At 57.1% G+C, this 46,812-nt stretch carries 36 protein-coding genes and 12 pseudogenes; 25 read left to right on the forward strand and 23 right to left on the reverse strand.

The genetic code is table 11. From position 1 onward, the window contains the following. Nucleotides 1-798: 798 nt before the first annotated feature. Nucleotides 799-957, forward strand: coding sequence for a hypothetical protein (locus DVH23_RS23820; RefSeq protein ID WP_157972511.1), 159 nt, complete (start codon nt 799-801; stop codon nt 955-957). 338 nt (nt 958-1,295) lie between these two features. Here the strand turns inward: DVH23_RS23820 and DVH23_RS19450 are convergent, their stop codons facing one another. Continuing rightward, nucleotides 1,296-2,642, reverse strand: a complete 1,347-nt coding sequence (locus DVH23_RS19450) for a glutamate-1-semialdehyde 2,1-aminomutase (protein ID WP_114579062.1) — start codon at nt 2,640-2,642, stop codon at nt 1,296-1,298. Between the two features lie 122 nt (nt 2,643-2,764). Next, nucleotides 2,765-3,352, reverse strand: a complete 588-nt coding sequence (locus tag DVH23_RS19455; RefSeq protein WP_114579063.1) for a protoglobin domain-containing protein — start codon at nt 3,350-3,352, stop codon at nt 2,765-2,767. A gap of 95 nt (nt 3,353-3,447) precedes the next feature. Between DVH23_RS19455 and DVH23_RS19460 the strand changes: the two genes are divergently transcribed. Next, nucleotides 3,448-3,780: a helix-turn-helix domain-containing protein gene (locus tag DVH23_RS19460; protein WP_114579064.1), complete on the forward strand. Its 333-nt coding sequence runs from the start codon at nt 3,448-3,450 to the stop codon at nt 3,778-3,780. 221 nt (nt 3,781-4,001) lie between these two features. Here the strand turns inward: DVH23_RS19460 and DVH23_RS19465 are convergent, their stop codons facing one another. From DVH23_RS19465 to DVH23_RS25315, 3 genes and pseudogenes are all read right to left on the reverse strand, one after another. Continuing rightward, entirely contained in the window at nt 4,002-4,232 is a 231-nt protein-coding gene (locus DVH23_RS19465) for a universal stress protein (RefSeq protein WP_114579065.1), read from the reverse strand. Further along, nucleotides 4,233-5,611: pseudogene (locus DVH23_RS19475) on the reverse strand (putative manganese transporter). It lies immediately after the preceding gene. Nucleotides 5,612-6,203: 592 nt separating this feature from the next. Further along, a pseudogene (locus DVH23_RS25315) lies at nt 6,204-8,467 on the reverse strand (heavy metal translocating P-type ATPase). 397 nt (nt 8,468-8,864) lie between these two features. Between DVH23_RS25315 and ddh the strand changes: the two are divergent. Then, nucleotides 8,865-9,794, forward strand: coding sequence for a D-2-hydroxyacid dehydrogenase (ddh, locus tag DVH23_RS19485; RefSeq protein ID WP_232833835.1), 930 nt, complete (start codon nt 8,865-8,867; stop codon nt 9,792-9,794). 61 nt (nt 9,795-9,855) lie between these two features. Here ddh and DVH23_RS19490 read toward each other — a convergent pair whose 3' ends face one another. Then, on the reverse strand, nt 9,856-10,290 hold the full coding sequence (locus DVH23_RS19490) for a DUF488 domain-containing protein (protein ID WP_114579094.1): 435 nt from the start codon (nt 10,288-10,290) through the stop codon (nt 9,856-9,858). Between the two features lie 525 nt (nt 10,291-10,815). Between DVH23_RS19490 and DVH23_RS19495 the strand changes: the two genes are divergently transcribed. Next, a complete protein-coding gene (locus tag DVH23_RS19495) occupies nt 10,816-11,139 on the forward strand; it encodes a multidrug efflux SMR transporter (protein ID WP_114579067.1) in 324 nt (107 codons plus the stop codon). Between the two features lie 181 nt (nt 11,140-11,320). Here DVH23_RS19495 and DVH23_RS19500 read toward each other — a convergent pair whose 3' ends face one another. The 3 genes from DVH23_RS19500 to DVH23_RS19510 form a co-directional block, all read right to left on the reverse strand. After that, nucleotides 11,321-12,283, reverse strand: a complete 963-nt coding sequence (locus DVH23_RS19500; RefSeq protein ID WP_114579068.1) for a PLP-dependent cysteine synthase family protein — start codon at nt 12,281-12,283, stop codon at nt 11,321-11,323. Nucleotides 12,284-12,456: 173 nt separating this feature from the next. Beyond that, entirely contained in the window at nt 12,457-12,921 is a 465-nt protein-coding gene (locus DVH23_RS19505; RefSeq protein ID WP_255565287.1) for a nucleoside deaminase, read from the reverse strand. A gap of 155 nt (nt 12,922-13,076) precedes the next feature. Then, nucleotides 13,077-13,463, reverse strand: a complete 387-nt coding sequence (locus tag DVH23_RS19510; RefSeq protein WP_232833837.1) for a DoxX family protein — start codon at nt 13,461-13,463, stop codon at nt 13,077-13,079. 363 nt (nt 13,464-13,826) lie between these two features. On the opposite strand from DVH23_RS19510, the gene DVH23_RS25065 reads away from it, so the two are divergent. From DVH23_RS25065 to DVH23_RS19540, 6 genes are all read left to right on the forward strand, one after another. Further along, nucleotides 13,827-13,958, forward strand: a complete 132-nt coding sequence (locus DVH23_RS25065) for a hypothetical protein (protein WP_255565288.1) — start codon at nt 13,827-13,829, stop codon at nt 13,956-13,958. Between the two features lie 4 nt (nt 13,959-13,962). Further along, nucleotides 13,963-14,985 carry a YeiH family protein gene (locus tag DVH23_RS19520; protein ID WP_114579071.1) on the forward strand — a complete coding sequence of 341 codons (1,023 nt, stop codon included), beginning with the start codon at nt 13,963-13,965 and terminating at the stop codon, nt 14,983-14,985. 43 nt (nt 14,986-15,028) lie between these two features. Continuing rightward, nucleotides 15,029-15,766 (forward strand): helix-turn-helix domain-containing protein, encoded by a 738-nt coding sequence (locus tag DVH23_RS19525; protein WP_114579072.1) that lies wholly within the window; start codon nt 15,029-15,031, stop codon nt 15,764-15,766. Between the two features lie 55 nt (nt 15,767-15,821). Continuing rightward, nucleotides 15,822-16,697: a sulfurtransferase gene (locus DVH23_RS19530; protein WP_114579073.1), complete on the forward strand. Its 876-nt coding sequence runs from the start codon at nt 15,822-15,824 to the stop codon at nt 16,695-16,697. Nucleotides 16,698-16,862: 165 nt separating this feature from the next. Next, the gene (locus DVH23_RS19535) at nt 16,863-17,756 is read left to right on the forward strand and encodes an NADP-dependent oxidoreductase (protein WP_232833838.1); all 894 of its coding nucleotides are present in this window, start codon (nt 16,863-16,865) and stop codon (nt 17,754-17,756) included. Nucleotides 17,757-17,926: 170 nt separating this feature from the next. Next, the gene (locus DVH23_RS19540; RefSeq protein WP_114579075.1) at nt 17,927-19,093 is read left to right on the forward strand and encodes an MFS transporter; all 1,167 of its coding nucleotides are present in this window, start codon (nt 17,927-17,929) and stop codon (nt 19,091-19,093) included. Between the two features lie 138 nt (nt 19,094-19,231). Here the strand turns inward: DVH23_RS19540 and DVH23_RS19545 are convergent, their stop codons facing one another. Both DVH23_RS19545 and DVH23_RS19550 read right to left on the reverse strand, forming a co-directional pair. Further along, nucleotides 19,232-20,389, reverse strand: coding sequence for an MFS transporter (locus tag DVH23_RS19545; RefSeq protein WP_114579076.1), 1,158 nt, complete (start codon nt 20,387-20,389; stop codon nt 19,232-19,234). Nucleotides 20,390-20,460: 71 nt separating this feature from the next. After that, nucleotides 20,461-21,204, reverse strand: a complete 744-nt coding sequence (locus tag DVH23_RS19550) for a uroporphyrinogen-III synthase (protein ID WP_114579077.1) — start codon at nt 21,202-21,204, stop codon at nt 20,461-20,463. Nucleotides 21,205-21,296: 92 nt separating this feature from the next. On the opposite strand from DVH23_RS19550, the gene DVH23_RS19555 reads away from it, so the two are divergent. Both DVH23_RS19555 and DVH23_RS19560 read left to right on the forward strand, forming a co-directional pair. Continuing rightward, on the forward strand, nt 21,297-22,268 hold the full coding sequence (locus DVH23_RS19555; protein WP_114579078.1) for a deoxyhypusine synthase: 972 nt from the start codon (nt 21,297-21,299) through the stop codon (nt 22,266-22,268). A gap of 86 nt (nt 22,269-22,354) precedes the next feature. Continuing rightward, nucleotides 22,355-22,678, forward strand: a pseudogene (locus DVH23_RS19560) (TFIIB-type zinc ribbon-containing protein); the annotation flags it as partial. Nucleotides 22,679-22,708: 30 nt separating this feature from the next. Here DVH23_RS19560 and DVH23_RS19565 read toward each other — a convergent pair. Next, nucleotides 22,709-22,987 (reverse strand): annotated as a pseudogene (locus tag DVH23_RS19565) (transposase); the annotation flags it as partial. A 77-nt stretch (nt 22,988-23,064) separates the two neighbouring features. On the opposite strand from DVH23_RS19565, the pseudogene DVH23_RS19570 reads away from it, so the two are divergent. The 3 genes and pseudogenes from DVH23_RS19570 to gdhB all read left to right on the forward strand — a co-directional run. Beyond that, nucleotides 23,065-23,541, forward strand: a pseudogene (locus DVH23_RS19570) (IS5/IS1182 family transposase); the annotation flags it as partial. Between the two features lie 375 nt (nt 23,542-23,916). Continuing rightward, nucleotides 23,917-24,060 (forward strand): rubrerythrin-like domain-containing protein, encoded by a 144-nt coding sequence (locus DVH23_RS19575; RefSeq protein WP_114579080.1) that lies wholly within the window; start codon nt 23,917-23,919, stop codon nt 24,058-24,060. 2 nt (nt 24,061-24,062) lie between these two features. Next, nucleotides 24,063-25,349 (forward strand): glutamate dehydrogenase GdhB, encoded by a 1,287-nt coding sequence (gene gdhB, locus DVH23_RS19580; RefSeq protein WP_114579081.1) that lies wholly within the window; start codon nt 24,063-24,065, stop codon nt 25,347-25,349. A gap of 112 nt (nt 25,350-25,461) precedes the next feature. Here the strand turns inward: gdhB and DVH23_RS19585 are convergent, their stop codons facing one another. Together DVH23_RS19585 and DVH23_RS19590 are read right to left on the reverse strand one after the other, a co-directional pair. Next, the gene (locus tag DVH23_RS19585; RefSeq protein ID WP_114579082.1) at nt 25,462-25,920 is read right to left on the reverse strand and encodes a universal stress protein; all 459 of its coding nucleotides are present in this window, start codon (nt 25,918-25,920) and stop codon (nt 25,462-25,464) included. A 56-nt stretch (nt 25,921-25,976) separates the two neighbouring features. Next, nucleotides 25,977-27,422 (reverse strand): MATE family efflux transporter, encoded by a 1,446-nt coding sequence (locus DVH23_RS19590; RefSeq protein WP_114579083.1) that lies wholly within the window; start codon nt 27,420-27,422, stop codon nt 25,977-25,979. Between the two features lie 872 nt (nt 27,423-28,294). On the opposite strand from DVH23_RS19590, the gene DVH23_RS19595 reads away from it, so the two are divergent. Beyond that, nucleotides 28,295-29,830 (forward strand): lipopolysaccharide biosynthesis protein, encoded by a 1,536-nt coding sequence (locus tag DVH23_RS19595; RefSeq protein ID WP_232833841.1) that lies wholly within the window; start codon nt 28,295-28,297, stop codon nt 29,828-29,830. 311 nt (nt 29,831-30,141) lie between these two features. Here the strand turns inward: DVH23_RS19595 and DVH23_RS19605 are convergent, their stop codons facing one another. After that, nucleotides 30,142-30,327, reverse strand: a complete 186-nt coding sequence (locus DVH23_RS19605; RefSeq protein WP_114579084.1) for a hypothetical protein — start codon at nt 30,325-30,327, stop codon at nt 30,142-30,144. 81 nt (nt 30,328-30,408) lie between these two features. On the opposite strand from DVH23_RS19605, the pseudogene DVH23_RS19610 reads away from it, so the two are divergent. From DVH23_RS19610 to DVH23_RS24730, 5 genes and pseudogenes are all read left to right on the forward strand, one after another. Further along, nucleotides 30,409-30,858: pseudogene (locus tag DVH23_RS19610) on the forward strand (IS1595 family transposase); the annotation flags it as partial. Between the two features lie 88 nt (nt 30,859-30,946). Beyond that, entirely contained in the window at nt 30,947-32,746 is a 1,800-nt protein-coding gene (locus tag DVH23_RS19615; protein WP_232833842.1) for a polysaccharide deacetylase family protein, read from the forward strand. Between the two features lie 100 nt (nt 32,747-32,846). After that, the gene (locus DVH23_RS25070; protein ID WP_255565289.1) at nt 32,847-32,975 is read left to right on the forward strand and encodes a hypothetical protein; all 129 of its coding nucleotides are present in this window, start codon (nt 32,847-32,849) and stop codon (nt 32,973-32,975) included. Between the two features lie 19 nt (nt 32,976-32,994). Next, nucleotides 32,995-33,800: pseudogene (locus tag DVH23_RS19620) on the forward strand (sulfite exporter TauE/SafE family protein). Between the two features lie 94 nt (nt 33,801-33,894). Continuing rightward, nucleotides 33,895-34,294 (forward strand): annotated as a pseudogene (locus DVH23_RS24730) (cation transporter); the annotation flags it as partial. A 6-nt stretch (nt 34,295-34,300) separates the two neighbouring features. Here the strand turns inward: DVH23_RS24730 and DVH23_RS19630 are convergent. Then, nucleotides 34,301-34,939, reverse strand: coding sequence for a plastocyanin/azurin family copper-binding protein (locus DVH23_RS19630; protein WP_114579085.1), 639 nt, complete (start codon nt 34,937-34,939; stop codon nt 34,301-34,303). A 93-nt stretch (nt 34,940-35,032) separates the two neighbouring features. On the opposite strand from DVH23_RS19630, the gene DVH23_RS19635 reads away from it, so the two are divergent. Continuing rightward, nucleotides 35,033-35,782, forward strand: coding sequence for an SCO family protein (locus DVH23_RS19635; RefSeq protein ID WP_114579086.1), 750 nt, complete (start codon nt 35,033-35,035; stop codon nt 35,780-35,782). 214 nt (nt 35,783-35,996) lie between these two features. Here the strand turns inward: DVH23_RS19635 and DVH23_RS25160 are convergent. The 5 genes and pseudogenes from DVH23_RS25160 to DVH23_RS19660 form a co-directional block, all read right to left on the reverse strand. After that, nucleotides 35,997-36,164 (reverse strand): annotated as a pseudogene (locus tag DVH23_RS25160) (gamma-glutamyl-phosphate reductase); the annotation flags it as partial. 13 nt (nt 36,165-36,177) lie between these two features. After that, a pseudogene (locus DVH23_RS19645) lies at nt 36,178-37,155 on the reverse strand (ISH3 family transposase); the annotation flags it as partial. Between the two features lie 74 nt (nt 37,156-37,229). Next, nucleotides 37,230-37,628, reverse strand: a pseudogene (locus DVH23_RS19650) (glutamate 5-kinase); the annotation flags it as partial. 235 nt (nt 37,629-37,863) lie between these two features. Beyond that, nucleotides 37,864-38,883, reverse strand: coding sequence for a cytochrome d ubiquinol oxidase subunit II (locus DVH23_RS19655; RefSeq protein WP_114579088.1), 1,020 nt, complete (start codon nt 38,881-38,883; stop codon nt 37,864-37,866). Beyond that, entirely contained in the window at nt 38,876-40,348 is a 1,473-nt protein-coding gene (locus DVH23_RS19660) for a cytochrome ubiquinol oxidase subunit I (RefSeq protein ID WP_198668020.1), read from the reverse strand. Before DVH23_RS19660 ends, DVH23_RS19655 begins: the two co-directional genes overlap by 8 nt. A 696-nt stretch (nt 40,349-41,044) precedes the next feature. On the opposite strand from DVH23_RS19660, the pseudogene DVH23_RS25320 reads away from it, so the two are divergent. Further along, nucleotides 41,045-41,167: pseudogene (locus DVH23_RS25320) on the forward strand (transposase); the annotation flags it as partial. Between the two features lie 84 nt (nt 41,168-41,251). Next, complete coding sequence (locus DVH23_RS19665; RefSeq protein WP_232833845.1) at nt 41,252-42,235, forward strand: transposase; 984 nt, start codon at nt 41,252-41,254, stop codon at nt 42,233-42,235. A gap of 99 nt (nt 42,236-42,334) precedes the next feature. On the opposite strand, the gene DVH23_RS19670 is transcribed toward DVH23_RS19665, so the two are convergent. Both DVH23_RS19670 and DVH23_RS19675 read right to left on the reverse strand, forming a co-directional pair. Then, on the reverse strand, nt 42,335-42,685 hold the full coding sequence (locus DVH23_RS19670) for a pyridoxamine 5'-phosphate oxidase family protein (protein ID WP_114579090.1): 351 nt from the start codon (nt 42,683-42,685) through the stop codon (nt 42,335-42,337). Between the two features lie 104 nt (nt 42,686-42,789). Further along, nucleotides 42,790-43,257: a hypothetical protein gene (locus DVH23_RS19675; protein WP_157972514.1), complete on the reverse strand. Its 468-nt coding sequence runs from the start codon at nt 43,255-43,257 to the stop codon at nt 42,790-42,792. 207 nt (nt 43,258-43,464) lie between these two features. Here DVH23_RS19675 and DVH23_RS19680 point away from each other — a divergent pair, with 207 nt between their 5' ends. Continuing rightward, nucleotides 43,465-44,301, forward strand: a complete 837-nt coding sequence (locus tag DVH23_RS19680) for a hypothetical protein (protein ID WP_114579092.1) — start codon at nt 43,465-43,467, stop codon at nt 44,299-44,301. Nucleotides 44,302-46,812 lie beyond the last annotated feature (2,511 nt).

Raw genomic sequence — 46,812 nt, forward strand, 5'->3', positions numbered from 1 at the left:
TCTCGCTTACTCACCGCCGCCGCTGCTACAGCGACTGATCGAAGACGCGCAGAAGATCCACCAGCAACGACCGATCCTCCAGGAACAGCTCGCTACCGCCATCCAACCGACTGTTGAGGCTTAGCTAAAGACCAATGCCTTTGAGCGTTCCTGATCTGTAAACTCCGTCTCGTCCTCCCGTCGGTCCCGGTCTCCGTGAAGGGATGGTCAAACGTTGCGCAGACCACTCAATCTTACTTCCGCGGTTGAGTAAATCGTCGTTTTGAGGTCGTTTTCGCGTGTTATAGAGGGATTCCCTCCGAAGCGTCTGTGCCGTTTCAGCAGTGGTGGGTCACCACGTCGGCAGCCCGATGAAGCATGTCCAATCGGTGATGTCTTCCCGGTTCGTCAATCAAAACCGGCAGGCTGCACCGCTCCCAGAGAAATCATGCTACTCGTTCAGGTTAAACCGCGGAAGTAGGATTAATGGAAGACGAATGATTTCAACTCTCATTGAACCCTCTACCCGATTCTGAGCAATCCTCACCGAGTGAATGAACTAATCGTGTCTGGTCTATCTACCGAATAATCGCTCCTCGGCATATGAATTCAAATACTGAAGTCGGGAGTAATTCGTGAGGCGCATACCCTGATTTCGGTGAAGGAATCTTGGAAATAGTGTGCACCGCGACCATATTATTGAAATTAAGATAAGAAAATTCAAATTCTAATATTTTAATTATAAATTATTTATAGTAACCAAAGCATGAGGAGTAGTCACACGCAAGCTTATTTAATCTACTCAATTGTTGTTCGAATATGGGGGTCAGAGACATGATTGATAAGGCTGGTACCATTTTAGACGGCGACAAAATGACCGGTCGGCAAGCGGCGATTTTCATCGGCTTCTGGATGCTCATCACTGCTCTAATTGGAATAATTGCCTATATAATAGTATTCATTATAATTGGCTTCTAACTAAGCTTATAGGATCTCGCTACTCTTATTGAGATTTTCATTGGGAATGAGACCAGCATCATCCATTCTAGGCTCAGTCGATCACGTCGGGTTAGAGTACGCGTCTGCTTGGAGAGTGCGCAACACGCCCAAGCAGACAGTGAGGTCGCGTCGCAAAGCGGTTTAGAGTTTCGCGTTCTCGAGGCTGATGTCTACCACCGATTTTCCTTCAAATCCCACATACGACGTTCACGACGACTCTAACGAAAGAACAGGTGCTCGGATAAAATGCCTTTCTGAGACTGAGAGCAAAGTCTAGAGGACTTTGCGACACGACCGATCGGTTGATTATCCCTGTGTCATGATGAGAGAATATCTTGGTAGGCGTCGAGTGTCCCCTCGACATCGGCCTCAGTGTGCGCGTAGCTGAGGAATTGACTCTCGAACTGATTCGGAGTAAGCAGCACGCCATGCTCGGCCATTGCGGGCCAGAACACCCGTTTCCACCTGTCAGTCTCGCCGGCCGCAACAGCAGCACCGGTTTTCGGACACGTCCTAAATCGTGGACAGTCACTCCGTTGTTCGCAGCCGCTCTGGCAGTGGCCTGTCGTCTCTGGCGGACCATTCCGCGTGAACAACAGTTTGAACATCGAGTCCGTCCCGGCGACAGTGTAGGCAGGAGCGTGGTCTTCGACAATATCCTGGAGACCAGACCGAAGGTGCTCACCGAGCTCGTTCACGTGCCCGTACACGTCGTTCTCCTCAGCGTACCGGAGCGTTTCGAGGCCGGCGGCCATCGTCACTGGGTGGCCGTTGAATGTCCCGGACTCGAACACTTCTCCAGCCGGCCTGAACCCCTGCATAATCTCGGCCTGGCCGCCGATTGCTCCAACTGGGAATCCGCCCCCGACGATCTTTGCAAACGTCGTCAGATCCGGCATAATCCCGTACTTGCCCTGCGCGCACTGGAGCCCGCCGACGCGGAAGCCCGTGATCACCTCGTCGAGGATCAGAAGCGCGCCGGATTCGTCGCACAGATCCCGGAGCGTCTCGTGGTAACCTTCGACCGGGGTGACGATTCCGTGATTGCCCAGTAGTGGCTCGGTGAGGACGGCCGCGATGTCATCGCCATGGCGCTCGAAGACACTCCTCACTGCCTGCTCGTCGTTGAACGGGACGGGCAGCGTCTGTTCTGCGAATGCTTGTGGAACGCCAGCACTGCTTGGGCGCGATCGTTCTGGCGTGCCTTTGACGAGGAACGACTCGTGGCCCCCGTGGTATCCGCCCTGCATCACGACGATTTTTTCGCGCCCGGTATGACCACGGGCTAGACGGACAGCGGCCGACGTTGCCTCTGTCCCGGAGTTAACGAAGCGGAGCGTCTCGACCGATTTGACGTGTGATGCGATGAATTCGGCCAGCTCGATTTCGAGTTCGGTCGGCGCGCCGTACATTGGTCCTGCGGCAACCGCTTCGTCGATGGCCTCACGAACGAGCTCGGGCAGATCGTGACCGAGTAGTAATGGACCATACCCCATGATGTAGTCGAGATATTTGCTTCCGTCTGCGTCAACGATGTGACCGCCCTCACCGTGGTCGACGAACGCTGGCGTCGGTTGCGGGTCAGCCCGAACTGGCGAGTTAACGCCGCCCACCAGCGAGGAAATCGCTCGGTCGTACAACTTCTTTGAATTCGGCCCCGTCATTGATTTATTTCACTTTGATAATTTCGACGGACGTGTACTATGTTGGCCGGCAGGCGTGTCAGAAACTCTTGAAGCGACGCGGAGTGGTCCTCATGTTCAGGGAAATTAGCAGGGCAGATCATCTACCAGTCCTCCTCGGCGTAGGGGTAGCTCCAGAGCGCAACCTGGAGCGTGACTGATTTAAACCACGCATGATACATCGCGTCGACCTCTTCGGCACTGTGATCACCGTCGTCGAGGAAATCTCGAATCGTGGCGGTAATCGGGTAAATGAAAGCGATGACGTATCGGAGGTCGATGTTCGGGACGGCGTCGACGTCGTCGGCCTGGTTCTTCTTTGTTCGATGATGCCGGCGAGCGATCTCGAACTGGTAGTCAAGCCACGCTTCGTCGTACGGGGTGTCACAAGTATCCCGAACCCATTGCACGAATCGGTCACGTACTCGGTCGAGATACCCGTCGATCGGCTCTCCGTCAGGTTGGCTGAAATAATAGACGAGGAAGTCGTGATCACCGACGAAGCCGTACCAGACATCAAGGATTTCGCCACCCTGTGGTCCGAGAATGTCACCTGCTTCCTGAAGATGCTCCTCGTCCTCTTCGGTGAACATCACGGTCTGCTTAAGCTGGTCGAACTCGTCCATACCGATCGGGGCCTCTTGGACTGAGTCTTCGCCCATCGTGTAGCCGGGGATCTGGTCGTTGCTCATCTGGAATTACCTACATAGTGCTACCACGCTTGGGGCCATAAATGAAGTAGTTATTTTGAAGGTAGTAGCTACAATAGAGTGAACTAGGTAGTCTCATGGGAACAGACTCAGAGACCGGACTTCCGGAACCGACCGAGTGGAGTGGCATCTGGGAAGTGCTTGGATGTAAGTGGACATTCCACATCCTTCGATTGCTCGCCCGCGGAGATGAGCAGTTCAATCAGATTAAACACAGTATCGACGGGATACCGGCAAGTACCCTCTCGACCCGGCTCAAGAGTCTGCAGAAAGAGGACGTCGTCGTCCGAGCGGTCGATGAGTCAGCGACGCCTCCGACTGTCTCCTACTCGTTGACTGAGAAGGGTGACGAACTCGCAGGGATCATCACGCAGATCGAGGAACTCGAACAGCGGTACGCACACGACTGACAACATTGTTCCGTGCTTTGGTCGTGGAGAACCGTTCGATGCCGCCAGTTCTGTGACAGAACACGAACTGTTTGCTACTCGCCGGCTACGCCACCTCGTCAGCGATGGTTCCAGTTTGAGTTCGGTACGATCCGGCTCGATTTCTGCTTAGAGCCCGTCTCACCCCTCCATTGAACGAGAACGGACGAGGCCTGCAGCGTCTGGAAGCCGGTCGTTCTCTATCAGTCTGTCGCCGGATCGGGTATCTCTGAACTGCCGTCCCTCGCGATGGCGAACCGCTGGATATTGAAGGCACAGTACAGTGCGATACTGCCAATGAGTGCGGAGACGACGAATGCGACTGACAGCCCGTGGACGGTCGCGCGGGACGTTTCGGCGAGTCCGAGCGCCTGTCGGATGGCGGCGATCGCGTGTTCGCTTCCGTCAACGGGGACGAGGATGTCGTCGTACATCTACCCGATCACTCCGAAGCCGAACTGAGCGAACGGCCAGAAGTAGTAGACGAGCACACCGGTGATGATCCCCGGCACCGTCGTGTAGATAGTTGCGACGATAGCAGCCTTCAGGTCAATGGCCATCAGCGGGAACAGGGCGTCACCATCCTGGCTGATCGCGTTGGCCGTCAACGCCGAGAACGGGATGGCCTCCTCGACGGCGTACAACTGTGCGAACACGATATGGGCCGCACAGCCGGGAATCAGCCCGATGAGCGCACCTCCGATAGGGGCGAGCACGCCCGCCGCCGCGGCAAGTCCCTGAATATCGAGCCCGGTAATCAGCAGCCCGTACTCATAGAGAAGGTAGCCGGCAATGACCCAGACAGTGACCATCGCAGTCTCCATGGCGGCGTGTTGAAACGTCTTGTAGAGCCTGTCTAAAAAACAATTTTGAGCCGAATTTCACGGAATTAGAACCGATTACAGCGTTTATTACGCCGATTTACCGGCAAGACAATCATTTTTGGACAGGCTCTGTACAGGCTCTCGAAGGACTCCCTGGCACGACCGGTTTCACCCTCACCGATGTAATGCTTCCCGACGAAGTACAGGTAGAACGAGAGAGTGGTGCCCACGAGGCCGGCGACCGTGAACAGTCCGTCGTACGTGAGCGCGAGCTCCCAGATCGGCTCTTGGGCACCTTGCGCGAGGTACATGATGCCAGCGACTAAGGCTCCCGAGAGGACGACCCACCAGAGGCCGTGGATTGCGTGGCTAATCCGTTCCATAAGGCTGGATTGCGGGAGGTAGCTCGGCAGGCTACTACCGTGGCCGTGATGGTCTGGACTCTCGTAGTCAGGTATACTTGGACCGCCCTCGGCAACACTCGTTGTGGCGAAGCCGCCGTCGGTCATCGGTTGACCGATGCGGTCAACCGCGCGGTCAACGCGGCCCACACCGAGTCCCCAGAGGTCGATAGCGTAGCCAAACAAGATTGCGGAGATAAACGCGAGTCCGTACGCGTACAGCGCCGCCTCGGGTGCGAGTGCGAGGATAATAAAGGCGGAGTCGCCCGCTGTCGCCGCAAGTGCTGCGACGACAGTTCCGAAGCTGACCGTCCCACGAATATACAGCGGCATCGCAATGATGGCACCACCACACCCCGGCGTCAGCCCCAGCAAGGCACCGGCGAGCGGCTGGGCCCGCTCATTCTCCTCAAGCAGTTTGGTGAGTTTCTCGTCGAACCGGTACTGGACGAGGCTAAACAGGAGGATGGTCGCACCGACAAAACACGAAACCTGGACAAATCCCTCGCGCCAGGAGCCGATGAAGATGTTGAGAATCTCCTGTACGGTGGGGCTAAACGCTCCCAATGGTAGCTGCAGCGGTATCATCTGTTGATTTCCTCTGCCGCGGTTCGCCTGTTGACCTGCCTACCTCCGTAGACGCTTGATCGATGGCCTCTGTTTTGAGTCTCTTCGTCTGCCGGACGTGTCGTCTGATGTCCTCATGAGTTTGTGAACAAGCCTCGGTGCCGCCCCTAAAAACAAAAAACTACTGGCCTAATTAATAGTTTAGATATATCTATTCTCTGCAGAGTCCTCTGATGAGGCACTCGAGACAATTCTCACTTTCTAGAGTACGCGACTCGTCCAACGTGGTGCAGTCGTTCGCTGGTGAGTATGATAACAACCGTACCGAGACAATAGACCGTGCAACCTCCTCAGCGCGATGGTTTGTAACTTACAGTCGTTCTGTTACAGTTGGTAGGTGGATCTCCCCCCTTATTCGCATTCGCGGTAGTTGGGGTGATATTAACCACCAGTTCACTGGGAAACGTGCTGTGGAGGACTGAAATTAAACGAGGAAAAGTGATTGAACCGTCGTGGGGGTTACTCTCTGTAATATGCCATATGAGCAACCCCCCGACCTGAGAAACGTCTGCATTGAGAGAACAAGTCTCAACTAATTCTGGCGGTGAGGCCGTTATTCGTCGAGAAGCGCCCGAAATGAATTCGCCGCGAGGAGACCGCCACTCGTCACGACCGCCCCCATCGCAATCACCGGGTTCAGCAAGCCCACAGCCGCGAGTGGAATCGTGATCGCGTTATAGAGAAGCGCCACCGCGTTGTTCTGCCTGACGCGGCGCCGGGCCGCAGCTGCGAGATCGAACGTCGTCTCGACTGCCGAGAGGTCGTCGTCAACGATGGAAACATCCGCGGCATCAGACGCGAGCGCAGTCCCACCACCGAGCGAAATCCCCAGATCGGCCGTCGCGAGGGCCGGGGCATCGTTCGTTCCATCGCCGACCATCGCGACCTGTCCCCGGGACTGGAGCCGGCGAATCGTCGCAGTCTTGCCCGTAGGCGGAACCCCTGCAAACACATGGTTGACTCCGGGGTGAGTGCTGAGGAAGTCAGTGGCGGCCTCGTCATCGCCGGTCAGAACCACGATCTCCATATCACGGGCACTCAGCTGCGTGAGCGTGTCGTCCCAGCCCGTTCGTGGCTCGTCGCCCACGACGATGACACCCTCCGCACGACCATCACGACCGACGATAACCGGAAGCCGCCCGACGTCACGAGCCGCTGTCGCCCGGGTTTCGATGCTGTCGCTCACCGACCACTCCTGATCCGTGAAAAGATCGAGATTGCCCACGAGAACCCGCGTGTCCTCGACAACCCCTTCGATCCCGGTCTCATGGCTCGTGAACTCGGAGATGCCCCCTGCTCGCTCGCGGTCGTCTTCATTCGCGACCCCACCATCGGCTCTGGGATCCTCACCGGCTTGCTCCTCCTGCGCAAATGCACTCACGATCGCGTCCGCCGCCGGATGTGATGCTCGTTGCTCAAGGTCTGCGACGGCCACCAACAGATCCGCCGGAGCATCCGCGTCGAGGACCTCCATCCGGCCGGTCGTGATGGTGCCTGTCTTGTCGAAGACGACGACGTCGACGTTCAGAAGGCGCTCGAAGACGGTTTCGTCGAACACGACGATGCCACGAGTCACTGCTTCCTCGATACTTGTTGCGACGGAGAGCGGCGTCGCGAGCCCGAGTGCCCATGGACACCCGACCAAGAGCACTGACAACGCCGTCAGGATGGCGAGCGGGACGCCAGCCCCACCAGGAGTGACCAGCCACCGGCGAGTACCGCTCCCCCTACGACGACTGGAATGACGAACGACGCGAACCGATCGGCCTGTCGCTGGACGCCGTGGTCCCCACTCTGGAGATTCCAGACCGACGTGATGAGCCGGTCGATACTGCTGGATGCACTGTCACTCACCGTGACTACAGCAGCGCCATTTGTGACGACCGCGCCGCCGACGAGGTCGTCACCTGCCCGCTTCTGGACCGGGAGCGACTCGCCCGTCACGACCGCCTCGTCGACCGTACACTCGCCTTCGACAAGCACCCCATCGACCGGGATGCGTTCGCCCTCACGGACGAGCACGCTCTCTCCTGGTTCGAGATCACTTACGTCGACCGTCGTCGTGGTCCCGTCGGCGTCGTATCGTCGGGCATCAGTAACCCGTGAAATGGTAAGGTTCGTCAGGCGGTCCATCGCCCGCTGCTTGCTCAGTGATTCGTAGAAGATCGCAGCCACCACGCTCGCGGCAACCACGATCGTTAGGTCGTAGAAGACGTCGATCCGCCCGAGGAGAAAGGCGAGCGTGCTGTACACGTAGGCGCTCACGACAGGGAGTGCGACGAGCAGGTCCGTGTTCGGTTGTCGCATCTTCAGACTGACATAGGCGCCCTGTAACAGCGGGAGGCCGGTGAACACCAGAACCACACCCGTCAGAACGAGAAAGAGCGGCAGAATCAACAGGCCATCTCCACCGCCGATCCCAGACGCACTCGCGTACATGCCAAGCGTCCCATCACCGAAGAACGACGAGAGCTGCGCCGGATAGAGAAGTACCGCATACGGGAGGAGCATGAACGTCCCGAAAATAACGCCCGCAGCGTAGCGAAACCCGAGCACCTCGTCGATGTCTCGTCTACCCGTCTCGTCTTGCCGCCGCGATTGCCCGACCGCAGTCGGTGCATTATCACTGCCACCGTCACGACGCGTTGCCGTATAGCCGAGCGGACTCAGCGACTCACAGAGGTCGTCCGCCGAGATGCTCGTGGGATCGTACTCGACGCGAATCGTCTCGGTGACGTAGCTCGCTGCAGCGTCGGTGACTCCCGCACAATCTTCAGCTATCGATTCCAGAAAGGCTTCACACGTCGCACAGTGCATCCCATCCACCTGCAGGAACACAGTGCGGGACTCCGTCTGAGATTGGCCAGTACTACTGTCGGAACGGAGACTCCCGGTACGGGCCGCATCCGGTTCCCTTCGCCCGGATTCCTCATGATTCTCTCCGCCCCTCTCACCGAGTGTTTGCTGAACATCTCGACATCCAGAGCAGCAGAACACGGTATCGCTGTCTCCGATGATCGGGTCACCCAGAATCTCTCGACCACAGAGCGCGCATGTAGCAGACTGGGAGTGAGGAGAAGACAGAATCACTCACCACCACTGGTCGGCATTGAGAACTCCGGATTGGTAGATGATGTGTCCCTCACCGAGGCTTGCCATTACCGGTGGCTTAGATGCGTAGATACTAAACGGTGTTCGATGGAAGTAGCTGCCTATGGAAATCTCGAGTATCGCAGTCGATGAGTCCGTCTCGACCGTCTTTCCCCCCGAACAACTGCGGGACGCCCTCACTGACATCGTCGACGTAGCAATCATCGATGCTAGCGCCGACTCACTCGAACCGTACGACGCTGTCGTCACGATGGCCTATCACGAGAGCTACCTCGAGGGAGTCGACTGGATACACTCGATTCAGGCCGGTGTGGATCGCTTCCCTTTCAACGAATTGCGCGAGCAGGGGGTGATCCTCACGAACAGCAGCGGCATCCACGGTCCGGCGGTCGGCGAGACTGTCGCGGGATACATGCTTTCGTTCGCACGTCGACTGCTGCCAGCCGTGAAATCGCAGACTCAGTGGGAGTGGTCGCCTCCCGCATGGGACGACGCATATACGCTGGCAGACGAGCGTTGTTGCATCGTCGGATTAGGGACGCTCGGACGGGGAATCGTGGACCGGGCGACCGCGCTCGGACTCGACGTCGTCGGCGTTCGTCGCTCCGGCGACCCTCTCGACGGGGTTCGAACGGTCTACACACCGGATGACCTCCATACAGCGATCCGGGATTCGAAGTTTGTTGTGCTCGCAGTACCGCTCGTCGACGAGACTCGCCATCTGATGTCCACCGAAGAATTCGCGACGATGCGAGACGATACAATTCTAATTAACGTCGCGCGTGGCCCTGTCGTCGACCAGGCGGCGCTCGTCGACGCCATCGAAGTTGGGGAGCTCGGTGGCGCTGCACTCGATGTCTTCGAGGCGGAACCGCTGCCCGAGGAGTCTCCACTCTGGGAGTTCGAGGAGGTTCTCATCACCCCCCACTGCGCGGGGTTCACCAAGGACTACTATCAGAATGTCGCGAATCTCGTCCGGGAGAACCTCGCCCACATTGACGCTGGCGAGGAACTCGTCAATCGGATCGTGTAGCCGAGTGGCTTGAGATTACGCAGATCGAACAGATCGAACAGAGGCACACGATAGACTTCCACTATAGCTGTTCAGTGATATGCTCCTTGAGCAGCGTCCGGTGACAGCGTTTCTGGTCGGTGTTTTCGAAACAGACGAAGACGAGGTGTTCACCATCACGAATCCGGTCCGTGAGTTCAGCGACTGCCTCCTGAGCATCCGCAGCTTCGGTGAGATGTGTTCGGTACCGGTCCTCGAATCCGACCTCGTCCCAGGCAGCATTATGGGCGCCTTCGTCACACATCCCCTGCATTTTGAAATCCTCGTGGCGCTGTTTGAACTCGTCGAGGAGGTCTGGGGGTGGACCGAGTGCCGGGTAGTTCTCGTCGATCGTCGTTCTGAACCAGCCAGTTGGCCGTCCTACCACACCCACGAGCGTAGCCTCCAGGGAGATGTCTACGAGATCATGCTGTAGCGCTGCGACGTACGTGTCCTCGAGGAGATCAGAGGTGGTCACGATCTCTGTCTTTGCCGTTTGGCGCCCAGCGTAGTCAACCTCCCGGTGGATGTCTATGGCCCCTGCCCGCTGGGGGTTTTGTGATAGTTCGCAGAGCGAGAATATGGCCGGCCTATTACTACTTCGGCGGTTGGGCGTGGATGGCGTTTCGGGCTCATTCACGAGCCTTGCTGTAGTGGCTACAGACTCGGCGAACGGCAGTTGCAGAGATTTCGAAGCCATATATCCCGAGGAGTGTCATCTTACTCGTCACAGAGGAAAGCAGTCATCTTCTCTTCAAAAGCGAGAGACTGCAACGACTTCGATCCAGTCCATGCTACTCGTTCATCGGCAACCGCCGAAGTAGTACTATGCTGTCAAGACTATCCAGCGGGCAGGACGACCGACATCGATTCGTGCAGCGGATTGACGCATTACTGCCGGAGTACGATCCAAATAGAGACTGCACGTCCAACAGGTATCGAATCAACGTCTGTCTGTCGATATCGAAAGCTATAGTCCGATTTGTGAGCAAGAGATAGAGGAATGTCGTGGATCTTGCTCTTCGTAGCTGGCCTGTTCGAGATCGCTTGGGCAATTGGCTTAGAGTATTCTGACGGGCTCTCAGAACCAATCCCGACAGCGGGTACAGTCATCGCGCTCATCATCAGCATGGTGTTACTCGCGAAAGCGATACAAAACCTGCCGATCGGGACCGCGTATGCTGTCTGGACGGGGATCGGCGCAGTTGGCACTGCCACGCTCGGCATCGTCTTATTCGACGAACCGGCGACGAGTGCCCGTCTCCTCTTCATCTCCGTGATCGTCTTCGGGATCGTTGGCCTCCACTTCGTCTCTGGAGGGCACTAACAACACGGCTCAAGTGTGTCATAGAACTCTTCGCAAGGGGTGATTTCACCTCGTTCCGGTGAATCACCCCTCAGTTGGTTTGCGGAATAGACCGACTGGCAATCATCCTATGTAGTCTGTGCTTGAACTGTCTCAACACAAATTCTCGATACCGTCTGGGAATTTCGAAACCCACCTCGATTCAACAGAGACAGAACGTCGATTCTTCGAGTCCTTCATACAGTCCGCCGGAAAGATACTTGAGCCCGGTATCGCAGGCGACCGTAACGACAGTGGCATCTGGCTCACGATTGGCGGCAATTTGCTGGGCAGCTGTAACGTTCATCCCGGTACTCGTTCCGACGAGTACCCCCTCTTCCCGCGCTATCTCGCGAACACATTCGATGCCATCCTCATTCGGGATTGTGTACACTCGGTCGTAGGCGTCGTCGTCAACCAGCGGTGGTGACCCGACGATTGCCGTCCCCTGTACACTGTGTTCACCAGTCGTTCCCTCTGTGAGGACCGGGGACTCTGCAGGCTCGACGACAGAGATCCGAACATCGGCATCGGCCTCGCAAAGTGCTCGGGCAGTACCCATCGCACAACCACCAGTACCGACGATCATAACAAACTCGTCGACGTCGGGTCGTTGATTGAGAATTTCGTTCCCGAACGCCTCGTACCCGTCGAGCTGGTCGTGATTCTCGAACTGGTTGGTGCAGTACGCGCCAGTCTGGTCACGGACCCTCAGCGCTTCTTCGCGGAGGTCGTCGAACAGTCCATCGTATGCGGTTCCATCGGGTGTTTCGATAAGATTGACCTGTGCTCCGAGTGCGCGCATCGAGGCAATCTTCTCGTCTGCGACGCAGTCCGCCGTGACGACGTGAAACGGGTGTCCGAGAACGGCACAGACGAATGCGAGACTCGTACCGGTGCTTCCACCGGTGAACTCAACGACGGGATCACCCGGTTCGAGGTCTCCCCGCTCCCGGGCGGCCTCGACTATGGCAAGTGCCATCCGGTCTTTGAGACTTCCCGTGGGATTTGCCCCCTCCCACTTTACAGAAATCGACGCCCCGTCATTGGGACGAAGTGAGGGAAGATCGACCATCGGTGTTTCACCGATTGCCTCTATCGTATTCGGATAGTTTCGAGAGCCCATACCGGAACGATTCCCAATCTATGAGGTTAGAGGTACCGGTTAGAGGCTTTGTGATCGTTGGATTGGGCTCGGGTCACTGCTTTCCATGTACTGATTATTTGCCGGACACCGCATATCGGTTTAAATATCCTCCTATGACATCTCACAGATCGGCAACTTGGCGTTCGGAGGAGTTACCAATCGTACTCTTGGTGAATCTGGCGACCTTCCTCGTTCAACAGCGGGCCGACAACGTCGCTGACGCCGTCCAGGATTTCCCCGCACCGAACTGTTGGCTCGCTTCCGGTGAACGCCGCGATTTCATCACTCCCGACACTGTAGACGACACGCTCGAACCCAGCTGTCGCCATCCCGCCCGCACACATCGGGCAGGGTTCAGTGCTCGTATACATCGCCATCGCAGCGCGCTCATCGGCATCGTACTCTCGGCACGCGCGGTACGCGAGATGGAGTTCGGGATGGCGGCGGATATCATCCTCCGTAATCTCGCGGTTCGAATCGCTCATGATGACTGTATCGTCGCGGACGAGCACGGAGCCGAACGGTTTGTCGCCACGAACAGTAGCCTCACGCGCGAGCTCGAAGGTTTCGCGCATATGTGCGTCGTGATCAAACTCGTCGAAGTTGGGAGCAGTCACAACTGTATAGTTGTCTTTGCCGATGGGATACGTGTTTGGAACGGCGATCGAAGATTTCGTCTGGACGGAGGACGGCTCCTATCGGGGGCTCATCCTTCGAGCGGTGATGACGTTGATTGTTGTGACAGAACACGAACTGTATTGCTACTCGTCGGCTACGAATCCTCGTCAGCGATGGTCCCAGACCGAGCCCGAGTGAGGAGCATGATTGCCGCTCCAAGCATCGCCGTATTCTTCAGGAACTGGATTTGCTCGGATCGCCTATCTCTATCTTCATGATTCCAGAAATCGTGCATCGTAGGTGTGATACCGAGGAACCACGCGACGATTGCCGCGGCGGCGAGTCGTGGTGCACGCCAGAGCATAATCCCTACACTACCCAGTAATAACATCCCACTCGCCGCTGGAACAAGGATATCGGGCAGCAGTACGTCCTTCGCCTCGGCGTATTCGATGCGACCATCTAACTCGCGGAGGTTCTCGGTGGCAGTATAGGCGAAGACGCCGCCGTACAGAAGCCGGCCGAGTCGTGACGGAGCCATTAAGAGTCCTCCGATCGTGGTTGGCATCGACTGCTTATTCGTTGCTCAGAGAGATTATTCACTACCGATTTGGATGTGGGGATTAGAGGGTGCTGGCTCATATCCATAGATTGGATCCTCTCGACGAGAAGCAATCGAAGTAGAGTGATCTCTGACTGCCGAAGATATCAGCGGCAACGACGAGAATATCCTGCCAGTGAATGTCGGGACCGATGCTCTCAATGCACGTGTTCCCCAGTGCCCGTTTCTATTCGTGAGCCGTCCACGTGAATGGGTTCGAGAATCTGGTCAATTGTCGTTCGACAATTTTTGTCCTACGACAACCGAACTCTGATTCGATTCCTCCTCCGAGAGAGTGACACAGTGACCAACACCGACCACGTCTCCGAAACGCTCACCCAGTGGTGGATGACCCTCGAAAGCGGCTGGCAGGCAGTCCTGCTCGGTTTCCTCGCACTCCTGGTCGTTTCTAATGGCGTTTCGATCCCGTGGTGATCGAATGAACCGAACGCTCTTCCCCGGCCTTGCGCTCCTCCTCGGGATCGGACTCACCGGACGGCTCGTTGCCACTGTCATCCCGGTGCACCACCTCATCATCACGATAGCCCTTGGACTCCTCATCGGGAATCTGTACGGGATTCCGGACTGGGCGCAGACTGCCGTCGGAACCCACAAGCTCTGGCTCGAACTCGGCATCGTCGTCATGGGTGCGAGCGTGGCGCTTGACCGCGTCATCGCGGCCGGGCCGGCGATCCTCTTGCTCGTTGTTGCCACGGTCATTACGACCATCGTCGTCATCGAACTCCTCGCACGGATCGTCTTCGTCATCCAAGAGGAAACCGGCTCGCTTCTCGCCGCCGGTTCGGGTATCTGTGGCGTGTCGGCTGTCGTCGCCATCGCCGAGAGCATCGCTGCTAACGATACCCGTATCGCATACGCCGCTGCGACCGTCCTCCTGTTCGATGCGACGACCCTCTTCGTCTATCCGCTCGTCGGCCATACACTCGGTCTCTCTGAGACAGTCTTCGGCATCTGGGCTGGTTTGACGATGTTCAGTACCGGACCTGTCACCGCTGCTGGTTTCGCGTTCTCGAAGACCGCTGGTGAGTGGGCACTCCTCGTGAAACTCACTCGAAATTCCTTAATCGGTCTCGTCGCCATCGCCTACGCCATCTACTACGCCCGCACAACCGCTGAGATCGAATCGAAGACTGTCACGGCGGACGGTGGAACTGCTGGAAGCGCCATCGAGTGGCGGTTCCTGTGGGACACGTTTCCGAAGTTCGTCATCGGCTTTCTCGCCTTGATGGTTGTCGCGAACCTCGGCTTTCTGAGCAACGCGGAGGTCACTTCGCTGGCGAATCTCTCCGACTGGGCGTTCCTCATCGCGTTCGCCGGGCTCGGACTCGATATCCAACTCGATGATCTCCGATCCACGGGGTACAAGCCGATTCTCGTGGTGCTCACTGGCCTCGTGATCGTTGCGACAGTGATGCTCTTGGTCGTACAAACGCTGTTCTGAGAAACCGGGAGCGCTTTTGTCGAGCGACAACTATCGACGTACGATGCGGGAGTTCACGTTTGCTATCGATTACGAGAAGGGCGTCGACCCTGTGATGGATGTCTTTCTTGATCATTCGACGCTTAGCGCGCACTCGCTCGACGCAGTCGTCGACGAACACGCTTTCTGGCGGATGGAGCACGTTACCGGTCCCGAGACGGCTCTTGACCGTCTCGAAGACATCCGATTCGACGACAGTTGCTGTGGGGAAGCGATCACCGAACAGCGGTGCGCGGCTGAACGCCATCACGACGTCGTAGAACGTTCGACGAACGAACTCGTCCTGTATTCGTACCTGGCAGATATCCGTCAGTGTGAGTCCGTTCATACGCTCGCCGGGAAGCATCTGCCCGATGGACTGATTTTCGAGACCCGGCAGCATGAAGGAACGTGCTGGTGGCGTGTTCTCATGCGCTCGGATGAGAAAATCGGCATCTTCTACGATGAACTCGGAGCGAGACTCCACAACGGGCTCTCGTTCAAGATGGGCCATCTCCGGGATGCCACTGAATGGCGACGGGAGCAGGTGACGGGTGGAACGCTCCCGGAAGAGCAGGAGACTGCGCTCCGCACAGCCGTCTCGGGGGGGTATTACGACCCGCCACGGGAAACGACGCTCGACGAACTCGCTGTCGAACTCGGCATCCCCCGGTCGACGCTCTCCTATCGGCTCCGACAAGCCGAGTCGAAACTCATCCACCGATACATCGATCAGGACGAAACCACGCGATGGCTCGAATAGCTCCGTCGGTGTGTGACAGCAGGAGATTAATGCGTGCGCCGACTAATCCACGGATATGACTACTTCTTCCACCGATGCAGTCGTCTCTGTCGGGTGGCTCGTCGACCGACTTGACGAGGTGCAGAAAGATGACCCGTCGATACGTTTACTTGAAGTCGACATCGATCCCAGCAACTACGAGCACGAACATATCCCCGGTGCGAGCAAGGTCGACTGGCGAACCGACCTTCAGGACCCGACGACCTTCGATGTGCCATCCGAAGCGGCGTTTGAAGAACTTCTGGGTGCGCTTGGCATCCGCCCCTATTCGACAGTCGTCATCTACGGAGATATGATGAACTGGTTCGCAGCGCACGCCTACTGGCTCTTCACGTACTACGGGCACGCGGACGTCCGTCTGCTCGACGGAGGACGGGATTTCTGGGAGGAGCGCGATGCGCCGCTCACGACCGAGGTGCCGGAGTTTACGTCGCAGTCGTACGTGGTCGATGAGAACCAGCTGGACATCCGAGCTGACCGTCCCGGTGTCATGGATGCGATCGAGAGGGAAACAGCACTCGTCGACGTGCGAACACCCGAGGAGTACCGTGGTGAGATACTCGCCCCGCCCGGGTGGAATGAGGGCGTCCAGCGTGGTGGGCATATTCCCGGTGCGCGTAATATTCCGTGGAATCAGGTCGTCGAGAGTACCGGCTGTTTCAAACCTGAAGGCGAACTCCGATCGATGTACAAAGAACACGGTATTGACGAAACCGAGGACGTGATCACGTACTGCCGCATCGGTGAACGGTCTGCACTGACATGGTTTGTTCTCCACGAGGTGCTCGGGTACGAGGACGTCCGGAACTACTACGGGTCATGGGTCGAGTGGGGGAACACAGTCGGGGCACCGATCGAGAAAGGCCAACGCGCGGCCATCAAACGAGAATAAGTCGGTTTATAAACATTGCTGACAAGAGATTCTCCGAGATCGAGTGATTCTGATGAAGAGCGGTTAAGATTCTGTAGCTCGGAGTTACCTACTGAGGAATGATTCCAAGTGACGGATAGGATGAAGGCTGTTCGTATGCATGAGTTCGGTTCGCCGGATGTTCTCATGTACGAGGATGCGCCCCGCCCGGACCTGCTCGATGATGACGTTCTCGTTCGGGTTCACGCAGCGGGTGTCAATCCAGTCGACTGGCGGATTCGCCAGGGAATGTCGATGGCGTCGATGCTGCCCGAGAATCCGTTTCCGCTCGTTCTCGGGATGGATGTTTCAGGCGTCGTCGAGGAGGTCGGCGCGTCAGTTACCGAATTTGAGACAGGCGACGCAGTGTTCGGTGTCAATGGGTTCCCGGAGTTGGGTTCCTATGCGGAGTATTCAGCCACACCTGCCAAGCAGCTAGCCCCGAAGCCTGAAACGCTCGATCACGGAGAGGCAGCTGGCGTGCCGGTCGTCGCACAGACCGCCTGGCAAGCGTTATTCGAGTATGCTAACTGCACGGCCGACCAGCGGGTCTTAATCCACGGCGCAGCCGGGGGCGTCGGGCACATGGCCGTCCAGTTGGCGAAGTGGAAAGGGGCAGAGGTAGTCGCTACGGCGTCGGGGTACAGCGAAGACTATCTCCGGGAGTTAGGCGTCGACGAGTTCGTGAACTACCGCAAAGAGCGCTTTGAGTCAGTGATTGGCGATGTCGATATCGTCGTGGATACAGTCGGGGGTGAAATCCCAGCACGCTCAGTTGACGTCCTCAAGGAACATGGGGTGCTCGTTTCAGTCGTTGGACAACCATCCGGAGCGCTCACCAACAACCACGACATCGATGTACAGGTGGTAAGTGGGCGGTCGAATTCCCCATCGCTGCTAACCACCATTAACGAACTGATTGACGCCGGGGAAGTACGTCCCACAATCAGTGCCGAATTCCCACTCGAAAATGCAGCTCAGGCACACGAAATAGGTGAGACAGAACACATACAAGGGAAACTCGTTCTCAACGTAGCGTGATTCGGCGTGTCGTACATTGAATTGGGATTTACAGCCAATATCGAGTGGAACTACCACCTCAATTCTTGTGACAATAATATTAGATCTAATCCTCCAACACCGATCAACGTGACCATCGCCCTGTAGCGGATGACTTACGGGGTGCACTTACCGAGAGAGTAATAGAACACATGGAATGGATACGGAAACTCCGGAACTCGCCAGCAGCAGCCGTGATTTTCGCGAGTACGCTCGTCGCTGTCATGGGTGTCTCACTCATCAGCCCTGTACTCCCAGCGGTACAGGAGGCGTGGAACATTTCGGAGGCACAAGCCAGCCTCTTGCTGTCGGCGTTCACGCTCCCCGGAATTTTTCTCACACTCCCGATTGGACTGCTAACCGACCGCATCGGTCGGAAACCGATTTTAATCCCGGCACTCATCGTCTTCGGACTCAGTGGGGGCGGTATCATTTTCATTTCCGATTTCACCCTGATTCTCGCATTGCGAGCGATCCAGGGCACGGCGAGTAGTGCGATCGCGATGCTCACTGTCACACTCCTCGGGGACCTCTATTCCGGTGAACAACGGCGAGTGCTGATTGGGACCAACGCGGCGATTCTCGCGGTGGGTGCTGCTGGCTATCCGCTCCTCGGCGGTGCGCTCGCAACAGTCGCTTGGTCGGCTCCCTTTGCGTGTTTCCTCCTCGCACTGCTCGTCGCTGTACCCGGCATAACCTTGCTCGAGGAACCACGGCGCGACGAGAACGATACGAATTCGAGTATCCGTGCGTTCCTCACTGGACCCACATCAATGACTCCGTTTGTCGTGCTTTATCTCGCAATCTTCGGTATCTTCGTCATCCTCTATGGTGCGCAACTCACTGCCGTTCCGTTTCTGCTCGCCAATGAATACCATCTCTCCTCAGCCGGTATCGGCGTTCTCGTGGGATTACCCGCGGTCACGATGGGAGCGACAGCAATGCAAGGTGATCGCGTGCTTCGGTCGCTCACGAGCTTCCAATCGATCGCGCTCGGATTCGTAAGTTACGGGGTCGGACTCGCCATCGTTGCCGTGGCGGACTCTATTTACGTCGTTGCTGGCGCACTCTTACTGTTCGGTCTCGGCCAGGGTCTCGCAGAACCGATTACCGATACTGCACTCAACGAACGAGCACCGGACGAATTTCGCGGGAGTATCATGAGTATTCGAACGAGCGTACTTCGACTTGGCACGACGGTCGGCCCGCCGCTTAGTGTCGGAGCTGCAACCGTCTTCGGGTATCAACGAACACTATTGGTTTCCGGCGCCGGTGCCTTTGTCATTGGAATAACTTGGTTCACAGCCAATCGTTTATGACATTTTTATACCCACTCATTCACCTATAGACAGGAAATTCTTTCCAAACCTAAACAGTGCTGTTTGGAAATATAATAGTGGAAGAATTATATTACTACTTTCACGTCGGTACTCGCTGAATCTGATTCACTTCGAAATTTATGGCGGTCGAAGAAGGAATGCACTGAATCCCGCAACGACCGCCAATACACCACCTACGAGGAACGTCATCGACCAGGATGTCATCGTGATGAGGACACCAGCGAGTACACCGCCAGCGACGCCCCCACCGACTTTTCCGAGATAGACCAACGCATAGTTAGTCGAAGAGTGTGCTTGGCCGTAGTAGTCACCGACGATGCTTGGAAAGAGGGCGAACTGCGGGCTCCAGAAGAACGTCGCAATGATGACGGCGAGGATGAATCCCAGACCGGAACCAATCTGTCCGAACCAGACGAGCAAGAACAAGCCAACTCCTGTCAAGATTGACGAAATTGCGATCGCCCACTTGCGGTTGACCCAATCGGAAACGCCGCCCACCACAACTCGACTGATCCCGCCGACAAGAGCGAGTACTGTTGCAGAGGCAGTTCCAACAACCGCTGTGAGTCCAAACTTCTGAGCAAACGAAACGACCTTTGCAGTCAGCATCAGTCCCGCCGTATTCACGAAGGCGAACATGCCCAGTAACGTCCAAAACTGCCACGTTCGAATCATCTCACGCCAGGTGAATCCTCCGTTCTCCGTCGTTACTGGGTCTCCAGCTGTCGCAGCGGTGGGCGACGTTTCTTTGTTCCAGCCAGTTGGTGGGTCACGGAGGACGACTGCGCCACAGATAACGCCGAACCCGATGAGGACGCCCATGTTTCTGAGGACGCTAGAATACGCCCCTGGTGTTGCATTGGCACGGATATAGGGAATGAATACGGCACTTCCAGCAGCAAACGCCATGGTTCCGATCCCGGTCGTGAGTCCTCGATAATCGGGGAACCACTTCAGCGCGGAATTGATTGCGACTGTATATACGATGCCGACACCCACGGCGCCGAGCGAATACAGCACATATATCTGCCAGATAGCAGTCGCGTACGCGAGCCCAAGGTAGCCGCCACCGGCGAGAACGCCGCCAAGAAGACTGATTCGACGGGGACCGTGATTATCTCGCCACCACCCGATAGGGAATTGTGAGAGCGATTGAAAGGCGACGAACAGCGTAAAGACGAGTCCAAGTGCCGGGAGTGGGATGGACAAGTCCGTTGCCAGTGGGCCCTCGATTGAGGACCAGACGTACTGGTACGGGCTGACCAACGCCATCATTACAGCTGCTGCGATGATTTGCCACCATCGAGAGAATCCAAGAATCTCTCGTGCACGCTCGGCGAGGCCACTCATCTGCTTGATGCCTCATTTCTGACCTCTTGGACAGTGAGTCGGGCTAATTGCTCGAAATCCACTGACTCCGGTGCGATATCGATCTCTAGCCCATTGTCACGTATCGCACGTCCCGTCGGAGCGCCGATTACGCCGATGACCGTTTCGTTTAACCCACGTTTGAGTTCCGCCGCATTGTCTTTTTCCATAGCAATCTCGAGGAAGTGGTCGACAGTTTTGGGTGACGTAAATAGTAGCCCATCCAATTGACCATCGATTGCAAGCGAGACTGATCGACCAGCTGTGTTCGGTTTCTCCAATCGGTATAACTGAGTTTCATGGACAGCTGCACCAGCTTCTTCTAGCCCTCGGACCAAGACATCGCTTCCATGTGCACTCCGGGCGATCTCGACGGTCTTCCCTCCAACCTCGTCTGCCAATTCCTCGACGAGTCCTGCGGAAGTGAACGTCGACGGGACCACATCAACCGAGTACGCCTGATTTCGTAGCGCGGTCGCGGTCTGTCGACCGATTGCACACACTGTCTCCCCATCTGGCTTCCATCCACGCTCTACAGCGAGTTCGACTCCAGTCGTACTGGTGAAGATGCAATACTCCGCCTCACGAGGCTGTTTCCCCGTCGGACAGATGGTCAGCATCGAATCTGCGATTGGTGTAACACCTAGTGATTGAAGATAGTGGATCGCCTCCTCAATACGAGTATCATCAGGGCGGAGGACAGCCACCGTCGGCTTGGGCATAGTAGATACTCCATCGTTGATGGCCTTGGGTGTACCGAGAATCACGCGACCGAATCCGAGTCTTCAAATCATCGGTCTGGTTATCCAAGTGCATGGACAACGACGACTCACACGACCATGTCGTCCCTGGGAGTGAAGAGGAACTCAATACGCCTGACGTTCAAGGCTACGACTTTCGCGGCGAGTTTGACTTCTACGAGATGCTCGACGCCTACGCAACGACGGGATTCCAAGCGACACAACTCGCGGAAGCTATCGATATCGCCAACCGCATGCAGGAGGCGGACGCCACTGTCTATCTCACGTTTACCTCGAACATCATTTCATCGGGATTACGGGAAATCGTCGCGTATCTTGTGCAAGAAGGATGCGTTGACGTTCTTATCACGACATCCGGTTCGCTGACCGAAGATGTCATCAAAACTTCCAAACCGTTCAAGATGGGCGAATGGAACGCAGACGAGGCAGCACTTCGTGAGCGCGGCATCAATCGGCTCGGTAATCTCTTCGTCCCATCCGATCGGTATGTGTGGTTAGAGGAGTATTTGAACGACTTTTTCGACGACTTCTTTGCGGAGGAGAAGGTCCGAACGCCAACGGCATTTGCACGAGAGTTAGGAAAGACGATTGACGACGAGGACTCGGTATTGAAGCAGGCAGCGGATAACGACGTGCCGGTGTACTGTCCGGCGCTGACTGACGCGGAGGTCGGGAACTTCCTCTATTATTATCGCCAGGGCCACGATTCAGACGTCGGTATCGAGATACTCGACGACTACGACTCACTCATCGAGGCCGGGTTGCTTGCAGACACGACGGGGCTCATTGCCGTCGGCGGTGGTGTTCCGAAACACCATGCGATCATGACGAACCTCTTTCGCGGCGGGGCGGATTACGTCGTTTACATCTCGACGGGGATGGAGGGTGATGGGTCGCTGTCGGGCGCACCACCGAACGAGGCAGTTTCATGGGGGAAAATCAAGGAAGAGCGAGCGAACTATACGCTGATCGAAGCAGAGGCGACACTGGTCTTCCCACTGCTTGTGGCCGGAGCTTTCAGGTAACTGCCGTTCTGGTCCTGACAACTCCAGTTAAAGATTGTTAGAGGTTGATTTAAACTTTATATTCAGTGGTTCCACTGTTAGAATCAATGGTTTGGTCTGTGCGGCTCGACGACGAGGAGCACGAAACAGAGCGATCAGACGGCGAAACTGAAAGTACTACCTGTTCAGAATTCGAATCGGGCAAGATCGTCCAACACTCTAGCCAAGGGGAACAAATCTGTGAAGAGTGCGGACTCGTTATCGAAGACGAGCTAGTGGACTCTGGCCCAGAATGGCGAGCATTCAACCATCAAGAACGCCAGGAGAAGTCGCGGGTCGATGCTCCAATCACCAACACGATCCATGATGAGGGCTTGACCACCCAAATCGAATGGAAGGATAAAGACGCATACGGTCGCGCAATTTCATCAAACGCTCTTGTGGCGAAGATTGTTGGTGACTCATAGCGCTGTTTCGAGGATGGTCTTGAGTGCTTCTTCTCCCGGTTTTCGCAAGACTTGATGGCGGAGTTGGAACGCTCTGAGATACGGCGTGAGCTTGTCCTTGGAGATACCTCGATGGGGCGAGAGCCAGGATCGCACCAGCGATCCGTGGCTCTCGCAGGTATTGACGTGAACGTCTCCAGCGACGTATTCACCGTCGCCGTGGACGACGTATTCGCGGGTGAAGGCGTCGTCTTCGCCAAGCGGTTCGTAGGCTCGAAAGCCATCGGTATAGACGGCTCCGTTGAATCACTAGACGGCGTCGGGGTACGGCAGTAGATCAAAGGAATTGAAGCGGGATAGTGGCGATTGCTATGAACGTCACCACCCGCTTCGCAGAGGAGTTTGTCTCGCTCGCAGAAAGTTATTCCGACGATGCTGGCGAACCTGCCGCCCCGGAAGGTGGCGGCAGGTTCGCAGAATACGCAATGATTTCGCTCCACGGGATGCGGATTTTCCTCGGCAAGTCCTACGAGATGAGTCTGGACATTCTCGCGACGATGACGCCAATACTCGGGGGGATCGGCCTTGAACCGGCCGATTTCCCTGATCCGTCTACGTTGTATAATTGGTTCGACCGAATTACGATCGACGTCTGGCGAATGCTACTGCGCCACTCGGCGCAGCTGCACAACGCGTCCGATCACGTTGTCGTTGACGCGACCTACTACGATCGATCAAGTGCGAGCAAGCATTACTGCCAACGAACGAATTACCGTGTTTAGACGATCGAAGCCACGAAACTCGTGGATACAGATTCGCAAGCGATCCTCGACGTCCACTGCACAACCCCAGTTGCCACAGCTTAGTCCTACTTCCACGGTTCCATCTGAACGAGTAGCACGGTCTCTTGGGAGGCAGTGCAGTCTATCGGTTTCGATTGACAGGCCAGGAGGACGTCATCGATTAGACATGCTTTCACCGCGAAGCCCGCGCGGGAACCCAGCATCCTGAATCGACCCAGACGCTACGGAGGGACTTCCTCTGTAACACCCGAAAACGACCTCGAACCGCCTTTTTGGCTAAACCGCGGAAGTAGGATTAGTTGAGGGTTCAATAATCAACCCCAATTGAATTGGTGGTTCGATTATCACCCGGCAGAGTTACCCTTATACACTTAGTATTGTTTTACCGAGCCCCGGTCACAGACCGGCGGCCTGATCATAATGAGAGACGTCGACATCGACTCCGACGAAGCAAGCCCCTACGAGTGTTTCGAGTGTGGCACCATCATCGTCGCAGAGGACAATCCCGGTACTTGTCCGGACTGTGGCGGCTCGATGCGCAATCGATGGACCCCTATTGAGTAACGATGGCTTCCCCATCCAGGCTTCCCGAGACACCCGCGGACTCAAGTGAGCCTGAGCCAGCCGTCGAGACGGCTCGCCGGCAGCTTCAACACGCCGCTGGCCACCTCGAGATCGATCCGAATATCGTCGAGCGCCTGAAGCATCCAACGAAGGTCCATGAAGTGAGGGTCCCCATCGAGCGCGATGATGGGACCGTCGAGATGTTTACCGGGTACCGGGCCCACCATGACAGTGTCCGCGGGCCCTACAAGGGCGGGCTCAGATACCATCCCGACGTGAGCCGGGATGAGTGCGTTGGTCTCGGGATGTGGATGACCTGGAAGTGTGCGGTGATGGATCTCCCCTTCGGCGGAGCCAAAGGCGGCATCGCCGTTGATCCCAAGCAACTTAGCAGCGACGAAAAGGAGCGTCTCACCCGGCGATTCGCCGAGGAGTTGCGGAACGTCATCGGTCCGACCATCGACATCCCCGCCCCTGACATGGGCACCGATCCCCAGACGATGGCATGGCTGATGGACGCCTACTCGATGCAGGAAGGCGAAACCATCGCGGGCGTCGTCACCGGCAAGCCCCCAGTGATCGGCGGCAGCGAAGGCCGCGAGGAGGCACCAGGTCGTAGTGTTGCCATTATCACACAGTTAGTTTGTGAACACTACGATCGTCCCCTTGAGGAGACGTCCGTCGCGGTCCAAGGCTACGGCAGCGTCGGATCAAACGCTGCCCGCCTGCTCGATGAGTGGGGTGCCACGATCGTCGCGATAAGCGACGTCAATGGTGCAATGTATGACCCCGACGGAATCGACACCAAATCGGTCCCCTCTCACGACGAGGAGCCCGAAGCCGTCACCGACCACGCCGACGACGTGATCACGAACGAGGAGTTGCTCACCCTGGACGTCGACGTGCTCATCCCCGCGGCCCTGGGCAACGTCATCACGGAGGACAACGCCGATTCGGTCGCCGCCGATATCGTCGTTGAGGGCGCGAACGGCCCCACGACCTCGACGGGGGACGCGATCCTCGCCGACCGGGGCGTCCAGGTGATCCCCGACATCCTCGCGAACGCAGGCGGGGTCACAGTGAGCTATTTCGAGTGGCTTCAGGATATCAACCGGCGAGCGTGGTCCTTACAACGGGTCAACGATGAACTCGAGGCGGAGATGCGCTCGGCCTGGCAGGCTGTTCGGGCTGAGTTCGAGGACCGAGAGGTCACTTGGCGCGATGCGGCCTACATCGTCGCGCTCTCGCGAGTCGGGGAAGCCCACGAAGTCCGAGGTCTCTGGCCATAACAGAGTGGACCTCCGCCTCCAGACGATCAATTTCTGGTTGACTCGCGTAAGGTCCACGCTCGGGTAACTGTTGGATGGGGTCGGTGCGTGAGTGAAGGCCCTAAGAGATCTGTTATCGGGCTGTGGTGACGACGTAGCCGTCGAAGTTGAGGATGACTGCCTGAGCAGTGTCACCGAAGATTGCCTTTCCCGTCGGACTGCGCCGGCGTCCTAAGAGGAAAACGTAGTCACAGCCGCGCTCCTCGGCAACCTCGATGATCGCGTCGGCACGGTCGCTGTCGTCGTCGACATACCGGCCGACGGCCTCGGTCTCGACGTCCCGATCGGTGAGCAGGTCGGTGATGGCGGTCTCGGCGACCTCCTGGGCATACGTCGCCGGCTCGACGCTGTACGAGGAGCCCTCCATGTCCGCGATGGCGCCCAGCACCTCGGCATCGTTCTGGTACTCCTCCTCAGTGACGACGGTTAGAACGGTAAGAGGAACTCCCGAGAGTTCTGCGAGCTCTCCGGCTTCCTCGATGACGTCGACGACACGATCACTTGAATCGGTGACCACGAGCGGTCGATCCATATCGATTGATGAGTGGACGATTATTAGAAGGTTGGGGCGGTTCGAGCCGGGAGCTGTTAATCGTCGGCGGAGGCTGTCTCGGGCCGGTAGCTCTCGCTGATCGCCTTCCACTTGCCGGTCCGAAACCGGAGGTAATTGATGGCCGCGGGGACGGTCGTCTCTGCGAGGAACGCGAGGTAGAGCCCCCAGTAACCCAGATCGGTCGTCGCGCCGAGATAGGCAAGGGGGATCGAGCCACCGAACATCCCAATGAACTGGCTGACGAACGGAACTCGCGTATCACCGCTTGCATCGAGGGGGCCAGCCGCCGCGCCCGCAACACCCTGAAAGATAACCGCAACGCAGGCCGCGTAGACAAGACTGACCGCGATCGGGACCTCGGGACTGGTCGGGTCGTCAGCGAACAAGCCGACGATCTCGGATGCGAAAGCGGCGACGATCAGTGCCGAGACGAGGTATGTCGCGACCGAAAACCGAATGATTTCCCTGCCGTAGGCCTCCGCGACTGCATCCTCGTTAGCGCCGAGGTGCTGACCAACGAGGCTTGACGCTGCGAGGCCAAAACCCCAGCCGGGTGTATTCATTAGTCCCCAGATGCGCCGCGCGATGACGAACGCTGCGACGGTCGTCTCCCCAAAGATGTCGAGGATGCCGAGCATGGGGAACTCGGCAGCGATCCACACGAGGTTGCGTGCGCCGACCGGTGCCCCGATCTCGACCAAGCCCCTGAGGGTAGCGGAGTCAACGTAGCTCCCGAACGGGTCGATCTGAACCGGGAAGTCGCCGATCCCGGGAAACTGCCCCCGAGAGAGTCCGGCAGCGAAGGCGACCGTCACGACGACGTTCGAGAGGACTGTCCCCAATGCGGCACCAGCGACTCCCCAGCCGAACCCAAAGATGAACACGGCGTTCAAGACGATGTTCGAGACAGCGCCACCGGCCCGGAGCTGCATCGCGGTGTAGGCGTCGTCAGCACCAATGAGGACGCGCCCACCCATGATGTTCAACCCGGCGAAGGGAACCGCAAGCGCGACGATCCCCAGATACCGCGCTCCTAATTCGATTGCGCGCTCGTTGCTACTCAACAGCGAGATCAACTCGTGGGGATAGAGCCAAAAGATCGCAGTAACCGGGAGGCTGATGAGCACGACGAGCAGCGTGCTCGCTCTGACCGCCAACCCGAGTTCCTCGCGGGCGTCGGCGCCGTACCGCTGAGAGACTAAAGCGATTGTCCCGCCGGCGACGCCGCCACCAACGACGAACGCGAGCCCGTAGAACGGGCCCGCAAAACCTACGCCTGCGACCGCCGACGTGCCGACGGCGACGCCGACCATCGCGACGTCGATTGCGCTCTTGGACATCCGGGCAAGCCCGGTGACGATCCGCGGCCAGGCGAGATCGGTCGTTCGAACCGCGCGCTCGTGGTCAATCAGACCGAGACGGGCGAGCCCGAGACCGATCGCGAGGATTACGAGTCGAAGCGGGTTTGGATAACGTGACACTACGTACTCTCTTCGCTCGGCTATCCCCGCGAAAGGCTCTTCGCGACCCGGCAAGAGCCACCGGGTCGTCACGGATGAGATCGGCTTTTACTTCGAACAGATCACCGTCGATAAGGTAAATTAGAGATGGGCGACGTCTGGTTCACCAATCAGATCGAGACGAGGCCGGCATCACAATCTCGATAATGCTTCAGTGAGATCCCAGAGGAGAGTCAGTCGCGCGGCGCCGTCCAGAAGGGGGCTGAGGCTGTCGAAGTCTGCCAGATCTCAACGGACGTGGCGGTCACTGGATAGGGCTCCCGGAACTAGATCAGGAAGTCAAGACGACGAAGCGGTGATCCATAGTTTCGGAAACCCACGGCTGGCGTTATCGACCGAACGAGAATCCTTCTTTGTATTTCGAGTCCATCTCATCCCTCCAGTTTTCAAATAATTAAATGTATAATAAAATTAGATCGTGATAGAATTTTTCACACACCTCGGCAACAACCCGTGAAGCGGCCACCTGTGAGGTAGGTATGTTCGCCGGTTTTCGGAACCAGTGGTAGGAGACCTCTCAACCGATAGTAGAAAACCTTCCAACTGTTCTATGACTCCCTATAAACATGCTAAGCTCAATAAGAGCGTGTCATAGAATACGCCTCATACCCTCTACCTGCGATTATACAGCCTTCATTTCGCGTATGACCCGGTGAGTCTCGTCAGTCCTGGATTTCATTCGGATCGAGATCGTGGATAATGACTGTTGGGAACTATTGTATGACACGCTCTCAATAACGAAACGGACTTCGAGAGCGACCGCACCGCAAGATCGGCATCGTCTAGCCTGTGAACGATCGACTTTTAATCCCGCGTTCATAGGAACTGAAAGAGTGGGAAAAAACGATCGAAAGGCGGTTCCTGACAACGAACGAGAAGCGCTCTTGACTATTGCTCGTGGAGCTATCATTACATCAGGGGGGATCTCAGGACAGCGAGCACTGACAACCGGTCTCGAAATTATCCTGGCACGAGGCCTTGGACCCACAGCCTATGGCGTGTACGCGATGGCATGGAGGATTGCACAGCTTCTCTCCCGGGTTGTGACGTTCGGAAGCGTGCCCTCACTCCAACGGTACGTCCCCGGGTACAAAGATGATCCCAAGCGTCAGGCAGGCGTAGTCGGGTTAGCGTACGCCACTACAGTCCTGTTCGGTCTCGGATTGGCAGTGAGCGTCTGGGTATCAGCGACGTGGATTAACGAACTCACTGTCGATCAGCCGGCGTTCGTGCCAACAATACGTGGGTTTGGCGTCCTCGTGGTAGTGCTCGGCGTCATCATGGTTGTCTCTGGGACGTTTCGTGCGGTCGGCTCTGCCCGTGGAGAGGTGGCATTCAATAAATTGCTTCGGCCGGGGATTCGACTGGTCTGTGCGACCGCGGCCCTTTCTTTGGGATACTCGGTCGTCGGTGTCACTGAGGCGATTGTGCTTGGCATAGGAATCCTGGCTGTTCTCGCTGTTCCGATCACGATTCGTTCAACAGGAATCATGCCATCCTTGCGTGGGGCCCGAAACGAGGCTCGGCAGTTCTACAAGTATGCGGCTCCCGTGGCGATGAGCAGCCTCGGAAAGATCTTTCAAAGCCGGATCGACGTACTGCTCGTCGGAGCTCTACTGACGACGGTTGCAGCAGGCGTATACAACGCCCTCCTCGTGTTGATCGCTATCGCGTGGATACCGCTCCGATCATTCAACCAGTTGTTGCCCCCGGTGGCCTCGGATCTGTACGCAAACGACCGAATCGCGTTACTCAATACTCTCTATACGTCCGTGACGCGGTTGATTATCACGACGCTCATCCCCATTCTCGCTGTCTTTCTCGTCTACGGAGAAGAGTTTCTCACACTCTTTGGGCCGACGTACACGCAGGGGTATATCCCGTTGATTGTTTATCTCGGCGGCGTGTTCGTCGGCAGTGCCGTCGGTGCGACCGGGTGGCTCATGATGATGACTGACCATCAATATGCTCGGATGATACTTGACTGGTTTCTCGCCGTCCTCAACGTCGTATTGACGTACATATTCATTGTGCAGTTCGGACTCGTCGGTGCCGCTCTCGGGACGTCGCTAGCGATTTCCGTCCAGAACGGGATTCAGGTGCTCCTATTACGACGATTCGAGGGGCTGTGGCCGTTCGATCGAACATTTTTCACCCCCATTGCGGCTGGAGGTATCACATTGGTCGTGATGATGGGGGTTCGAATGAGTGTATCTGGCAGTTTCGCTGTGGTCATTGGAAGTGTTAGTGGACTGGTTACCTATGTGCTGGCCCTCCACATACTCGGTGTCGATCCTCGGGATCGATTGGTTGTTCGAGAACTCCTCGATCAGTACCGGGCGGTTCTATTGAATCCGCAGAGGGCGTAGGATTCACTGTTTGACCGACTGTTCGACGTTGTAGACTGCGGCGATCAGCGTGATTCCTCCGAACTGACGGTACCAGGCCCGCGCTTGTACGGCGTAGTGATTCAGCTAAGTGTTGGGTATACTTACCGTAATTTGGGCCACTTGTACGATAAATAGTGGAGCACTGGGATTTGCGTGCTTATTCGGCGAGTCGCTGAGCGAGCAATCGGGCTAGTGGAGCCTCCAGTTAATCCGTACCCAGTTAGAGATCTGATCGATTGAGCGGAACTCTTGACAGCAGAGTACTTCCCGCGTGTTTGCCGTAGGACTCGCTACGTAACCGGGTAGGAACTTACTGGAGGGTCCACTAGTGCTGCCTCGTCACGTTCGAGTGCGATCGCCGACGCGACTGCAACCGCGTCGACGATACTCTCACACTCGTACTCACTCATAACCTCCGTAAGCTGCTCAAACACCTCGTCAGGGACTGTAATCGACGTATAGCCATCCGGTGGCATGTTTCGGCCTCGAATTGTTACGGTAAATTAACACCAGTTTACCGTAAACGACCATACCCAATTCTTCTGTGAATCACTATATCGCGCTCGCGTGGCCTGTTCACGCGCGGACGTGGTACCTGCGAGCAGGACAAGCCACCCGTCTTCATTTTGGCTGATCGCGGTACCGGCAACCGCTACGTGCTCCCAGCGAAAGCCGCGGACGAATCGACGATTCGACTCCTGCTTGCTGATCGCACAAAGGAGTCGCTAACCGTCTACACCGACGGCTTTCGAGCCTACGAACCGCCGCTTGACAAAGACGACGTCTTCGACCGCGAATTCGTCGTCCACGGCGACGGTGAATACGCCAATGGAGACGTTCACGTCAATACCTGCGAGACCCGCCATAGCTTCCTTCGACAGTGGCTGGCGAAGTTCAGGGGCGTCTCGAAGCACCACCTCCAGAAATACCTCGGCTTCCTCGCACTGAAACTCAACTCACCGGATGACTGGTTTGAGAAACTACTGTGTTACGATGTATCGGGATGAGCGGCTGACGTTTTGGCTATCAACCTCGGTTCTCAACTTAGAACAAATACAGAACCTATAATAATCCTCCCATACGGCTCTTAAGCAAATGGTTCCTGAGTCGACGACACGACGCCGAATGCTCGCCCTCTCCGGGGTCGCAGCTGTCTCCGGAATCGCCGGCTGCTCCGCCTTTAGCGGTGGCGACGAGGGGGAAAATCCCAACGAAACCGACAATGAGGGTAACGATACAAACGAGACTAGCGAAACCGACGACACCAACGAGACTGACGCCGGAAACGAAACAGAAGAGGACAACAGCACGGACGAGGGCAACGAGTCCGACGACACCGAGGGCGGGTACTCACTTTCCGTAACCGTCGAGACCGGGGACGGCGATCCGATCGAGGGAGCGACCGTCTGGCTTGAGGGCGACCAGCTCGCGGATGGAGACGCTCCCGAGGAGGCAGGTGACGCCGGGAACGAGACGACTGCCAACGAGACCAGAAACGAAACGGGCGCCAACGAGACCGGATCCGGTAACGAGACGGCTTCCGGCGGAGATACGGACACTTCTGGCGAGTACGAAAGCGAAACCGGCGGCGACGGCACGGTTGAGTTCACCGGGATAGCCGACGGCGAGTACACCGTCCTCGCCAGCGCCGAGGAATACGCGGACAACCAGGAAACCATCGAAATCGACGGTGACGACGCCGAGACGACGGTCCCCCTCGAGGAAGGTGGGAGCGACCTCGCCGTTGAGACAGAGTACAACAGCCGCGAGGAGTACGCTCAACCCGGCGACTCCTTCGACGACTTCGAGGACCTCTCGGCGTGGTCGATCACGGAAGGCAACGCCGAAGAGGACACCGACGTCTCCTTTACCGGCTCCCAGAGCGTCCGAATGTATACCGAAGAGGAGGGCGCGAACATGGTCATCGAGCGCGCCCTCGAAAGCGACAACCCGGACCTAACCGATCTAGACTTCTCGATGGCTGTCCGGACGACGACCCCGAACAATATCGCCGTCGAACTCCGGTTCGTCGACGTCTACGGCAGCGCCCGAACCTATCAGCTCCGCTCGATCACGTATCGCGGAGACGATCCTGGCTGGTTCCGCATCTCTCCCGGTGTCGTCGCCGAAGACGAGTATCCTCCCGAGATGGACTTCCTCTCGACCCTCGAGGTCCGGGTCCACCATACAGGCGAGGAAGCCGAGGTCTGGGTCGACGACATCCGTACCCACGACCAACCCGATTCTGGCTACGTCATACTTAGCTGGGACGACGGGACGCGGGGGTTTTACGACGAAGCTTCACCGCTGCATGATGAGTACGGTGTCAACGCAGCCCAATCAGTCGTTCGCCAGTGGATCATCGGCGGCCGCGAGGACGTGATGACCCGCGGGGAACTCTTAGAACGCCAGGAGGCCGGCGACCAGATCGTCGGCCACGGCTCCCACCTCCGCCTTGGAGAGATGAACCCCGACGAACTTAGGGACACCATCGAAACCGACAAGCAGTTCAAGGTCAACAGCGGCTTCGAGAACGCGAACTTCCTCACATTCCCCCATAACGACTTCGACGCGACCGTTCTCGACATCGTCAGCGATTATTACTATGCTGGCGGCTTCAACCAGTCCGGAAACACCAATCTCACGGGCGTCTACGGCTTCGACCCCCTCGTCCTCCCCCGGACGATCGGGTACGACTTAGCAACTTGTAAGGAATGTGTCGATATTGCGGCCAAATACAACCAGTGTACGATCCTCAACTTCCACGACTTCGACCTCGATAACACCATCAATGGGGGTGAGTACGAGGAATTCCTCCAATACATCACCAACACCGATAACGTCGAGGTGATCACCTTCGACGACCTCTGGCAGATGCGGACCGAGAATCATTAATCGGCCAGCTCCACGCAACTGGCCCAAGCGATTTAGCTCCGGTATCGACGGCGAATAGCCCCGTGGGAAGCGTCACACAGTTGATCGCGTGATCGACCACATGATCGTCGTCATCCCGATCACGACCGTGAGGTACGATCGGATCGGCGGAGGTCATCTGGTCCGCCTCTCGAAGACCGACCCCGGAGACGCCGGTGAGACGAAACCCATTACCTCGTTAGGCCAATAGCCGAAACAAGAACCGGACCGTGGACGTACTAAGGTTCCTCGGGGTCGACGTGGCGCTGTTCTTAGTTATCGGCCTCCTCGCCGGCGCCCATTGCCTCGGGATGTGTGGCCCGCTCGTGACGATCTACTCTGACCGGATGGATCGGAACCGGAAGAACCGCGAGAGCCGCGGGGCTCACCTCACGACGTTCGAGGTCAGCCAGCATGCGCTGTTCAATCTCGGGCGGGCGGCGAGTTGCACCATTATCGGGGCCCCTTCGCACGCTCGGCGGCATACTATTCGTTACGACCGAGTCGGTGACTGCGGCGTTCGAACTGTTTCGTGGCAGCGTCGGCCTGCTCGTCGGCGGCTTCGTCATCACGACCGGGATCTACTATCTGGCCGGGCGGACCACCGGGGGGCTCTCGATTCCCAGCCTCGAACGGGTGAGCGGTTGGCTGCTCGCACACGTCGACTGCCTTGCGAACGGGCCGGGGATCGTCGCTCTCGGGGCGGTCCATGGACTGCTTCCCTGTCCCGTGCTCTATCCCGCCTATCTCTATGCGTTCACGACCGGCTCGCCAACCGGCGGCGCAATCGCCCTCGCCGCTCTCGGAGTCGGGACCATCCCGACTGTGTTCGCTTACGGACAGTCATCGAGTCCGTCGACGCCGTTCACCGCCGGCGGGTCCACCGGCTGCTCGGGATCCCCTTCGTTGCACTCGGTTACATCCTCTTTGCTCACGGATTGATGAGCATCGGAATCCATGTACCCCATCCCAGCTTCCCGTTTTACGACGGGGTCGACGTCTCCGGCATGGCCGGGGCGGTCACACCAACCACTGATAGGGTCGGTCATAACGATTTTTCGGTGATCGATCGACCCGTTCTGGCGCTCATCGGTAAAGGATTACAACCGACCCTATGAAACCACACCAAGATGACCGATTACAGAAACGCCGCCGGCTGTACGCTGTGTGAACTTCCCGTCACAGGAGGCCACGTCACTGACGACGAGGGGAACCGCTTCTATTTTACGGGCTGTCGGGACGTCCACGACGCGCTCGGGGACGTCGAGGACATCGCGGCCAAAGAGATCCGTCGCGAACGCTCGGAGGGGACCGATCGGGAGGTCCCCGACGACCACGAGGGGCCTGTCTCAAGGTCCACGAGATGCACTGTGCGACCTGTGAGGCGTTCATCGAGTCAGCCGCGACGCGACCGAGGGCATGAGCAACACCGACTCGAGCTACGTGACCGACACGGTCCGGATCGACCACGACCCCAACGTCGTCTCCGAGTCCGAGCTCCAGGAGGCGATCAGCGGACTCGGCTACACCTATTGATCAGCGTTCGGGATTACTGCTGGGAGTCGAGCCACCAAAGCGTATGAACGCGTATGCAAGCGACAGCGTTGCGAGCATCCCCGCGACGGTAGCGATTACGAGCGTCCAAGCCGCGTCGGGGACGAGCTGGATTGGGCCTTCGGCTGTCGAGCCCGCCCCGGAACTGACGGTGATGGTACCGACCATCCCGAGACTCGCGTGAGGGTCACACTGGTACTCGTACTCGCCTTCTACGTCGAACGTGGACTGGAAGGAGAAATCCCCGCTCTCCAAAGGCATATGACCCTCCCAGTTGGCTTCACCCGGCTGGGACGTCGGGTTGACGTTGTGCTGGTTTGCGGTGCCTTGCCAGGCCCATTCCACGGTCGTTCCCGGTTCGATCGCGAGTTCCTCGGGTTCGAACGCGTTGTCCACGACGTTGACCGTCTCTGTCGCTCCACCCCCACCACCGCCGGTCTCGTTGCCACCGCCTCCGGTCTTATTACCACTGTCACTTCCGTTGCCGCTCGCTTCCCCACTGCCGCCCTCGCCACCGCTCTCGTTTCCTTCCTGTTGGGCTCCGACGGGGGCCATCGCAGTCGTACCAACACCGGCACCGAGCACGCCGCTGACCGCTCTGAGCAGTTCCCGTCTGTACATACATCATCGTCCGGGCAGGATTTTCATAGGCCTTGTGCCCTTTTCGACAATCAAACCAGATCTGGGTTATACGCGTCTTCAATAGTGTCATGCATGGACCGGCGTTCCTATCTTCGCGGTACTGTGGCCGTCGGATCGATTCTTGGAGCAGGATGTCTCAGTACGTTTCGCGATTCTGGCCCGACGGTCCTCGACAAACCAGAGTGGCGACGAGCGGAGAGCGAGGCCCTCTCGTTTCCGGCGTTCGATCAGCAGCTTCCCGAGGTGACGCTCCCATCGCCGTTGCACGATCGCGAGGTGACGACGACGGAGTTCAACAGCGAGCGGCACGTCCTCGTCACGTTCGTCTTTACCCGCTGTATGGGCCCCTGTCCGGTACTCACCAGCAATTTAGCACAGGTCCAGGTGGACGCCGCCGAAAACGGGTACGAACACGAGATCGCTCTCCTTCCGATCACCTTCGATCCCCAGTTCGATACTGCCGAGCGCCTCCGGACGTTCAGTGCGGATCGAGGTGCCGATCCCGTGGCCGACAACTGGCAGTTCCTTCGCCCGCCGTCGTTCGATCGTGCGATCGACGTCGTCAACGGGATCTTCGGCGTCGGCGTCAAGAAGACCGAGACGTATGACCAGAAATCTCGAGAAGGCCACAGTGACACCCAGACAGATGGCGACCAGCAGAGTACGGAACACGATGGCAGCAACGCACCGTTCGTTCACATCGTCCTGACGCTGCTCGTCAACCGGGATGGATACGTTGAACGCGCCTACGACGGGAGCAACACGCCGACGCCGGCGGCACTCATCGACGATCTCGAGACCGTGCGGAACGGCTTCAACTAACCGTAGTTACGAATAGCCGCTGAAGAGCCCGTTTCATCTCTGGCCCATTCGAGAACGCCCACTTGGATTTATCTCGGATACTTTTACCGCGGAGTGAGTGATTGTCAGTCCGTATCTGATTGCTCTATAGCGGTTCGCTCTGAGACATCAGATAGGCGTAGTCACGACCCTACCGAGGCAGATGCCTCGGAGCTTCGCGCTGAAGCCTTGACAGCTACCGTTTAGATAATGACCCTGGAGTCCACGAGCCGTCGAAGTCATCGTGAACGAATGGTTTCGCATCAGTCCCAGCGTACGTTCCGACGACCTGTCCATCGCCTTCGAGGTAGTACTGGTACGTGGTGAGCCCTTCGAGACCAACGGGACCACGTGCGTGTATCTTCCATGAGCCACAGATTCCGCAGCAGGAAGCTCACGAGGACGAACAACAACCGAACGACTGGATCAGTCGTGCTTGTCCGTGCACGCACTTCGCGCATCGTCCGGAACGCTGTCTCAATCGCTGAGCGTTTCTGGTAGAGGGCTTCGACTTCTTTCGGCGTGCGATCGGCCAGATCGCACGCCACGTATGCCCGGACGAGCAAGCCGTGTTTTCCTCGGTTTCGCTGTTGGTAGGAGACACAGACCGCGAGCGAGAAGCGTAATTCCCGCTCGCTCCCCTCGTACATCACGTACTCCGTCCAGTAGGAAACCGTCGTGTCCAGTTTTGCGGCCATCTGTTTCCCACGGCGGATGACCGGAAGAGCGACTGGTGCAACTGCATCCAGTCGCTCGATCGACGCGCCGGCGTAGAACCCGCGGTCGACAAGGAGGGCAGCAATCTCGAACGGAAGGGCTGCGACGTGGTCGAGCAGTCGCTCGACCGCGTCGCTCTTCGGTTCGTCACTCCGGATGGGTGTGACCGCGACGATGAGCGGTTTCGCCCGACAGAGGACGAATCCAGCGAGGTAGCGATGGCACTGGGAGGTGCCATCGCGGGGTTTCGTATGGCAGAGTTCGCCAGCGTCAGCGTGTGGACAGCCGTGGTAGTGGATATCGACGAAATCGAGGCAGATGATCCTCGGCGCCGGGCCGAGGATCATCGCCGTCTGTTGGACGAAGAGGTCATTGACGAGTGCTTCCAGTTCAGCAGGCCGAACGGTGTGAAGCTGTGCAAGCGTGTAGTCGTCAGAGTACGTTCTCCGGGTAGTGTCGGTGACAGCTTTGATTGATTTCTGGTCGACAGCGGCTTGGAGGAGCGTCTCTCGGATGATCCCAGAGTCGAAGGCTGCGGCTTCGACTCCGGGAATCGGTACCTCTGCGAGCAGACCCAGCGCTAACGTTTCAAGCTCAGAGGCCGTAAGAACGGTGTCTGGATGATAGAGAAATTCCATACATCCATCCAGACGCTCTCTCAGAATGTAATCTCATCAGTCCTGACTACGTTCTGATTCGATGTGAACTACCGAGTATACACGCCGCCGACATCGGTGAGCGTTATCAACAGGTCCGCATTGAGGCCAATCGCGACCGACGAAGACAACATATCGTTATCACCGATGCGAAGTTCCTCGGTCGCAACGGCATCATTTTCATTGATGACCGGGACGATATCCCATTCGAATAATGTCTCGATGGTATTCGTGAAATTGGTGAACCGGCCAGGATTCTCGGGATCGGTCTCTGTCAGAAGGATCTGTGCAACGGTCTGGTTGAACCTCTCGAAGCTCTCCGTGTATCCCCGCATGAGTTGTGGTTGCCCAATTGTTGACAGTGCCTGTGATTCCTCGACCGTTTCGTCTGTGAGGTTGAGCAACCCATTCCCTGTCCCGACCGCTCCAGAAGACACGAGCAGGAACTGTTTTCCTTACTTTGCTGATCCCGACGGTCACCTCTGGGAAGCTACGTGTCCAGATCTCACCACAGACTAACCCAGGCCGTCTCCAATCCTCAGGAAAGATACAGCGACCGTACTCACCGATAGAGTCGATATCGACATCGCCCTTCCCGGTATCGATAAATTGTGGGACGGTCTTGACCGGTTGGATGGTCTCTCAACGGATAGAGAGGAGTGCAATTACGACTCAGAAGATAGCAATCATTCAGTGACCGTAGCCACCCCCTTCGATTGGTCCCTGAAAGACCCCATATAGGAACTTGAAGTACCATAATACCAATACTAGAACTGGGAGTCCTAGAACCGTCACGAGATTGAGCGCAAGTGGCGAGACGATGGTTCCTTCAATCGTATATCCACCTGCTGGATAGATCGTTGGGGACAGGAGGACGGCGATGAGTGATCCGAGTAATCCTGAGAGCGTTAGTGTACTTCCGAACCAGAGACGGGCGCGATCACGGTGAGCTAATAGGATGCCACCTACGCCGACCACGACTGTCAGTCCGACGATCACTGGGGTCGGCGCCGCCAAGAGCTGGTCAGGGACGCTAGCACTGTCGTCTGTGAAGGCGACGCCGAGCAATGCGACGACTGCGAGCAGGTAAGCGACCGTCGCCGCGATACCATAGCGACGCATTTCCGCACGCAACGAGCCTCGAGTCTTCATCGCTAGGAATGCCGCGCCGCTTGACACGGACAGTGAGGCCACGACGAGGCTTGTGAGTAGACTGGGGATCCCGAGCGTCCCGCTCGCGAACATCCAGCTTCCGACGAGAGCACCGAAAAGGATCGGTGCGAGCGTGCTGCCCGCCACGAAGAACCGATCACATGTACGTCGCCATTGGTCGTCGTCTCGATGTTCTCGGAGCTCGGGAGCGACTCCGCGGAAAATAAGTGCGATGACGATTGCGAGCGACAGCAGGTAGTGCTCGCTCAACAGTTGGGAGTACACTGGCGGGAACGCTGCGAGGAGTGTCGTCCCGAACGCGACGATCCAGACCTCGTTGGCGTCCCAGATCGGTCCGAACGCTGAGAGCAGCGTTTCGCGGTCGTCCTCGTCGGTCCGGGTGGCGTACAGGATCCCGATCCCAAAATCGAAGCCGTCGAGTGCGACGTACATCGTGAGACAGAAAAGCACGACGCCGAACCAGATCATCGGCAGCATGGGGTGAAGATACTGGTCCACGGGGAGAAAGGCGACCTCAGCGAAGGCGACCTCAGTCATCACTACTCACCACCGGGAGGCTCTCCCAGACGGAATCATGCCCTGACTCGTCGTCGGCGAGTCGGGTCCGTTCACCTTCGATCAACGACGCCAAGACGTAGATGAACGCCCCAATTAAGGCGAGATAGAGGACTACGAACCCGACGAGCGTTATGGTCACCTCACCAGAGGTCAACGATGTCGACACCGCCTCCTCCGTTCGAAGGGTACCCTGGATCACCCAGGGTTGGCGACCGATTTCCGTGACGTACCAGCCGGTGAGCATAGCGGCGAACCCGAGTGGGGACGCAAGCATCATCGCTTGCAGAAACCGGTCGCTCTCAGTAAGCGTTCCCCGCCAGAGAAGCTTGCCTCCCCAGAGCGCGAGGCCGATGAACAGAAAGCCCAGCCCCACCATGAATCGGAATGCCCAGAACACGAGGGCAACCGGCGGAATTTCCTCGTACTCGTTGAGACCGAGTACCTCGGCGTCAGCGTCACCACCGCTGGCGAGATACGAGCCGATTCCCGGTAAACTGATCGTCCAGAGGTTTTCCGCGCGGGGATCGAGAAGTGCGTCAGGACTCGCTGGGATCGCGATGAGATGGAGATCGGCCTGCCCGGTATCGTAGTGGGCCTCCATCGCGGCGAACTTCTGGGGCTGGGTGTCCTCGACATGGCGTGCGTAGGCGTCCCCGTGTATCGCCTGGAACGGTGCCGAAATCAGCAGGATGACGATTGCGAGCCGGAGAGCCGTCGCCCACTCGACGGCGTCCCGGTTCGACCAGAGGAAGTACGCCGAGATCCCGGCGACGCCGAGGGCGACTGCGATGACCGCTGCGTTCATCATGTGTGTAAACATCCACGGGAATCGCGGAGTCAGGAAGGCCGCGACCGGGTCTGTCAGCTGTGCGACCGTTCGCCCGTTTCGTTCGACGAGTTCGAACCCCTGGGGCGTCTGCATCCAAGCGTTGACGACGAGGATCCAAAACCCCGAGAGCCAGGCACCGACTCCGACGAGGACCGACGACAAAACGTAGGTTCGGTCGGAGACACGCTCGCGGCCGAACAATAAGACCCCAAGGAAGACAGCCTCGAGGAAGAACGCCATCTTCGCCTCGAACGCCAGTGGTCCCCCGATTAACTCGCCGGCGACCTCCGAGAAAACCGGGAAGTTCGTTCCGAACTGGAAGCTCATCGGGATGCCAGTGACCGTCCCCATGACGAACCCAATTGCGAAGATGGCTACCCAGAACTCTCGCAGTCGAGCGTAGCGCTTGCCTCCTTGGCGGACATCTTTCCATGTGAAATATATGATGAACGGCGCCAGACCGATTGAGAGCGAGGCAAAGAGGATGTGGACGCTGATCGTCCAGCCGAACTGTAGTCGACTCCCCAATTCGGGTGGGAGGAAGGTAACCACCGGGCCAAGAGCGACTCCCGTGTCGAGGACGGTCGTCGCGACTAGTGATGAGATTGAATTCATCAGTCACCAAGATCCACAAAGATGGAGCCCTTTCCCTATGAGAGATGCAGTATGAGTCGTTGCAGTAACATTCGAGATCGGTTGGTCACAACTCATTGGTGGCCCTTGGTTTTCGACCTACTAGAGAGGATATCCGATTCCCATGGTCTGGGAATCGGGAGAGGGTGGAACACTTTCTGGCCGTAATTGGTGGGCTCCCTCACAGTGGGGTGAACTGATGCTTTATCAAGAAATTCGCGTCGTATCTGTATTGTTTAGATGTGATAGTGTTGGTCGCAATCCCGCCGAGATTCCACACAACAACGTGTCAAAAACCCTGCGTATGGAATATTTATTCTGACTCCAATTCATGAATCAATATATCATCTTCATGATAAATATCGCACATATGCCGAAAAAAGATTACTAGAGAGCCTGTCCAAGAAACATTGACAGAGAACCCACATGACGTAGACCTTACCTAGTAGAAACTCCTGTATAGCGTAAGGATTCACCCGTGACGTTCGTTTTATCCGATACGATCAAGATCAGCAACACCTTCTACCAAAGAACGTCGCGGAGTGGGTCGAAGAGGATAGCCTCGAACGCTACGTTTCCGACGTTATCGATCATCTCGACAACGAGGGCCGGCTCGACCCATTCTATCCGGACAATCGGGAGGACGGCTGCGGGCGGCCGTCCTTCCATCCCGTGATGATGCTCAAAGTTCTCGTCTTCGGCTACTGCATCGGCATCCGTAGCTCCCGGAAACTCGACCGCCTCCTCGAACGCGATATCGCCTTTCGCTACCTCGCTGCGAATCAACAGCCCGACTTCCGTACGATCAGCCTCTTTCGGAAGAACCACCGCGAGGAGTTCGAGCACCTCTTCGTCGAGATCCTTCGCCTCTGCCGAGAAGCTGGCATGGCTGAGATGGGCGAAGTCGCCCTGGACGCGACGGCCGTCCAGGGCGACGCGGCCCTCGACCAAAACCGGACTCGTGAGCAGATTACCGAAGAGATCCACGACATCCTTGAGGAGGCTGCCGAGGTCGACGAAGGCGAAGACGACGAATACGGACCAGAACAACGCGGAGACGAGCTCCCGGAGGAACTCCGGGAGCAAGAGGACCGGCTGAATCGATTGCGGGAAACCAGGGACCGACTCAACGCCACCGAACAGCAGCTCAAGGAGGAGCAAGCCCAGAAGATCTGCCAGAGAGAACAGGAAGAGAAAGAATCAGGCCAGAAGAAACGTGGCCGGAAGCCCACACCTCCGGAGGAGGTGGAGCTTCCGGAGGACTCGAGGGCAAACACGACAGATCCAGCGAGTCAAACGCTCAAAACCAGCACCGGCTGGAAACAGGGCTACAACGGCCAAACAATGGTGGACTGCGACACACAGGTCATCGTCGCTCAGGAGATCACTACTGACGCAAACGACGTCCAGCAGCTCAAGCCGATGCTGGAGACTTGCGAGGAAGTGAACGGCAAGCGCCCGGAGAAGGCGCTTGCCGACGCTGGGTATTGGAGCAAAGCGAACGCGAAGTTAGCCGATGAGCAACTGGAACTGTTCATCGCGACGACCAAAGACTGGAAGCGACGGAAAGAACTCCGGGAAGCGGATCCGCCACGAGGGCGGATCCCCAAGTGGTACGGGCTGAAAGAACGCATGGAGCGAAAACTCCGGACGAAACGGGGCAAAGGCATCTACTCCAAGCGCAGCCAGAGCGTCGAGGCAGTGTTCGGTCAGCACGTCACCCGCGGCTGCGACCGATTCCTGTTACGCGGGGAGGTGGGAGCACAAGCGGAGTGGTCGTTGGTTTCGGCGACGCACAACCTGTTGAAGCTGTGGCGGTCCGGCCAGGGATCGGACAGCCACGAAGTGGCGGACGCGATCGCCGGGTGACTGGGCTCGGTTCTCTTTATTGCCGACGGGTGAATCGATCTGTCGCAGCGTGCAGCGGTATCTTCAGCTACCGTCAGGAGAACCGGTGAGGCGGAATTCTTAGACAGGCTCATATACCTCGGCTATATCCTGTAGCGTGGCTTTGTCGCTCTGCTTCATGGCCTCGCCTTCGGCCACAAAATGGAACTCGGCGGTTTCGGTCGCGAGGCTACAGCGGGGAGCGGATGTGAGGTTTCCGGTCTTTCGTGTGGTTGCTCCCGAACAGAAGTACAGCGCGTTGGTAAACCAGACGGCGAGCAAGGGCCGGGTGTGAGGCCGACCGTCCGGATGCACTGTTGCCAGCCAGTAGTAGTCTGCCTTAGCAAACTGCCTGCGTGCATCCGCCCACCCAGTCACACCCTCAGTAGTGTTTCCGAGTGACTGTGCTTCGGGTCGCTCTGTTTCAGCCATTACTGTTGGTCCTTCGCTCGCTAACTACATAATACAGCGCGACGAGCGGCTAATGCCCTTGTCCACTATCGGTAGAAACTCCTCCGTCCTCTCGCGTCTAACTTCTATCTGATTTTGGTATACGTCAGGTCGAAATCGTGCTCCCATTCAGTATCGTCCTCTGACTTCTCCCAGCTGCCAGTGATCGTATTGCCATCACCGGTAAAGGTCCCAGTAAAACGTTGTGAGAACCCCGGTGCTTCTCGCCAGAGTTCCCATTCGCCGTCGCTCAGAGTCATTTGATACGTACGGAAGACGCCGCGGGCATCCGAATAGAGCATCGTGCACTGTTCGCTTGAATCGTCTACCCCGATAATGGAGACGGTAGGAAGTGGTGAGTTTTCGGCCATTTCGGCGGGCATTTCCGACATATCCTCTGCCTCTCCGCGATACACGAGGAAGGCCCCATCCTCTATCCAATCGAACGTCGCGCGTCCACCCGGAAATGTTTGCCCGTCAATCGACAGTGCCATCTCCCATTCCCCAACGAATGCGTTTAATCGGTCGAGTCCTGGATTCGATTCAGCTGCCATCGTACGATGTACGTCTGCCAGCTGCTTAACAAGAGCTCCGGTAAAGGGCTGATGGCACTTAGGAGGCTCAGGCAACGCGAGAAATACGTTCAGGACAGGGCGAAACGTTCTGGTCGTCCTCCTTTCATCATATAACCGTTTGGGTAACTCATACGCGCCGTTCACCGTCACCAACATATATTCCGACAGTGACCTAACATAGCTATCATGAAACGACGCGCGCTCCTGATCACGAGTGTCGGTGTCCTCGGTGGTTGTCTCCAGAACGGGGCAGAAAACACGCAAGGCTCCGACGGGACTGATCAAGAGGAGGACGATAACGGAATGGATCAGGAAACCGAATCGAACGGAACCGCCGAGGAACCCGACTCGAACACCACGGATCAAGACAACACGGCAAACGGGACCGACCAAGGCGACCCAGTGAACGGATCGGACCACACTACCGAACCAATTGAGAACGAGCAGACCGCCACGTCAAACGGGACGACTCAAGACAACACGACGAACGGGTCAGCCCAAGAAGAGGAGGGAAACGGGGCTGATCAGGACGACCGCGAAACACGGACCTACGAGATAAAAGCGGAAACACCGTCCGATACCCCGATTCGGCATGAATTCGAGATCACTCAACCCGACATCCACTCGCCGGATTCGCCGCTCACGCTCACGGCTTCGATCTCGAACCGGACAGATGAAACGGTTTCGTACGCAGATAAGGGTCAAATAATCGGGTCCTACCTTGTATCTGGTGAGTTTATCTTGGTTCCAAAAGATGAACATGAATACTCGTTCGACGACGAGCAACGAATGTGGTTTTCGACAGACCTCAGATACGATGAGACAGGCATACAGGAAAAACTCCAACCGGATGGAACACGAGCCCAGGATCTTGTCATGATACGGCGACCGCTTAAAGAATTCCCAGATGAAGTTCCTATGGAGTTTAACTTTTCTACATCATTTGGGGTGGAGAAAGAATCTGATGACGCGATCACAGATTACGAGCACACAGTAGCGTTCTCCCTCGTTGCAACGCTGTAACCCCTGAAGTGGCTATCGCGTGATATCGATCTGCTTCTCTCTTAGTAAACCGCTGTAAATCTGAATATAACAGAACGGTTCGTTCGCAGTCCAAAGTAACGCGAGGTTCAGCCTCACTCGTACCGAAATTATTGCTTGAAGTCAAGCCGAGCAGGTGGTTGGGTAGCCCGCTGTGCGCGCGGAGGAGGTGGGAGCAAGAGGGTAGAGGGAGCGACGCGACGGGAGCGACCGGCCTCTTCGGTGCGGGGCGGTGGGTACTGGTGATGGTTCGAGTCCCGTTTGAGGGAGGTTTGAGAGCCGCGTTTGGGCCGTTTGGACCACATGGCAGGATAAAGCAGTACAGCACTTTTCGAGAGATCGACGGACACCGTAGGGATTTGACCACTGCACTCAACGATTCAACCACTGTAGATAGAGGGCTGACAGGAACTTCCCAGCGCGGCAACCAGGGCGGAACCGGGCCACGCCAATCTTTACGGAGGTTGTGTGGTCCCATCAGTTGAGATCCGATGTTCAAGTCCGATCGAGTCTCTGGTAATATTGTTTGGCCACCACTTATTTACGTCTGACGAGCGTCTGACGATGAGGATGGATTGGGAGAGAAATCACACAATATGGACCACTACAATCGGCGTGAAGCGGCAGACAAGATGCTGAGTATCCTCGCACAACGGAATTGCCGCTCCACGTTGCTGTGTTTTCAGGGGACGACAGAAAACGTGATATCAGTACGCGATCTCGCAGCCAGGATCTCTCCAGAGGGGGATTCAGACGAAACAGCTGTCCGTCTTCAGCATTCGACGCTTCCACGGCTCGAAGATGCTGGGCTCGTCGAGCACGATTCCAGGAGCGATACGGTTCGATATCATGGGGATCAGAGGGTAGAGGAGTTATTGGATGCGGTCACTGATTGTTTCCCGAGGGAAGCGGAGGTTTGTGAAGTGGGTCCGTGAGTTGGGAATACAAGTTTAATCACAGGAGATCCGGCAAGGGAAAGCCAGAGGCTTTTCGTGTATGTTGACTGATGGGAGTCTATGCAGGACGAGATCTTTCGAGTTTTGTCAAAGCCCCATCGACAGCAGATAATAACCGCTGTTAACGAGCATGATGGCCCCATTGGCCTCAGTACCGTTGGAGAAGCGACTATCATGGACGCTGACACCTGGAGAACCATCAGATGCTGCTGGTCCATAACCATCTCCCGAAGCTGGACGACTACGGGATCATTCAGTGGGACCACAAGAGCCGAACAGTTACAGAAGGAGAGTGGTTTGGGGTGGCGAGATCGCTACTCAATCCAGTACCTAACGACAGCTGTGAGAAATTGTCGATTGTGTCGAGTCATGTGGGTCCATAAGTCGAGACGAGTTGCTTAATCTCAAAACCCACTGTATATTTATAGAGTGGTCTGAAGTGCGCCGGGGGGATTCGTCTTGAGGCAGAAAATCTACTTAATCCTACTTCCGCGGTTGAGTAAATCGTCGTTTTGAGGTCGTTTTTGCGTGTTATAGAGGGAGTCCCTCCGAAGCGTCTGTGCCGTTTCAGCGGTGGTAGGTTACCAGGTCGGCAGCCCGATGAAGCGCGTCCATCGGTGATATCTTCCCGGTTTGTCAATCAAAACCGGCAGGCTGCACCGCTCCCAGAGAAATCATGCTCCTCGTTCAGATTAAACCGCGGAAGTCGGATTAACCGAATACGGATGGATAGATGGGCTGTGCCCTGGCACGGACTCTCCGGCGGGCGGTTCCCCCACCACACCGCCCGCTCATGCTCTTACTAGCCTCGGCGGCGTCCCGACTGACCGCGCGCTCCTCGACAGTCAACTTTGGTTCGATCTAACCATCAAGCCTACAATCCCTCACGAAAGCGATCCGATTGCACGGCTTGGGTTCCGTTGCCCCCGGGCCGTGCTCTGTATGTATTCGGGCGGGCGGTTCTTGCCACCGGACCGCCCCGCTCGTGCCCTCGATTGATCGTGAGCAGCGGCAGTATCCAAAAAACGTCGCCCCGGTAGGGAATGGGGCGAGACGACGAATACGTTGTGCAATGGCCGACCCCGTGATTTACGAGGCCGACAAATTCCACATTTCTCTCGGCCATTAGTTATGCTCTCCGAACCAGAAAGCAGTAGTGAGTTACCACTGAATACCACCAAATCCGACCTTAGACGCCACTGCGTATTACCGAAGCTGGACACAGTAGAATTGGACCCCAGTCTGAGTAAGCTCAACCCGCCTGAGTCATTATTTCACGGGATGAGAAGCTGATTCTCGCGTTACCTTGGCCTGCGGACCCAACCTTCAATACAATTGCCATCTCTTTCAGGGTATATGGCAATTAGCCAAAATATGGTATTGGTTGAGAAGGTTGGCCTGATCCTCAGTCTCAGTCGATCACACCAGTGACCGCACGAATGCATCGAGAACATGCTGAACCGGTCTGATCCGTGTTCGGATAGTGTCGAGGAATTGGCAAAGACGATGATCAGCACTGGACAGTCGCTGTCGGCGG

Origin of the sequence: Saliphagus sp. LR7 (assembly GCF_003344565.1) — an archaeon.
GTDB classification, from domain to species: Archaea; Halobacteriota; Halobacteria; order Halobacteriales; family Natrialbaceae; genus Saliphagus; species Saliphagus infecundisoli.

Coding starts and splice junctions, on each gene's coding strand:
- DVH23_RS23820 (WP_157972511.1), top strand. CDS start 799: ATGGGGGTCAGAGACATGATTGATAAGGCTGGTACCATTTTAGACGGC.
- DVH23_RS19450 (WP_114579062.1), bottom strand. CDS start 2,642: ATGACGGGGCCGAATTCAAAGAAGTTGTACGACCGAGCGATTTCCTCG.
- DVH23_RS19455 (WP_114579063.1), bottom strand. CDS start 3,352: ATGAGCAACGACCAGATCCCCGGCTACACGATGGGCGAAGACTCAGTC.
- DVH23_RS19460 (WP_114579064.1), top strand. CDS start 3,448: ATGGGAACAGACTCAGAGACCGGACTTCCGGAACCGACCGAGTGGAGT.
- DVH23_RS19465 (WP_114579065.1), bottom strand. CDS start 4,232: ATGTACGACGACATCCTCGTCCCCGTTGACGGAAGCGAACACGCGATC.
- ddh (WP_232833835.1), top strand. CDS start 8,865: ATGGAAATCTCGAGTATCGCAGTCGATGAGTCCGTCTCGACCGTCTTT.
- DVH23_RS19495 (WP_114579067.1), top strand. CDS start 10,816: ATGTCGTGGATCTTGCTCTTCGTAGCTGGCCTGTTCGAGATCGCTTGG.
- DVH23_RS19500 (WP_114579068.1), bottom strand. CDS start 12,283: ATGGGCTCTCGAAACTATCCGAATACGATAGAGGCAATCGGTGAAACA.
- DVH23_RS19510 (WP_232833837.1), bottom strand. CDS start 13,463: ATGGCTCCGTCACGACTCGGCCGGCTTCTGTACGGCGGCGTCTTCGCC.
- DVH23_RS19520 (WP_114579071.1), top strand. CDS start 13,963: ATGAACCGAACGCTCTTCCCCGGCCTTGCGCTCCTCCTCGGGATCGGA.
- DVH23_RS19525 (WP_114579072.1), top strand. CDS start 15,029: ATGCGGGAGTTCACGTTTGCTATCGATTACGAGAAGGGCGTCGACCCT.
- DVH23_RS19530 (WP_114579073.1), top strand. CDS start 15,822: ATGACTACTTCTTCCACCGATGCAGTCGTCTCTGTCGGGTGGCTCGTC.
- DVH23_RS19535 (WP_232833838.1), top strand. CDS start 16,863: ATGTACGAGGATGCGCCCCGCCCGGACCTGCTCGATGATGACGTTCTC.
- DVH23_RS19540 (WP_114579075.1), top strand. CDS start 17,927: ATGGAATGGATACGGAAACTCCGGAACTCGCCAGCAGCAGCCGTGATT.
- DVH23_RS19545 (WP_114579076.1), bottom strand. CDS start 20,389: ATGATGGCGTTGGTCAGCCCGTACCAGTACGTCTGGTCCTCAATCGAG.
- DVH23_RS19550 (WP_114579077.1), bottom strand. CDS start 21,204: ATGCCCAAGCCGACGGTGGCTGTCCTCCGCCCTGATGATACTCGTATT.
- DVH23_RS19555 (WP_114579078.1), top strand. CDS start 21,297: ATGGACAACGACGACTCACACGACCATGTCGTCCCTGGGAGTGAAGAG.
- DVH23_RS19575 (WP_114579080.1), top strand. CDS start 23,917: ATGAGAGACGTCGACATCGACTCCGACGAAGCAAGCCCCTACGAGTGT.
- gdhB (WP_114579081.1), top strand. CDS start 24,063: ATGGCTTCCCCATCCAGGCTTCCCGAGACACCCGCGGACTCAAGTGAG.
- DVH23_RS19585 (WP_114579082.1), bottom strand. CDS start 25,920: ATGGATCGACCGCTCGTGGTCACCGATTCAAGTGATCGTGTCGTCGAC.
- DVH23_RS19605 (WP_114579084.1), bottom strand. CDS start 30,327: ATGCCACCGGATGGCTATACGTCGATTACAGTCCCTGACGAGGTGTTT.
- DVH23_RS19615 (WP_232833842.1), top strand. CDS start 30,947: ATGGTTCCTGAGTCGACGACACGACGCCGAATGCTCGCCCTCTCCGGG.
- DVH23_RS25070 (WP_255565289.1), top strand. CDS start 32,847: ATGATCGTCGTCATCCCGATCACGACCGTGAGGTACGATCGGATCGGC.
- DVH23_RS19630 (WP_114579085.1), bottom strand. CDS start 34,939: ATGTACAGACGGGAACTGCTCAGAGCGGTCAGCGGCGTGCTCGGTGCC.
- DVH23_RS19635 (WP_114579086.1), top strand. CDS start 35,033: ATGGACCGGCGTTCCTATCTTCGCGGTACTGTGGCCGTCGGATCGATT.
- DVH23_RS19655 (WP_114579088.1), bottom strand. CDS start 38,883: ATGACTGAGGTCGCCTTCGCTGAGGTCGCCTTTCTCCCCGTGGACCAG.
- DVH23_RS19660 (WP_198668020.1), bottom strand. CDS start 40,348: ATGAATTCAATCTCATCACTAGTCGCGACGACCGTCCTCGACACGGGA.
- DVH23_RS19665 (WP_232833845.1), top strand. CDS start 41,252: ATGGCTGAGATGGGCGAAGTCGCCCTGGACGCGACGGCCGTCCAGGGC.
- DVH23_RS19670 (WP_114579090.1), bottom strand. CDS start 42,685: ATGGCTGAAACAGAGCGACCCGAAGCACAGTCACTCGGAAACACTACT.
- DVH23_RS19675 (WP_157972514.1), bottom strand. CDS start 43,257: ATGGCAGCTGAATCGAATCCAGGACTCGACCGATTAAACGCATTCGTT.
- DVH23_RS19680 (WP_114579092.1), top strand. CDS start 43,465: ATGAAACGACGCGCGCTCCTGATCACGAGTGTCGGTGTCCTCGGTGGT.